Source organism: Anabaena sp. CS-542/02, assembly GCF_028331085.1.
Taxonomy (GTDB): domain Bacteria; phylum Cyanobacteriota; class Cyanobacteriia; order Cyanobacteriales; family Nostocaceae; genus Anabaenopsis; species Anabaenopsis arnoldii.
The window spans coordinates 1-57,671 of sequence record NZ_JAQMTM010000019.1; the positions used below are offsets into that span (position 1 = coordinate 1).

Consider the following 57,671-nt stretch of genomic DNA (forward strand, 5'->3'; position numbering starts at 1 on the left):
CATCGAGTTCAATAGCTTGGATGACCTTTTGACGAAGGTCGTAACTGTACGACTTGGGCATATACCTATAGCAAGCGATCGCTTCACATGAAAAGGGACTACTTATAGTTTATGCTTAAATTACCTTGGCTGTTGCTATAAGGCAGGAGCAGGGCTAGGAGGTGTACACACAAATGATTAAATACTGGAAATGCTGTTGTGTAAGGTGTGTTGTCACTTAATGCAACGCATCATCGTCAATTTTACTAGCCTTGGGACTAACGTTGATAACAAACCCCAGTCAAATGAAAGGTTTTTGCACTGGGGTGTACACCCGAGACCCTTTGTAATTTACTTCGACTTGTGTGTACATGGTAGGGGTGACTAGAAAGAAAAACTTCTGTGAGGCGTCGGATCAGCTTACCTGACTGAGAATGCTTGACTAAATCTGCGAGTCACAGGCTCAATAATAAAAGTTAAAACTGACTTTTGACGAGTGACAATTTCACCATTAGCAACCATTCCAGGAGTAAAAGCCACCTTTTCGCCCTGGACATTTATAGAATGTTGAGTTAGCTGTATTCTGGTGGGGAAAACTAAACCCAGTTCTTGATCGATAATTGCATTAGGACTAACTTGGACAACTGTCCCATCGATGGTGCCAAATTCCTGAAAGGGAAAAGTTGCCATTTTCACTTTTGCGGTCATACCTGGACGAATAAAACCAATATCACGGTTCCGAACTTTAACTTCTAATAATATTTCTTCGCCTGTAGGTAAGATTGACAGTAGCTCTTCACCGGCCTGTACTGGGCCGGGGGTGGCTTTAACTTTGTAGATTGTACCTGTAACTGGGGCTTTGATAGTTTCCCCGGCTTGCTGTTTTGTTGCTTGTTCAAGTTGACCGTTGATATTGCTGAGTTCTTCTTGGCGCTGTTTGATTTGGGTTAAAATTTCACTTTGGCGCTCAGAGGCTAAACGCTGGGACTGTTGGCGAACTCCTTGATAGGCTTGTTCTGCTTGACGCATTTCTTGGGATTGGGCGGCAATCTCTCTTTTTAAGGATGCTATTCTGTCTTTAATCTCAGTTAATCTATTCTGGGCATTAATTACTTCATCCTTTGCTCTGGTCATGTCTGTATTGGCGCGATTTAATCTTTCTTGCGCCTCTAAGTAGTCAATTCTTGGTAATGCACCCGGAGCAATCAGAGTCCGGAGATTTTCTTCTCTTTCTTGAGCGATCGCCACATTTTTTTCTATTGAAATAACGACATTTTGGGCGTTAAGTAAATTAGTTTGGGCATTTTCAAAGCTGCTTTGAGCGTTGACTAGGTTTTCTTGTAAGCGAAGAGAGCGTTCTTGTATCTGTGCAATAATTGCTTGTTGGCGATTGGCTTCTGCTTGGGTCACAGCTTGACGTGCTTGGTAATCTGCAAGGCGGGATGCTAAAAGTTCATCTTGTAGTTTTGTCCCAGTATCTGTAGTACCAATGCGTTCGGCTTCTAAGCGCTGTAAGTCTTGGGAGATTAATTTTGCCGATTGGGTGAGGCGATTAACATCTGTTTGCTTCAATTCTGGGTCACGTTGAATCAAAACTTGATCTTTAATAACGTGATCGCCCTCTTGTACCTTGACTTTGACAATAGAGCCTCCAGTTAAAGATGTTACTGGTCGCACCTGTGTAGAGGCGATTAATTCCCCCGGTGCGATCGCCACTTCATCTATTTGAGAGAAATTCGCCCAGGCGATCGCTCCAAATACCACTAAGCTCAGTGTTCCTGCCAAAACCCTGGTATATAGTGGGGGCAATTCCTGTACAGCCTTACCGACTTCATAAGATAGTTGGTCTTCTGGTTTAGCAAATTGTTGTTTTGTTTGACGCGCTTGAGCAGCATTTGCGAGTAAGGAATATTTCATAAAATTTTAGATTATGGGGGAATGGGGAATGGGGAATGGGGAATGGGGAATGGGGAATGGGAAGTTTATTCTTCCCTACCTCCTTATCTCCATTCACCCACTAATTCAAACTGCAAGATAGCGGCGCAGAAAATTCTCTAAAGTTTCTAAGTGAAAATTGAAAATCCTCTCTAAGTTAGCTATTTCATCTTTTCGACAGAAAAATTCATTGGCCAGCAATGTGCGATAAGTTCCTAGAGCTTGTTGTGCCTGGGTATTAAATAAACCCAGGGTAGACCGTAAGCCATCAACAACGAATAGGGGAGAATGAATGACTAAAGGTTCCTTATTGAAGATGCGACTAAAAATGCTGGGAATATCCTCACGCAATAAAATCTCCGGACCTCCCACTGGTAATATTTGGTTGCATGCGCCCTCAACTCTGACTGAATCCACTACTATTCTGGCTAAATCATCAGTACTAACAACCGAACTACGGTTTTTAGGATCACCAACGAGCAGATAAAAACCTGTTTCGCGAAACTGTTCTGCCAATGGTAGTAAATTCGATGCTAATCCAGAGGGGCGTAAAATTGTGTAATTCAAGCCACTAGCTTCTAAATATTTTTCTACTGCTCTTTTGGCTTTGAACACGGGAGCATCTTCATATCCCCTTTCAGCTCCTAATACTGAGATAAACACAAAGTGCTTAACTTCATTAGCTTTTGCCTGATCAATGAGTTCAATGTTGGCGCGATGATCCAAGTAGAGGGAGTCACTATCAGAACCGTGGGCGCTGATAATGTACTCCACACCGCGACAAGCTTTTGCAATATCCTGGTCTTGTCGCAAATCACCGATGAAGATTTCTGCTCCTCGGTGTTCTAACTCGTTATAACGCGAAGTGAGGCGGACAAATGCTCTCACTGACTTTTCTTGTAAGCGTAGGAGTCGCACTACTCGGCGACCAATTCCTCCCGTTGCTCCAGTTACCAGAAACATAAGGATTTTGGGTGATGAATTCCATTTACACCGATACAAAAAAGCTAACTAATGCTAACAAAAGTTGACTTTTTCTTCCTGTTTCAGCCTAGCAGTGTCGGCACTATCTAGTCCACAGGCTAACACGATCAATCTGACCGCTTCTTTTTTTAAATTAATCGCAGCGTTTAAATCTCTATCACTCTCAAAGCCACAACTATCACATTTAAACACTCTTTGAGATAATGACAGAGATGATTTCTTTTCTCCACAACTTGAGCAAGTCTTACTACTGGGATAAAATCTATCCACAATTACTAACTTACTGCCATACAGTTGTGTTTTATATTCCAACTGCCTTCTAAATTCATAAAAGCCCATATCTGATATAGCTTTTGATAATTTCCCATTCGCTAACATCCCAGATACATTCAAATCTTCTATCCCTATCACCGCGTGGTTTTTGCTGATATAGGTTGTGATTTTGTGTAATTTATCTTTTCTGATATTAGCTATTTTTTGGTGTAGTCTTGCTATGGGGATTTGGGCTTTTCTATAATTATTTGAACCTCTGAGTTTATGTCGGTTCAAATATTGCATTCTTGCTAATTTAGATTCATACTTTTTATAGCTTTTTGCTCCATCAAATACTTCTCCTGTTGATAATGTTGCTAGATGATTTATGCCTAAGTCAACTCCTACAAACTCTTGATTTTTGGGTGTTGACTTTGGGTTTACCTCCAGTTCCCACGAGATAAACCACTTATCAGCTTGTTTACTGATGGTGACACATTTCGGTTTATATTCAGTCGGGAGAGTTTCATAAGTTTTTAGCCAACCAATTACGGGTATTTTGATTTTTCTATAATCAATTTTTATTGCACCATCTAAGGTAAAAGAATCATGTCTCCCTTTTTTCTTAAATTTAGGAAAGCCTTTACTTTTTTTGAAGAAGGATTTAAAGGCATCTGACAGATATCTTAATGCGTATTGAGGGGCGCATTTAGAAACTTGATAATACCAAGGAAGGGTAGATTTAATGGCTGCTACTAACCATTTATGTAAATCTATAGCTGTGGGAAATTTGATTTTGTCTTGAGGATTAAGTTTGTTATGTAATAATACCTGTTGACAAAGTGCTAAACCTTGATTCCAAGCGTGTCTGGCTACTCCTGGGTGTTGCGCCAGTAGTAGTCGTTGTTGCTTGTTAACTTTGAGTTGAGTTTTGAATCCTAGTAGCATACAGTAATTTTACTGCAATTTTGTCACAAAGCGAAAACATGACAGGAAATTTTGGGTAAATGTGAGTATTTGTTAGTATTAGTTAAGAAAACAGTAACTACCTACTAACCCTAATCTAAAATTCGACAATTACAGGAGTGTGGTCGCTAGGTTGGGGCAATTTTCTGGGGGTAGGGTCAATGATGCAGCTTTTGGCGCGTTCATAGAGTATTGGGGTGAGATAATGATGGTCAATTCGCCAACCCATATTGCGCCTAAAAGCTGCGGCGCGATAGTCCCACCAACTATAGTGTCCCCCTTGGGTGGTAAACTTACGAAAGGCATCAGCAAACCCCAAATCTAAGATATCTCGTAAAGACTGGCGCTCTGGTTCGGATGCCATGATATGATTGTCTGTATTAGCTTTTTCATGAATGTCTTCGGCAGCTAAGGCAATGTTGAAGTCACCACACATACAGAGTGCAGGTTGTGAAAGTAAAAGGGTGTGTAAATACTCCCTTAGTACCATCAGCCAGCGTAGCTTAAACTCGTATTTTTCGCTGCCCACGGACGAACCATTGGGGACATAGACATTTACAATGCGAATACCATCAATTACTCCTGTAATCAAGCGCTTCTGCACATCCCATAGTGGGTCAATATTGGGTAGAATTGGCGTGAAACCGGCGCTAATATTGCTAAGTGGTTGACGAGTAATCATCGCTACACCATTATAAGCTTTTTGTCCCGAAAAATAAGTATGATAGCCCAATTCTTCTAAAGGCGATCGCGGAAAGTCCACATCTACAACTTTTGTTTCCTGTAAACAGAGGACATCAATGGGATTTTCCCCTAACCAAAATATCACGTGTTCCAGGCGAGTGCGAATTGAGTTTACATTCCAAGTGGCTATTTTCATTTGCTTATGGAAAAAAATATTAATTTTTAACTAGTTTTGGCAGGAATTATTTTACATGACTCCAGTTAATCTATTTTGGTTAACTTATGGTTAATAAAAATTACAAATATCTGAGACTTTTCGTATTAATAGCTACAGGAAATATTATTCTGTAACTGCCAATACAAAAAATACTAACTATGGCATGATCCCCAAGGTAGATGCAACCAGTCTCAATTCAGGTATATCCTAAAGGTATGGCTGCTAATTAGCCATTCTCGATCTGGGAAACTCTCTTGGTAATGGTTAATTATAACCTTAACTAACATCGGCTTCCCAAAGGTTAATGGGGTCAATTTATATCAGAAAAAGTAAGTACGAATTTTCTGTTTTGAGAAGCTGATGTAAATACTTATTCTGAGTAATTCTTCACCACGTAAACCAAAACAACTGATGAAGATCGCTCAACTCGTTCGCCAAAGGGAAAGAGTTACGCTTTGGTATCAAATCTTACTTTCCACATCTTGTACAATCCTGATTATCCGAGATCCTCAAAAAGTATTTACCTACTATCGCCAGCAACCTTATGTCAGTATTAGCAAAGCCCAGCAGCCAATTAAACTTAACTATGTCGCTACTTATAACGGTATAGAAGCTCAGGATTATCCCTTCATAGTCCAACCATAAAAATCCTATTATCTAGCGTTTTTAGGCCGCTTTTCTGTTGGAAAAGGGTCTTAAACAGGTGATCGCCATTGCTAAACTTGGTTGGCCTTTGAAAATAGTTATTTAGATACAGATCAGGTCAGATTTTAATTAAATTTTTTTTCCAACTTTTAAACAACTTTACTTGAGAAGGATCCTATGAATATGATGTCCAACATCTGTCCGTGTTGCGGTGGTTCCCTCCTGCGTCATATCCGTCATAATGAGTTGTATTGGTTTTGCCAATCCTGTCGCCAAGAGATACCTATGTTAACTGTAGCTCGTGTGGCTCGTACGCCCGGTGAAACTCACCATGAGGCTGTACCTCAAACTACACTCAGAGACTAGGGAGAATTTCTCAGTGTCTGCCACAATCTGATAAAATCAAGTGTAAATAACTAATTAGGTTCCAAGCTGTGTTAGCAGCATTACTCTACGGTCAAGAAGATTTACGCTTAGAACAGGTGGCTGAACCCACTCCTACTAGTGGTGAAGTGGTGATTAAAGTGGGTGTAGCAACCACCTGCGGCACAGATTTAAAGGTTTGGCTGCGTGGTGGCCATGCCAAAATGCTGCAACTCCCCACCTTGTTTGGTCATGAGGCTGCGGGGGAAATTGTGGCTGTGGGTACTGGTGTGAGAGATTGGCAAGTTGGCGATCGCATTGTCGCTAATAATTCCGCACCATGCATGAAATGCTTCTTTTGTCAACGACAGGAGTATTCTTTGTGTCCCAACATTACATGGAACAACGGCACTTTTGCCGAATATCTCAAAATTCCTGCGGCAATAGTACAACATAATATGTTAAGGGTTCCAGATGGGTTGCCTTTATCCTTAGCATCCATGACCGAACCTTTAGCCTGTGTCTTGCATGGTGTGGCTCGTTCTCATGTGCAACCCCATGACCGGGTGGTTGTGTTGGGAGATGGGGCGATTGGGTTGATGTTTGTAGCTGTATTAGCTCAGACATCACAAGTTATCCTATGGGGAGGTAATGACCACAGACTGAAAATAGGTCAACAACTGGGAGCAACACACACATTTAATTATCATCACATCCCGGATATTCCCGGTGTAGTGAAAGAAATTACTCAGGGATGGGGTGCTGACGTGGTAATTGAAGCTACAGGCGTGCCTAGTGTCTGGGAAACCGCCATCACTTGCGCCCGTCCTGGTGCAACTGTAAATTTATTCGGTGGTTGTCCCCGAGACACAAGTATTACAGTTGACACAGAAAAGTTACATTATAGTGAACTGACTTTAAAAGGGGTATTTCATAATACACCTGAATATGTGCGGGCAGCTCTTTCACTCATAGCTAGTGGTAAAATACCTTTTGAATTGTTAATCAGTCAAGAGCGATCGCTACAGGACTTAGAACAGGTGTTTTACCAGATGAAAGCCCGTGAGGTGATTAAAGTAGCTATGATTCCTGGTCTTCCCTAAGACAAACCTATATTTTATAGGTAAAATTTATTACTTGTACTGATTTTTTGCAGTAGCACAACAGTCAAAATAGGTAGGGGGGTTGTCAGGATAGCAATCCCAGAAGATTTATGATATTAGGATATTTACTGGATCGACCAGAAATGCCGTAATTAATATTGTTTTTTGCTTCAACCATGAAAATTTTGACCATAGAAACCCTATGTACTGAAGCTGCAGTGTTTTCAGTCGCTGAGTCTAGACACCCAGAACCATTACTTTACGGTGTTACTGATGGGAAAGCAATTGGAACATATTATCTAGAGCAGAAATTTAAGCTCTATCTCAAACAGAAGTATGATTTTGTTCAGGGTAATTCAGCTAGTGGTATTGACTTTCCCCAGTTATTAGTTGATATTAAAGTCACAAGCATTAAACAACCACAGTCATCGTGTCCTTATAAATCTGCAAGACAAAAGATTTTTGGACTGGGATATGGACTAATCATCTTTGTTTATGATAAGACAGACAAAAGTACAAATCAGACTGCAAATTTAAATATTCAGCACACAATTTACGCCAGTACAGAAAGAACGGCAGATTTTCAGATGACTCGTGGAATTCGGAGCATCTTGGAAAATCAAGGTAACAAAGATGACTTGATTGCTTTTATGTATGATAGAAATTTGCCTGTTGATGAAATTGAAGCATCTAACATCGCAGACGAAATCCTGCTTAACCCTCCCTTGCAAGGATTTTTAACTATTTCTAATGCCTTGCAATGGCGACTACAATTAGGATGAGTTATTGAGCGTGCTGGACAAGAAAAAGGCATAGTTGCTGTTTACAGGGCTAACCAATGATTCAGACTGGTGATCAGACAAAAATAGAATATGGAGATTTCCAAACCCCGGTGGAACTCGCTCAAGAAGTATGTCAGCAGTTGATAGAAATTGGTGTTAATCCAGATGTGATTATTGATCCCACTTGCGGAGTTGGTAATTTTATTAAGACTGCTGCACGTTTATTTCCATCAACTAAAAAGATTATTGGAGTAGAGATAAACTCAGATTATTTACAGAATGCACACACGGAAAAACTATTTTTAGAAGATAACAGGATTGAGCTTAAAAATGCCAACTTCTTTGAGTTTAATTGGTTATCATATGTAAATCAATTGCATGGACAAATTCTCGTGCTTGGTAATTTTCTCTGGGTGACTAGTTCGCAACAAGGAGGAATTGGTGGCACAAACCTACCCAAAAAAAGTAATTTTCAAAATCACAGAGGCTTGGACGCTATAACTGGTAAGAGTAACTTTGATATTTCCGAATGGATGCTAATTCAGTCTATACAATGGCTACAAGGGCGTAATGCTTACCTAGCAATGCTTTGCAAAACTTCCGTTTCCAGAAAGTTATTGGGCTACCTTTATTCTAATAATCTTAATTTGGCTGACTGTGCAAGTTATAGCATAGATACAAAAAAGTATTTTGATGCATCTGTGGACGCCTGTCTATTCTTCTGTAAATTTGATTCAACCTCTAAAAACTACTGCTGTAATGTATTTAGTAGTTTGAGAAGCTCAGAATATTATACAATAGGTTATCGCCATAATCTCCTCATAAGAGATATAGTTTCTTTTGAAAAATTCAGTCAACTATATGATGTCAATCATCAAAAGAAATGGCGTTCTGGGATTAAACATGATTGCTCGAATGTCATGGAGTTGCGTAAAAATAATAATATTTTTGTAAATGGACTAGGAGAAACTGTTGATATTGAAGAAACTTATGTGTTTCCTTTAATTAAAGGTTCGGATGTGGCTCAAAATCGTATAAAAAATACTGATCGATATCTCCTAGTGACTCAGAAATTTGTTGGTGAATCAACTGAGTCTATAAAACATTTAGCTCCTAAAACCTGGAGTTATTTAGAGTCTCATGCAAGTTATTTAGATAACCGCAAGAGTAAAATATACAAAAGTAATCCCAAGTTTTCTATTTTTGGTGTTGGTGCGTATACTTTTGAACCTTGGAAAATTGCAATTTGTGGTCTTTATAAGAGGTTAGAATTTCGGTTAATTAGCCATATAGTTAGTAAGCCTGTCGTTTTTGATGATACTGTTTACTTCCTGAGTTTTGAGAATGAGGAGACTGCACACAAGACCTTTGATATGTTGAATTCTCCATCGGTAATCAAGTTTTATTCATCTCTGATTTTTTGGGATGAAAAGCGACCAATTAAGTCCAGCATCTTAAACAGCTTAAACCTAACACTTGTAATGGAAAAGTTGGATGCAAAATACCTAAAAATGACAAGACTATGATCAGGGACTGGAATTAGATATGTTGGTTTTTGCAATTCAACCACAGATGAACACAGATACGTAATGTTAACTTCTAACTAGAAATCTGTTAATTCTAAAATTTCGCCTGAATTTGTCTAACTACTGTCAGCGCTGAGTAACTGACCCCAGCTGTACCTTCTCCTGGATGAGTTGAGTCACCTACTAACCATAAATTCTGGATGGGTGTACGATTGGCAAATCCAAAAGGGCCAAAGGTGGGTATTCTTTGACCAATACCACCAACTATACCCCGATCGCGCCCTGTGTAATGGGCAAAGGTGCGGGGTGTAGCAGCTTCTACATGAATAATGGTTTCTGGTTTGAGGTAGAAGTATTGGCCAAGACGAGCGATCGCATCTTCTGTATACTGTTGCTTTAACTGTTGATAATTCTCACCTTGCCACCAGGGTGTAGGATCGACAAATGATGAAGCGATAATTGTGGCTTTACCTTCGGGAGCGCGTCCATCTCCGGGATGACTCACGGAAACAAACAAAGAATTATTTTCACCAACCGGGCCGTTAACATCATACAAAAATTGTAAATGGGGGGGACAACCGGGGGGAATAGCACTTATATCTACCCCTAAATAAACCACAAAGGCTCCCGAAGCTGGGGGTAATTTTTCCACACGGTTTTGATAACCAGCAGGGGCTTTTTCTCCCAATAGTTGCAGTAAATTCTGCACGGTGACGTTAGCAACTACATGATCTACTACTTCGGTCCAGACTTCACCTGTTTTCTGGTTTCTAATAACTACAGCATGGGCTTGATCATTTTCTACCTGAATTTTTTCCACAGTATGGCGCATTAATAACTTACCACCATCTCGTTCCAAGGATGTCACCAGGCGATCGCTGAGTACCTGCATACTACCCTGGAGATGGAATAATCCTTGGGGTAATTGAGAGACACTCAACGCCGTTGCAGCATAGAGTAAAGCTGTCTCCTCCGCACTAACCTGGGAATACAGTTTTAATTGCAAATCTAAAAACGTCCTCAGACGCTGGTCCTTACCCAGTCCGTAAAACCTTAGAGCATCGCCCACAGTAAATAACGTATAGGGTACTGTAATCAATGTACTTGGGCGCACCGCCTGAGCTAGTTGCCATAAATCCCACAAATTACGCGGTGGTAATACTGGGTCACGCCCTTGAAATTGCCAACTAGCCTCAAATAACACAGACATCATCTGCCAAAAAGGTTCGCTACCAGGAAACTGTCTTTGGCGTTCCTCTCGCCATTTTTGGGGGTCACGCCAAACATTAATTGGTGTACTTTCTCCAGGTAAATACACAGCACAAGCAGGATCACAGGGTGTCGCATCTGGTAAGTCTATAGCTAATTCCGAGAATATGCGGTGATGAATTCCCCCCGGTTCTAACCCAGCAACCTGAGTCGCCCCCACATCGAAGGTAAATCCTTGACGTTTAAATGTGGAAGCACAACCCCCCGGAACTAAGGCTTGGTCGAGAACTAAAACACTGTAACCCCTATGGGCCAATAAAGCCGCCGCAGTCAGTCCACCGATACCTGCACCAATAACAGCAACGCGGGATTTAGTTTTGTGACTAGAAATATTGGTCATTGATATTTATCTTTATAATTCTTAATATTACTACTCATAATTTTACTTCATCTGGGAAAAAAAAGCCGGGTGACATTCACAACCTAAACAGTCTCCTCAAGATACAGATGAAAATTAGTGGATAAGATGAAAGAGTAAAAAGCCGTGACTCCCCTACCACCCATGACCTCAACTCTGGCAAAATTCCCTCGGATAAACGCCCCCACACTCCACCAATTACCTAACGGTTTAACCATAGTCGCAGAGCAAATGCCAGTAGAAGCTGTAAATCTCAGCTTGTGGATCAAAGTAGGCTCGGCGGTAGAATCTCATAGGATTAATGGCATGGCTCACTTTTTAGAGCATATGGTTTTTAAAGGCACTGACCGATTAGCTAGTGGTGAGTTTGAACGTCGAATTGAAGAACGGGGTGCTGTGACTAATGCAGCCACTAGCCAAGATTACACTCATTACTACATAACCACTGCTCCCAAAGACTTTGTAGAGCTAGCGCCATTACAAATAGATGTAGTCCTTAATGCCAGTATTCCTGATCATGCCTTTGAACGGGAGCGTTTAGTGGTTTTAGAAGAAATTCGCCGTTCTGAAGATAATCCCCAGCGACGGACATTCAGAAGAGCAATGGAGACGGCTTTTGAGCATTTACCCTATCGCCGTCCAGTATTGGGACCAGAAGCGGTAATTTCTCAACTGCAAGCTCAACAAATGCGCGACTTTCACGCAACTTGGTATCAACCCCAGTCAATTACCGCCGTAGCTGTGGGTAATTTACCCGTAGAAGAATTAATTGCAACTGTAGCTGAGGGATTTAGTCATAGTGAACACAGAACAATTAATACTCAACAGTTAAGAGTTAATCCTGAACCTGCGTTTACAGAAATTGTGCGTCGGGAATTTGTCGATGACAGTCTTCAGCAAGCACGTTTAGTCATGGTGTGGCGGGTTCCAGGGTTGGGACAGCTAGATGATATTTATGGGTTGGATGTTTTGGCGGGTATTTTGGGACATGGACGCACATCAAGACTCGTGCGAGATTTGCGGGAAGAACGGGGACTGGTAAGTTCTATTAGTGTTAGTAATATGACTAATCAGTTACAAGGGACATTTTATATTACCGCTAAATGTGCTGTGGAAAATTTACAAGCTGTGGAGGAGGCGATCGCCCAACATATTCGTATACTACATACAGAGTTAGTTTCAGAAGCAGAAATTGCTCGGGTGCGGCGGCGGGTAGCCAATAGGTATATATTTGGTAACGAAACCCCAAGCGATCGCGCTGGTTTATATGGTTACTATCAATCTATGATAGGAAAGTTAGAACCTGCTTTTAATTATCCCTATCATATTCAATCCCAAGATACCACTGACTTAATGCGATCGGCAAAACAGTATCTTTCTCCCGATGCTTATGGGGTAGTGATCTTAAAACCCTACTAAGAAAATGTGGACTGAAATTGATACCCATATTAGCCAAGTCACCGGCAAAAAATTTCAAACTCAGCGCCAGCGCGGTGTTAGTGGTGGCTGTATTAATCAAGGTTATGCTATTTCTGATAGAGATATAACTTACTTTGTGAAGCTAAATCAAGCATCTCAAGTGGGGATGTTTGAAGCTGAGGCGCTGGGCTTACAGGAAATACTGGTTACAAATACCATTCTTGTACCTCAACCCATTTGTTGGGGTACTGCTGGTAACTATAGCTATATCGTCTTGGAATGGCTGGAAATGGGAGGCGGTAACGGTAAATGGGAAGAAATGGGGCGCAAACTAGCCGCGATGCACAAAGCCATTAGTAGTAAAGGTTTTGGATGGAAAATTAATAATACTATTGGTTCCACACCTCAAATCAACACCTGGACAGGAGACTGGGCAGAATTTTATACCAAATATCGTTTAAATTATCAATTTCAATTAGCTAGGCGACGGGGGGGTAGTTTTCCTCAGCAAGATGCACTACTGGCGGCTATTCCTGATTTATTAGCAGGTCATCACGTACAACAATCCTTAGTACATGGTGATTTATGGGGTGGGAATGCTGGTTTTACCGTGTCAGGAGAACCTGTGATATTTGACCCAGCTACTTATTTTGGCGATCGAGAAGTTGACATTGCCATGACAGAATTATTTGGTGGGTTTCCCCCTGGGTTTTACCAAGGTTATAACCAAGTGTTTCCTTTAGATCCAGGTTATCAGCAAAGAAAAACCCTCTATAACCTCTATCACATTCTCAATCACTTCAATTTATTTGGCGGTGGTTATGCTTCCCAAGCCAATCGGATGATTGCGCAGATTTTAGGATAAATTTCACGGGAGAGTCGAAGACCTCTGAAGATGGGGATGATGTTATGGGAGTGGGATTTAACTTGTGGTTTCAATATCGTATAAGTTGCAGAGATTGCGAACTTTTTCCTTGAGGCGATCGCGCACATTCTCAGGTAGAATTACTACACAGTCTGGCCCATACTGCATCACCTCCCGGCTAAACCAAAAGGTATTTGATATTGTCCTCACAACTCGGCGAACCCCTGCTTGATCTGGTAACCATTCATTGATGTGATCTTCCGGTTTGGCTTGATAACCAAAAGCCAATCCGCCAAATATATGTATTTCCACCTCTATTGTATCTAACTGAGAATGCCAATTACCAGGGATGGAAGTTACAGCCGCATCTGTAATTCTATCTAAGCGTAAAGTCCAGTTATGAATCAGCTCAGGGATATCAGAGTTTCCTTCTGTTTCCTCACACCAGCAGTTAAGATATTGGCGCTTTTCCTGGGGGGTAATCCGAGCATGGCGCACCGTAAAATTCAGTACGCGCCCTGCTGCATCTTGGTAGGAAAGCTGAAATGGTTGCTGTCGCAGAATGTAGTTATCTATTTGTAACCGCCAAGGTGGGGGGAGATTTTCTAGAAAACCTTCGATTTCCGTTCGCAATGGTACTGACAGTTCGCAGCGCTCTAGAAGCAGGTGAGCAATAATTTGGGCTTGTTCTACTTGTCCAATGTCGGTTAATGCACCTATACAGCGATGTAATGCTCGAATCCTGTCTTCTGTCCAATTGTTATTGTTACCAATGCGTAACTTACGTTGGGCTATAGCTTCTATGAGCTTGGATATGTTCGGGCGATTTCCCCACATCATACCAAATTGCAGAGCTATGGCTTCCAGTTCTGCTTTATCCCGCTCCTTTAAAGACAGAGTTATAGACTGACCTTTCCGACTCATATTTGTACGGACACTTTTATCCAGATATATCTTGCTAACATCTATTTTGCATGGCATGATCAGAAATAACAACAGTTTACGGACACTATTTAAGTGAATGTCGGCAGATTGGAAAATTACTCTCAAGCCTGTTTATTCTCAAACCGTCCCCACACCTGACGGCGTGAAATTACCTGAAAATTGGTCACTTTCTTGGCATCAATTAGCTACCTTAGAAGCACTACGGGATTCAAATATTGACGTAGTGTTTAACACAGCCATGACAGGGGACGGTAAAAGTTTAGCGGCTTATTTAGAAGTGATTCAAGGTCAATCTTCCGCCATTGGACTTTACCCAACTAACGAACTTGCACGAGACCAAGAAACACAAATTAGAGGATATATTGCCCAACTTCAACCAGAAAATGAGCCGCGTGTAGCCAAATTAAGCGGGGCTGACTTAGAAATTTATGCGGAAAATGAAGGACTAAAAAAAGCGGCCGCGATTGCAACTCTCGCAAATCAAAGAGAAGTATTACTGACTAATCCTGATATCTTTCACTATTTGCATAGAGGTGCTTATATAAGTCCCGTTGATAGCCCAGATAAATTATGGGGTAGGATTGATAAAGATTTTGGCTTATTTATTTTTGATGAATTTCATGTTTTTACAGCCCCCCAAATTGCCAGTGTAATTAATACAATGTTGTTAATTCGCTGTACAAATCGGCGTAAAAAATTTCTTTTTCTCTCAGCTACACCAGATCCAAACTTAATTAGCAGACTGCAACAGGCAGGATTTCGCTGTCAGGTGATCAATCCCATTGCGGAGAATAAATATCAATTTCCTGCCACACCAGACCAAGAAAAGCAACTACAAACACAGGGTTGGCGACAGGTAGCCAGAACAATAACCCTCAACTTTATTCCTTTAGAATCTAGTTCTAAAGCTTCGGAAAATTGGCTCAAAGAAAATAGGGAGTTAATTTTATCTCAGTTTAAAAATTATCCTGGTAGTAAAGGAGCAATTATTCTCAACTCCATTGCAACAGTCAAGCGCTTAACGGCATTTTTTCAGGATTTTTTTCAACCTTATGATCTAACAGTAGGAGAAAATACAGGGCTTTCTGGAAAGGAAATAAAAGAACGCAGTCTCATGGCTGATTTAGTTATCGGTACCAGCACAATTGATGTAGGGGTTGATTTTAAAATCAATTTTCTGATGTTTGAATCATCAGATGCAGGTAATTTTATTCAACGGTTGGGGCGGTTAGGTAGACATGATGGCTATGAGAAAGATGGTCAAATGATTAAGTTTAACCACTTTACAGCTTTTGCTCTTGTGCCTAACTTTTTAGGAGAACGTTTATTTCAGGGAGATTCACCACCCTTACAGGTAGATGGTACTTATGAGCGCCCATTTTTTCACAGCATAATTAATGATAACTATAGAAAAATAAATGATTTTAATGGTTATTATCGCCGCTGGGGTACTGTACAATCATTTTGGCTATGTTACCAATTGAGCGATCGCACAATTAAACAACAGTATGCCCAAAGCCGACAACAATTTCAAAAAGCCTGTGAGCAAGTATTTAATAATAGCCTCAAATCCATAGGTGAAGATATTCAGCAATGGGCGGGAGACTGGAAAGCAATCTCAGATAAACCAGGTAATCCCATTGCTGAAGAAGCTGTTAGTTTTCGGGGTTCTAGTCCTTTGCAATGTGGGTTGTATGACTTAACGGAAGAAAACCCAGCAGACAGGTTTAAAACCTACGATTTACCAGGTATTTTGAGCAATTTAGACATTGAAATGTGGACAGAGGCAGGATTTATGCGGACACTCGCAGAAACCGCACAACGCACAGAACAACCCATAGCCAAAGGTAGATTTGCTCATTGTCTCGCATTTATTAAGTTGCGTTCCTACCGTGAGGAACGACTGAACTGGAAATTTACCTATCCGGGAGACTTACAACCAATAGCGGAGACTGGGAAAGTTCAGGTTTTAACTGGGGTGGAAATTTCCCAACCTGAAAATAAATGGATCAGTGCAATTAACAAACGCCTGAAAACACAGGGTTTAGTTGCTTACATCATTCGTCGCCCTGTATCGGAAGTGCGGATGCGGTTACGACTACCAATGCACTTTCAGATTTACCCCATTTGCGACCAGTACAGCGTTCATGATGCTAATGCACCTTATGCGATCGCTTTTGGTCAGTCAGCACTGTTGCTAGATACCCTCGCCTATAACTTGAAAAGCAAAGGATGAGATATGGATTGTTTAAGGTTTCAATCCCTGATAGGGATTTAAGAAAAAAAGCTTACGGTTTTAAGCACAGACTTATTCTTTTCAATCCCTAATAGGGATTAATTAAGTGGTTACGTGCTCGTAAAGCTTTATCTGATGGAAGTATTTCATAGTCAGGTTGAATATGTCAATAGCAGAAGTGTTGAATAATCCTGTGCTTATAGAAATCAGAAAAATTCTTTGATAACAGGTTTCGTTTTATGTAGGTTCAGACTATCAATTACCTGCGCAAATATAACAAGCATTTGGGCTGCTATGTATGTAACTCATAAATTGTGAAATCGAGAATATTATGAAAGATAAATTGACAAACCTTGAGAAATTAATTGCAATTCTTAAGGATGGCAAATGGCATTCTAGCGATGAGCTAGCAACAAATGTGAGTTTCCGATTTGGACACACCATATTTGAAGCTCGCAAAAAAGGCTACCTAATTGAAAAAAAACAAGTTGCTAATAACCAAGTTGAATATAGGTTATTAACCGAGGAACCAATGTCATAGGTTATCCGATAATTTATCTAGGTAAGCCCTACAAGAAGAAAGTAGCAGCTTGCGGTATTAAGCTCAGGCGTAAGCAATCTTAATCCCCAACAGCTTGGCTGATGGTTGAATAAGTCACTTAAAAAGCCACATCTTAAGATACTAAGCTTTAGTCCAGCTTTCCTTTTAACAAAGTAGAAAATTGAATCAATAATATCCTCCTTACCTGCAACAAATAATCAGTCAATTTCATTATTTGTAGATCATGAATAAAAAAACTCAAGCCATTGCAGACAATAACCAGCTAGATTTATTTGACAATCAAAATCAAGAACTAGAAGAATTAGACGATGATTTGTTTAATCAAGACTTTGGTTTTGATGGTGATTCTTCAGACCGTACCATTGAAACTCAGGGAGAATTACTCACACTTAAACTATTGCGAGAAGCAATTCATGCACAAAATCCTCATGATCCAGTAATGGCTGATTTCGCTGAGTATGTTTTACCCAACCTCCTAAATATAGCGATTGGTGTTACAGCCAAAGGCGGTAAATTCTTTGATGAAATTGACCACGAGCGAGCAGCAGCAGGTAAAAGTAAAGTTCGCCGAGATAATGCTGCTGACCAATCATTGAATACACATTTACTCAATGGTTTATTTCCGGCTAACTTAATTGAAAAGCGGTTACAACAACTTGATACCACAGTCCGAAGACTGGTGAAAGAAAAAGAACGCCGATTAGTAATTGCAGGCTTTATTTTACATGACTTTGAAAAATTTCCCGATGTCCCAGCAGACTGTCGCCAGTTACCCTTAACCGAACAGCGCCAAATTATTGATCAAAAAATTCACCAGTTAGGACTTGATAAGTTTATTAACCCAGATAAATGGGAAGCCTATCAGCAATATTTAGATGATTTATTGTGCATAGCTTATAATGCACAAAGACGCTGGGATACTAACTGGAATTTTTCGGAATTTGGCTTAAATCCAGTTCTCAAAGATCGCACTATTAAAAGTTTGTGTCATTTAACTTGTTTAGCTGATTCCCTGGCCTCAATTGTCAAACATCCCCAAGATGCAGAACATAACCGACTCAAAGAGATTCTGCATCAATTAAGTGATGGAAAACTAAAATTTACCTATCACAGTATTGCTGAAAATAGAGGGGTTTTAACTAATGTAGTTAATAATGCTTTAATTGATGCTCATACCAGTGTCAACACTGATGAAAACATTTACTATCAACCTTTACTGTATTTACCCACAGGTGTAATTTATCTAGCATTGCGTAATGCACCGCCCATTAATAAAGAAAATTTATCAGACCGTGTAGTTAATAGTATTAAGTCACTGTGTGCAGGTCAACTGCGTCTGCGACAAACAGGATTTGGTCGAGATGGTAAGGGAATGAAGTATGCGGAATATTACAATTTATTCTTTGAGCATTTAGGTTTAATGCAAGTAGCTTTAGATGCTACATTAAGGATATTAAACCCCAATAAATCTTCCGTTGCTCAAAGTCGCAGTGAAAATCTGATTAAATTTCAGCAACAAAATGTTTTATCTGCTGACCATGATTTCACATTTAAAGATGATATCCGCATCGACCAAATAGCAGAATTTGGTGATTTAGTCACTCGTAAGATTTGGGAAGAGACCGTTAAGCGCATTGATGCTGCGAGAAAGAAAGATAAAAAACTACCAGCATTACCAGATTTAGACTTAACCCACAAAGTCGCCGAGTTGTGGAATTTAACAGCATATTTACCCGCAATTCGGGAAATTCAATGCATTAACGAAAGTCTGAAGGAAAAGAAGTTAAAAGGAAATACTGGGGGAGTACCTTATGAATGGTATTATTTAGCGGCTAAATATTTAGAATCTCATCCGGGGATTGAAAACATCCGCGAAATTTGTCAGGAAATTATCGATTACTTATCAACCTTGATTTCACCGATAATTTCTCAGTATGAATTACCCGATGGTTGGGAGGATTTAAGACTGTGGGTAAATCGCGTCGTCATGTTGCCAAATAGGAAGCAACAATTATCACCTGTAGCTGAAAGTCAGACATTTTTAGACGAATTAAATAGTTACAATGCTGCTAAAAAATCAGGAAGAGGAAAGCAACTTATTTGCTCAATTTCTCATTCAGCTTACACCGTGACTGAGCAAATGGAATCAGCAGTTTTATTTACACCCCAAGTTTATACAAATAAACAAATGTTGGGAGGTTCCAACGCCAAGCGAAACATTTCCAGTATTGCGGGTGTGGAAATGATGCTCAGGCAAATTTTGATGAATCAAACTCAAGCAGTTGGTAAACGCTTTGAAGACGGAAAATACCGCTATCTCTATTTTTACCCAACTTATTATTTCACCCCAGAAACTAATAAGTTTTTACAAAAAGCATACAATAGTATTGCTCAAACTCGCTTTGATACTAGCATACGTAATCATTTCATCAGCAAGGATTTACAGGCAAACTTAGAAAAGGCAAATTACCAAAAGGTAGATACCTTCATCATTGATGAACATATCCAGGCTGGAAAAGACCGCATATTTAAGCTTTCTTATCCTGAAGATCAACCCTTAACATTTTATTTTATGGCACTCCCCCCAGGAAAGGACAGTACCGACACTGAATCTTGGATAATGCCGAGTTGGCTAGCTTTTGCTTTTCCCATGATTCTAGATGTAAAAACAGTGGTTTCTGAGTCGCCAATTCCACCTTTTAATGATGGTGCTGAATTTGAGGAAAGCGTTTTTTTAGATAGTGCGCCCCATGCTTTCCGCGCCTTAGTCAAAAGGGATAGATTTCGTCTTGATTACATTTTAGAAGGTTGGGAAGAAAACAGTATTCAATACCCAGCACCATTAAATGTGTTAACGGCGGCTTATGCTATTCATTTAGATGTCAATGCTAAACAAGGTAAAACTGGTTACGATGCGAATTGGGGTAAGTTTGCAGAACTAGCTAAGGATTTTGAAACCAGTCCTTTGAATGTTTTTGCTTATCTCAATCGCTGGGTGCGTAACCAAGGAGTGGAAACAGCCAGAATTGCAAAAGTTAGGCTTTATACCTATCATTTTTACCCTTGTTTTGACCCTCATGTGAAATTTGATCAAAATATGGAGCAGTTAATTGTGGGAGAACAATCAAGCTTAAATCATCCGCAAAAATTAACAGATTTGTACCGGAAATTTTACCGCGCTAATAAGCGTTATCATCCCAAATCTAATGCTGTGTTGAAACCCATAGATATGGCATCTGAAACTATTCTTAAAGCTGAGTCTAGTGTTTTTCAGGGAGAAACATTAGTAATGGCGGTGGCGGCGGAAGTGTTTAAACTCATGGACCGTGTTCATGCTTCTACTGCTGAAGGACGTTGGGTAATGAGTAACCGTGAACAAGAACGCCAAGCTGTTGTAGATTTTTCCAGATATTTTGTTCAGGAGGTATTTGAGAAATCATTTGCGGGCGATCGCGCTCGTTTAGCAGGTCGTCAAATCAATTTAATTCGAGATACTTGTGAGTTCCTTTACCGCCTTGCAGATGACAAGGAAAACGCCGAAAAAGATACCGAAAAAGATGATGTAACTGAGTAATTAGATATTTCCATTAACCCAATTTCTAACCCAATATCAAACACATTCAATTCTCTGGAGAGATTAATCATGTCATTGCTAAAAACAGTTGCTTCAAAACTATTCCAAGCTGCAATTCCCTACAAACCGATGGGAAAATATGCCCATTTTCTCACTGTCCGCATTACAGAATCTTATCCACTTTTTCAAACAGATGGAGAATTAAATAAAGCCAGGGTGAGAGCTGGAGTGAGAGATAAAGCCACAATCAGCCGTTTATCAATGTTTAAGCGCAAACAATCTACCCCAGAACGTTTAGTTGGTCGGGAATTACTGCGTAACTACGGCTTGATGACTGCGGAGGAATGCGAATATAACGTTAGTTTCGCTATGGATAATCCTGATTGTATTATTTACGGTTTTGCCATTGGTGACTCTGGTTCGGAAAAATCTAAGGTAATTGTAGATACAGCATTTTCAATTACCCCTTTTGACGAATCCCACGAAACTTTTACCCTCAACGCCCCCTTTGAAAATGGTACAATGGCATCCAAGGGGGAAAATGGTTCTAAACCCGGTGAAGTTACCAGTCGTATTAATCAGCAAGACCATATTAGACCGCAGGTTTTCTTCCCTAGTATTGTCACCCTCAAAGACCCCACAGAGGCCAGTTTCCTTTACGTTTTTAATAATATTCTCAGAACCCGCCACTATGGAGCGCAAACCACCCGTACAGGTCGCCTGCGCAATGAGTTGATTGGTGTTGTGTTCGCAGACGGAGAAATTACCAGTAATCTCCGTTGGACTCAAGCGATATATGACCAAATGAAAGCCCAAAATACCATTCATCCTCCTGAACCTTTGGATGAGGATGATGTAATTACTGCTGCTAAAAGTGCAATTGAGGCTTTAATGGCTGATGAATTTATTGTACATACTGATTTTATTGGTGATGCTTTTTCACCTCTGCTACAGGAAGTTAAGAGCCTTACAGGTACAGAAACAGGAATTAAAGCAATTTTAGAGAAAGCTGATGGGGAAGCCAAGGATTATGCTAAAAAGCACATTAGCAAAAAGAAAACAAGTGCTAAGGCTAAGTAACCTCTATGAGCATTATCTACCAATGTCAATTAGAACTACATGATAGCCTGTATTTTGCCACCCGTGAAATTGGGCGACTTTACGAAACAGAGCCAATAATTCACAATTACGCCCTCTGTTACGCACTGGGTTTAGTTGATAGTGAAATCCACTCTACTACCGTAGCTGATGAACATTCCTATCGCTACTTTAGCCAGGAACAAGTACCAAAATATGAGGAGCATTTAATACCACTCAACCAGCAGAAAATTTACATTACTCCCGCTAGGGTTTTGCATCATTCCGCCATTCTCAACACCTGGAAGTATGCTAATAATAACTATCATGTCGAGATGGAGAAAACCCAAAAGAACATCCCCAGTTTTGGTAGAACTAAAGAAATTGCACCAGAAAGTCAATTTGAATTTTTCCTAGTTTCTGAAAAACCAATTAAATTACCAAAATGGATCCGCTTGGGTAAGTGGATGAGTAAGGCTGAGGTGACAGTTACGGAGTTACATAACTCTCACACTACTGAGGGTTTATTTACTTGTAAATATCCTTTAAACCCTTTAGATGTCATGTTTACTAATCAAGTTATTAGCTATGATGTAGTAAATATGCCTCCTGTTAGCCTGATTCAAAATGTCCAAATGCGAGGTTTATACTATTACTTTGATGATATCCCAGGGTTAAAGCTTCCCGCTCGCATGGAATACCGTTTTGGGAGTTAATCAAGGTCGGTTTTAGCAATATGGAACCACAGATATATACAAATAAACACAGATGATTTATCTAATGTGGTTCCTAATTTTACTTTCTATCGCTTTTTAAACTCACGGTGAAATACTTTCAACAACAGCATAACGCTTTCCCAATGGAGTATCTCAATAACCTATGGGGAGAAATTCAGGCTTGTTCTTACTTTGCGATCAATAACCTTAACCGCGATTTTGTCGCCACTAAGGGATTTTCTCTAGTGTTTAGGCGATCGCACATCTCCACTGTAGAACAAAAATTTCCCTACTTTAAGCCCTACTTAGATTTAGCTCTCCAACCTAGTTGTAATGCTTTTTACCTCAATCCATTACAGCTGCAACAAGGTTCCCGTGTAGACCCCCACATTGACCGCTCCTTACGTTCTTACTGCAAAACCATAGAACCGCCTATGTGTGTCAGTGTTCTGTATGTACGCTTACCTGAAGATATGGTAGGGGGAGAACTAGTACTGAAGTCCCATAAACGCCAACTGGGACAAATTAAACCCCAGGTGAACACTTTACTTTACTTCCAAGGTGATTTAACTCACTCCGTTAACGCAGTGCAAACCCCAGGAAGTCGGTTGAGCTTGGTTTGTGAACAGTATAGTTTAAGTCAATCTGAACTAGCAGAAATACCAGATTTTACCATTGAGTCAAGAGCTACCAAATCTAGCACAAAAAAACGCAAGTAAAACGCCCCAATAAAACAGCAAAGTAAATTGTTGAGTTTTTATTGACTTTGGCTATATCTCCCAATTACAAATTACCTTTACCTCACCCCTCCCCACCAAACACAAAATATTCCTAACTATTAAATATGCCTCATAGCTTAATTCTTAACCTCCTTCCCTTGTCGCCTATCCCTCCCCAGTTTCTCACAGGAAGACATCTGCACGCACTATTTTTAACCCTTGTCAGTTCCGTAGATCCTACATTAGGCGATCGCCTACACAATTCTACTGCAGATAAGGCTTTCACCCTCTCACCCCTACAAACTAATTTCCTTCAGGGAACTAGAGGAATGTCTAAACTACAACATACACATCAAGAAGCCATCCCCCCAGGAAAGCCTTGCTGGTGGCGCATCTCCCTGTTAGATGACACACTCTTTAGTCAACTTACCCAACTCTGGCTCAATCTTAACCCCAATCACCCATGGCATCTAGGCCCCGCTGACCTGTATATTACCAGCATTCAAGTTACACCCCAATCTAACCAACCTTGGGCTAATGCTATCTCCTACAGTCAATTATACGAGCAAGCCAGCGATCGCTATCGCACTATTCACTTTACTTTCTCCACACCCACCGCTTTCCGTCAAGGAAAATATGACAGCACCCTCCCCACTAGAGAATGTATCTTTAACTCCCTACTTTCTCGGTGGAATAAATATAGTGAAATCGAAATTAATCAAATTGCTCTAGAGTCAATATTCCCCTCATTCTTCAACATTCATACAGAAATTGTCGCAGACTCTCGTAGTAAATTTATTGGATTTGCGGGAGAAGTGAGCTATCAAATCTTAGGAGAAATAGAACCTATAGAAATTAAAAAAATTAACGCCTTAGCTGATTTTGCCTTATATGCAGGGGTAGGACGGAAAACACCAATGGGTATGGGGATGATGCGGCGAACATATCAATCAAAACTCACCAAAAATTATGAATAATAATACCGAATATATCCAGATTGCGGCCTTGAACCAATACGCCTATTGTCCTCATCGCTATTGGCGGATGTTTTGTACTGGAGAGTTTACCGATAATCAATATACCATTGAAGGCACTAATTTACATGAGCGTGTCCACACTATGGGTGATATTCATGGAGGAGACACCTGGGAAATCCGGGCGATTTATTTAAAATCAGAAACATATAACCTCATGGGGAAATCTGATTTAATTGAAGTTGTAGCAGGTGAATATTATCCTATAGAATACAAACGGGGACGTAAAGGCCAGTGGGATAACGACGAATTACAAGTTTGCGCCCAAGCATTATGTTTAGAAGAAATGACAGGACAAACTATCAACATGGGCTATATCTATTATGCCCATTCCCATCAACGCCAACCAGTGGAGATTAATCAACAACTCAGACAAAATACCATCGCCACAATTGCAGCCATCACTGACTTACTCACAACTGGTAAAATACCACAACCATCTTATAGTAAACGTTGCCAAGGATGTAGTCTTTATTCCCAATGTTTACCGAAAACCAAAGATAAATTAAGAAACTATCAAGAAGCTAATTAAATGTGGGGGATACCAGCATTTTCAACTCTATCTAATTCTCTCCTAAACCTATTTATAGTATATAGCAATCCTAAATGATTCATGAACAATTTCTGTTCCCTGTTCCCTGTTCCCTATTCCCTTTCCTCACTCATAATTTCTCAAGTCAAATAGGATGACTATAGATGTAATTTGTAGAAAATCCCCCACATCATCAGACATAAAATACACCTCTATAAATTAGAACTCTTCTGGGGTGTACATCTTCACCACCATAGGATACTTAATAATCAAAACCTAACTACTCAATTTTAGATAAAATCATGGGAACCATTTACGTAACACAGGAAGAAGCATATATTTCTAAAGTCGATGAGAGTTTGAATATCAAAGCAGCAAAAAAGACTATCTTAGACGTACCTCTGATTAAAGTTGACGGCTTGGTTATTATGGGTAAAGCTAATATTTCGCCCGCTGCTATTTATGAATTAATGAACAGGAAAATCCCTCTCACCTATCTGACTATGAATGGTAAATACATCGCTATTTTAGAACCAGATATGGGAAAAAATATCCTGATCAGAAATGCACAATGGAAAGCAGCAGGAGAATCACCAAAAGCCATCCATATCACTCAAGGTTTTGTCAGAGGGAAACTAAAAAATTACCGCCAATCTTTATTACTAGCACAACGGCGTTATGACCTAGGTTTAAACTCTAACATTAACCAATTATCTCAGGCGATCGCATCCTTAGAAAAAGCCACATCAATTAATTCCATCAGAGGTTATGAAGGTGCAGGAAGTGCAGCATATTTCGGCTGTTTTAATCAATTGATTCGCGTGGATAACTTTAGTTTTTCCACCCGCAACCGTCGCCCTCCCACAGACCCGGTTAACTCACTCCTGAGTTTAGGTTATTCCTTACTCCGCCACGATATTCAAGCAGCTTTAAATATTGTCGGCTTTGACCCTTATTTAGGATACCTGCACACGGAGCGATACGGTAGACCTTCTCTAGCACTTGATTTAATGGAAGAATTTCGACCTTTAATAGTAGATGCTGTGGTTTTAACGGCAATTAATCGCCGAATGCTCACACCAAAAGACTTTATTACTGAACCTCTAAGTCATGCAGTTTCCTTGACAAAGGAAGGTTTACACGTTTTTCTGCGACTATACCAAGAAAAGAAATTAACTAAATTTAAACATCCCGTTTTTGAGAAACAATATACCTATCAAGAATCCTTTGAAATCCAAGGCCGTCTCCTCGGTAAATATCTGATGGGAGAAATTGATAAATATCCACCATTAGTTATGAAATAAATTAAACTTTATGTTTGTAGTTATTTCCTACGACATACCAGAAGATAAACGCCGCCAGAAAATTCACAAAATTCTTAAATCCTATGGACAGTGGATGCAGTATTCTGTATTTGAGTGCGATTTAACCCAAACTCAGTATGCTAAACTGCGATCGCGTTTATCTAAACTGATAAAACCAGACCAAGACAGCATCCGGTTTTATTTTCTTTGCGCTTGCTGTCAGGGAAAAGTCGAGCGCATTGGCGGTGAAGTCCCCAGGGACAATACAGTCTTTTTTGCTTGAGTTTTGCGTCAACCAGTAGGTGTTTTAACAAGAGGGGGAAATTTTCAGCCTGAAATCCTTACCTCATCGGCTTTTGAACCCTCTCACCTCTAAATTAAGGTTGACGCAAACCCTCGAAATCTTTGCTATCACTTGTTTTGATCTAAATTTCTCAAGTCTTACTCTTGACAACCCAACTCCCGAAAAGCTATATTTACTTTAGGTTGACGGAACAGAACCTTGAAAACTACATATATTAATGTTTCTATCTCCGGGCAGTTACAATTACCTATAATCCCTATCAGGGATTGAAACATATCTATCCTAACGTAACTTGTTATAAATTGCAAGCAATGTTACAATTACCTATAATCCCTATCAGGGATTGAAACGGATAACATTAATAGATATTGGGACGGGCATCGGGCTGTTACAATTACCTATAATCCCTATCAGGGATTGAAACTGGGTGATATTAGTTATTTTATATCTTCCTTCGTTACAATTACCTATAATCCCTATCAGGGATTGAAACAGTATCGTGATTTTATACGATGAGACACGAACGTCTTACAATTACCTATAATCCCTATCAGGGATTGAAACGTCATTGAGGATTGTCCCGATCGACACCCCATTTGCGGTTACAATTACCTATAATCCCTATCAGGGATTGAAACAAATATCTGCATTGAATAACAAGTATGCAGAATGCGATCCCCGTTACAATTACCTATAATCCCTATCAGGGATTGAAACTAACGTCATGCCTGGGATGGAAAACGATTTCATTGGGTTACAATTACCTATAATCCCTATCAGGGATTGAAACCTAACTAGCTCAGACAACACACCATCTGGGCAATGCTGTTACAATTACCTATAATCCCTATCAGGGATTGAAACAGGCTGTAGTAGTCGCAAGAATCTGATGTATTCAAGTTACAATTACCTATAATCCCTATCAGGGATTGAAACGAGTTAGGCATTGCCCTGTATGTCAGTCGCGACGTTCCCTTAGTTACAATTACCTATAATCCCTATCAGGGATTGAAACCTATAAGATACGCCATTTGCCTAATCATCGCACGTAGGTTACAATTACCTATAATCCCTATCAGGGATTGAAACTCAAGTAATCCATGGGAATTGTTTTGATGTCTTACCGTTACAATTACCTATAATCCCTATCAGGGATTGAAACATGGAACAAGAGAAAAAACTAGACCCATATTCTCACGTTACAATTACCTATAATCCCTATCAGGGATTGAAACGGGGTTCTGCCTGTGTCTTTTGTGTCTCCTTTCCTCGTTACAATTACCTATAATCCCTATCAGGGATTGAAACTTGTCCCCTCCCATCACAAGGCTATTCATTACCCACATTTTTCTTAAGAATCTTGAAACATTTATGTGGCAACGGTTTCAACGCTTGAAAATTTCCCTACTCTTGACAAAATGTACCTTATTCTTATTGATAAAAACCTTATTTTATTGATAATCATCAACGGAGGATTAAGGTTTGGGGGTTGGCGAGCGATCGCTCTCACGAATGTTAAGAAAGATCCGGGTAATGGATAGCATCACAAGGGGAGGGCTGGGGCTCACAGGGGTAGGTTTTTAATATTAACTGTGAAGGCAGGACCACCGAAGACAAGGAGGGAAAGTAGACAAGGAAGATTTTCTACAAAAAATGGTCTGTTGAACGTCAGTTTTTGTTACCAATTGTACATTATTTGTACCGGTTTCCTCCCTTGTCCACTGTCCTTCCTTGTCTTCCAAGTCTTGCCCTGACGACAATGTAAAATACCTACCCTTGTGAGGAGGGCTGGGGTGGGTTTATGTTACAATCACCTACAATCGGTGACTATAAGGTTGCAAAAAACCTGAGAAAATTAGACACTCCAGATTAAAAACTACTTTCAACAATCGGAACTATAGGCTCAAATGGTGGAGGTTCAGGATTAAGTAGCTGCTGCCAATTCTTAATTTGCTGTTGCGCTGTATTATAAGCAGAACTACCTCGGGGAATTAACCTCGCAGTCTCAATCGCTCTAGCAAGATTAGAATTACTCTGAGAATTAGCAATGGTTAATAACTGCTGACTCCATTGGTTAACGGCAAAATTCACATCCATCCGTAACGTGCTACTTCTGGGAACACGATTCGCTATGGCGATCGCTTGAGATAAAGCTTCTGGCGTACCGCCACCTGCTACCTGTTGCGCCCTAGCCCAGTTTTCTCTGGCACGGATTTGTCCTTGCCAATTACGTATATTGTTCCTAGCTTCCCCAGAAAGCGATCGCCCCGATGATGCAATCGGTTGTATTGTATTAATAGCAGCAGTAAAATTACCACCTTGGGCTAACATTCTGGCTCTATCTAAATATGGCTGATCTTGTGTGCGCTCAATGGTCTCTGTCCACTGCCTAATTCTGCTCTGTGCCTCAGAATACAAGGCCCGACCCTCACGGATTTGTCTAGCTTGAGATATTGCGGCTTGCAAAGCATTAATATCATTTGAAGGCCATGCCAATTGTTGAGCGCGTTCCAAAATTGGTCTATCTTCAATAGTCTCCACTTGGTTACGCCAACGGTTAATCTCTGTCCTCGCTTCCGAAGACCGGGGGCTATTAGCAGAAACTAACTGAGCTTCAGCAATCGCGGCTGTCAAGTCTTCGATTGTTCCTGGACTAGCAAGTGTCCGGGCTCTTTCCAAACGTGCCACATCTTCAATTTCCACTTGCCAACTAGCAATTAACGCCTGTGCTTCACCATAAATTGCTCTGGAAGCATCAACTTGTTGCGCCTCAAAGATTGCTGTTTCTAAACCAGACACAGTACCAATCCATGCATTCCTTTTGGCCTGAGTTAAAGTAATAAAGTCTTTGACTTCTACCTGCAATTGGGCATTATCTGGGATTTGTCTGGCAATATCTATAGCCGTCCCCGCATCCCTCCTATCCAGGCTTGCTTGTGCCAAATCCAGCATTTTTCGCCCAATTTCAGGAATCAACTCTTGTGCTTGTTGATAAAGGTAGCTTTCCGGACTGAGGGACTCAGAAAGTTCAATCGCTTTTAATAAGTTATCTGAAACTCTGGTATTTGCTAAACGTTCCGCATTTGCTAACTTATCACCATCTTCCCTTGTGGATGTAATTAATTTATCTAATTGATTATACTTAACCCCAGACCAGTACTCATTATCTACACCCATTAATTGAGCGGCTAGCATAGATGCTGATTGCCAACGCTGTTGTTTTAGTTCCTCTTCAGTCTGCTTATATATGTCTTCCGCCTGAGACCAAATTAACTCCCATTTACTGACTTGTTCATCTACTAATTTATAAGCTGCCAAATGTTTAGGTATCTGACGGACAGTAGCTATGGCATCCTCTAAATTACCTGACTGAAAACTCTCGTCTGCAAGGCGTAAAATGTCTTTCGACCATTCGGCAACAAAACGGTTAACTTCTCCGGCCAATGGGTGATCCTCTGATATCTTACTCACCAAAGCGATCGCTCGCAGTAAATCATCCACATTTTGCCCAGCAGCTAACTTCTGAGCGCAGTATAACCTCACTGAAGCGCTGACAAAAGGTCGAGAAATTGCAGTACAAGTGGGACTACTTGGTAGTTTCAGCAACACTGTCATTGCTACGAACCCGATACTACCAGGTATCAATGTTAATATTAATCCCCACAAAAACCAGTTTTTCATCCAGCCGGGGGATTTCCCAGACTTTTGACCGGGTACACTAGTTGCGGCTGACTGCTGATGTAAAGGTAATTCGTAACTGTCTTGTTGTTGTCGATTCACTGACTTAGAGGTTGAACCATTAGCCTGCACACCAAATGCTTGAGTTTCAGCGAATTGTGGCGCTGGGGATAACCTTATCATATCATCTGGCTCTCCTGTTTTAGATGGAGGCCAATTTTCTAGAATATCCCGCTGTATCATCTCTCACACCAAAGTAGTTGAATAGTTAACTGTTCTATGCTGATAATTCCGATGCCGTCATAGTAACTCGTTGATAATTCCAAAGGTACCTGATTCAATATTCTCCGACCACAGATACCATGAAAATTATCATTTTTTTGTATTATTATAGACTTTAACCAGAAACCGAAGATTCTGTTTCCAAATCAACAATTAATTTAGCTAGCTGATTGCTACTTGCTTGATAAACCTCGCCGCAAAACTCACAAGTTGCTTCTGCACCATTATCTTTAATTATCATATCTTGCAATTCCTCCGCTCCCAGCATTTTTAATGCTCCTAGTACGCGGTCAAAAGAACAACCACAGTGGAAGCGCAACATTTGACGTTCCGGAAATATTGACAGACCCATGTCTCCGAGTAAGTCATCAAAAATTTCTGGTAAAGTCTTACCAGCTTGTAATAATGGGGTAAATCCAGATAAACTAGATACACGAGACTCCAATGTTTCTACTAAAGCCTCATCTCTAGCAGCTTTCGGTAAAACTTGCACTAGCAATCCCCCAGCAGCAGTTACACCACTTGCTCCTACAAACACCCCTAAAACTAAGGCTGAAGGTGTTTGTTCAGAATTAACTAAGTAATGCGCTACATCATCCCCTATTTCCCCCGATACCAGCTCAACGGTACTAGAGTAAGGGTAGCCATAACCGATATCTCGCACTACATACAGATAGCCCCCACCAACTGCACCACCCACATCCAACTTACCTTTTTCATTAGGAGGCAATTCTACAGATGGGTTAGCCACATAGCCCCGTACTGTTCCATCTAAACCAGCATCTACCAGGATACCGCCCAGAGGACCGTCGCTCTTGATCCGGACATTCACCCTGGAACCAGGTCGCTTCATACTAGAAGCCATCAATAAGCCACCCGCCATAGTCCGTCCCAATGCTGCTGTTGCTACATAGGAAAGCCCATGACGTTGCCGTGCTTCTTCTGTTAAACGACTAGTAATAACACCTACAGCACGAATACCACCATCGGCAGCTGTGGCACGAATTAATTGATCAGCCATGAAAAACCTTACGTTTCTTAATAAGCCTACATTCTCTATTTTAAGTAGAAAACGACTCTCTGATTACGCCCTGTCCCATGCACAATATGATTGTATTTGCAATACTAGAACTACAATGCACCGAAATTCGGACTTAAACCTTAAATAATTATTAAGAAATGCTGGGTAATTTTCAAAAAACTCAACTCAGGATAGAAATCACAGCCTCCGCCAGTGCAATTCGTAATAGTTTGCAACAGCCCGAAAAACTAGCCCAATGGCTGGTAGGACAAACTTTTACCCCAGGAATGCCAGAACAACTGCACACTGGCTTTCAGTTTACAACCTGGACTGGCCCAATTGCAATTCATCATCAAGTAGATGTCGCGAAACCTAATTGTTTGCGGTTGCTACTTAGTGGAGGTATTGATGGCTTTCATGAATGGTACTGGGGAGAAGGTTGGGTTCAGTCCCGCTTGGAAGGGGTTTCGATTCTTCCTTTAAATCTAGGTCATACCCTAAGTTTGTTAAGTTTGCGGCAGTTTTTAGTCAATTAATTAATGCCAAAGAGGCCTTTAATCACCTTTACACAAAAGCCCGTGATTAATCGCCTCCAGGAAAAACTGATCCTTAAATTTTACCCCATGTTCCTTAACTGGTTGTCAGGTTGGTTTCACCACGAACACCGAACAATTAGCCTCCTCCACTACTTGAGTGCTCACAGAACCCAAAACAATTCGCTTCATCCCAGTTAACCCGCGACTACCAATGATAATTAGATCCGCCTTGTAAATGTTAGCAAGACGAATAATTTCTTCGGCAGGATCTCCCGTTACCAATTCTAATTCACTCTTAAGTGCTAATTTTTCCTTATAATCTAACAGTAGTTTTTCAATATGGAAATCAGGCAGGTTGGAAGATTCTCGATGAGCGCTATCTGTGGATAGTTGCATTTTTGATTCCGGCGTGGGAAATACATGACACAGAATGACCTTGGTATCACCGGAAAACACCAAGTCATTTAAAGTTTCAATGACTCGTTCTGCAATTTCCGATCCGTCAAGAGCTACCAAAACATTTTTTAGCACCACTGATCTCCTCAAAGGTATAACCCTTTAGTATAATTCTAATTCCCCGATACAAGTTATTGTCAGTTGTAGCCTTGCTCTATTCTGGCTACTGAGTGACAATCTTTTATTGTGCCTCCACTGAGTAAGTTTTTACAATAGGTTATCCAAAAAATCAACATTGATAATTAGATAATTACTCCTGCTGCTGAATTCTCCGTCGGACTGAATCTCTATGAGATGGTAGTCCTTCGATTGTTGCTAAAGCGTCAATTGCCCCAGCTACCTTTTCCAGTGCTGTCTGTGAGTATTGAATAATACTGGAATGTTTAAGAAAGGTTTCTACTCCTAAAGGTGAAGCATAACGAGCAGCACCGGAAGTCGGCAAGATATGGTTAGGCCCCGCCAAATAGTCTCCTAGGGCTTCTGGTGTTGAGTTCCCTAAGAATATTGCCCCGGCGTGGCGAATATCCGCAAGTAATCCCCATGGGTCTTGAACTTGTAATTCTAGGTGTTCTGGGGCAAATTCATTAGAAAATGCTGCTGCTGCCGATAAGGATTCTACAACTACAATTAAACCATAGTGGGCGATCGCCTTCTCTGTGTCTATCCGTCGTGGATGATCTACTAACTGTCTTTCCACCGCCACTTGTACGTTTTTGGCTAAAGCTGTATCTGTGGTCAACAAAATCGCCGCCGCCATCGGGTCATGTTCTGCTTGGGCTAACAAGTCCACCGCCACATTTACAGGATTTGCTGTTTCATCGGCAATAATTAAAACTTCACTCGGACCGGCTAGGGAATCAATACCGACAGTACCGTAAACCAGTTTTTTCGCTAAGGTGACATATATATTCCCCGGACCGGTAATTACGTTCACTTTCGGAATCGTATCTGTACCATAGGCTAAAGCCGCGATCGCTTGTGCTCCTCCCACACGATAAATTTCTCCTATCCCCGCTTCTTGTGCGGCCACCAAAACAGCCGGATTAATTGCTTTTCTGTTACCCTGTGGTGTTACCATTACCACACGCGGTACACCAGCAACTTTAGCTGGAATAGCATTCATAAGCACAGTACTCGGATAAGCTGCGCGACCACCTGGAACATATAAACCAGCACGATCTACAGGGGTATAGCGTTTCCCCAGCACGACATCATCATCACCGAACTGTACCCAACTTTTCGGCACACGCTGCCGGTGAAATGCTTCAATCTGGCGGCTAGCCAACTGAATCGCCTGGAGTAACTCCCGGGATACTTGTTGGTAGGCTGCATCCATTTCCGAGCCAGTAACAAGCAACTCCTCTGGTTTCAGGGTTTGGTTATCGAATTCAGCTGTATAATGCAAAACAGCTTTGTCGCCTTGGCGCTTCACTGCTTGCAGTACTTCGCGCACAGTTGCTTCTTTGTGAAGCACGTGTTCATCGTGAGTACGGTTGCAGATACGTTGCAGTTCTGATACAACATCTGCCTGCTGAGTAATGATTCGCAGCATGGAGTAAGGATAATGCCAAAATTTAGGATATTCCCGCCTGAGAATTAGTCTTAACTCTTCAACCATGAGGTTGTCGAGATCACCCTAACTCTCTTCTATAGCTTAACCTGGATTTTTTTTTGATACTTCCAAGGCTACCAACAGTAGTTTTCACTAGTTTCCCCATGGTGCTGGTTTAACCTCTGTAAGATTGTTTTATTCCCCGATTGTAGCGCCAGGGATGGGCTATGCATCACCTGGTAATTTTTATGAATGACGTTTAACTTAGTCAGTTAAGACTAAATCGCTGTATGGCTTATGCCACCCTACGCTATCAGATTAGAAAGTTTTTCAGTCCTCCGCCTTTAGGTGGGATGTTGCTGACACAGACAAGGTATTTTGCTTTTCAGCAATTATATATTTGACACTCTCAGGTCTAAAGACACTGAATTGTGCTGACAGAGTAACTTTAGGCGAAACCTACAGTCTTACTCTCGCTACGATCGTCAAACACCGTCTACCCAGTCGGCTAAAGTCGAAGCCTAGCTTACTGGCTACTTTCCACCAGAAAAGACCACGGTGGTTTTAACCACCAAGTCGCTTCCCTCTCAGGGCTAAAGCCGCTGAGTTTCCCGCTTACCGCTATATATATGAGTACCTTATTTTAACGCATTTTAGCCAATGAGTACACGCCAACGGTAAAGTTGTCAAGGATACTTTAATTGATCATGAGGCTTTGTGGAGTGACGCAGCAGACTACACTCCGGATAAATGGCTTAATAGCTTCACCCCTGTCTGTTTCATAGTCCTAATCCTACTTGCCACTCTCTACTGCCCATAGCGATAGCGTGCCGTTAGCCATAGAAAAAGTTTTTTTTGATAAATTCTGACATTGGCACTATGAGTGCTATATTAGTAAGTCTAGTAGTGTGTGTACATATTAATAGTATTTCTGGAATTGACCGTGGCGAATACAAAATCTGCTCTTAAACGCGCCCAAATCGCAGAACGCAATCGTCTGCGGAACAAAGCTTACAAATCAGCAGTAAAAACGCTGATGAAAAAATACTTTAGCGCTGTAGATGTCTATGCAGCTAATCCTAACTCAGATTTAGAGAAAGAGGTACAGGTGCGGCTGTCGGAGGCTGTTAGCAAAATTGATAAAGCAGTCAAGCGCGGTGTTCTACATCCGAACAATGGCGCTAGAAAAAAATCAAGGCTAGCTCGGAAACTGAAGCCACTCACCCCAGCATCTGCTGAGTAGTTCAAGTGTATGGCTTGCGCCACGCTACTCTATCAGTAATCAGCTACTCTGACTGATTACTGGTCAGGGAATCATAAAAACCGAACTAGCATAAGGGTAGCCTTTGGCATTGCGACATAAGGACTCATGAGCAAAAAGGACAATGCTAGCCTCCCGCCTACGGGTGGTCTAATTTTAATTGATACTCACGTCCATCTGAATTTTGATACGTTCCAGGGGGATTTAGGAGGAGTGCGATCGCGATGGCAAGAAGCAGGTGTGGTGCGTCTAGTACATTCGTGCGTCGAACCATCAGAATTTTCCGGCATCCAATCCCTAGCGCACCAGTTACCAGAACTTAGCTTCTCTGTTGGTTTACATCCTTTGGATGTTGACAAGTGGGGAAGCAATACAGCTGCGCAAATCAAATCTTTGGCTAGTTCTGAAGCGAAGGTGGTAGCCATTGGGGAGATGGGTATGGATCTCTATAAGGCAGATAACTATGCAGCGCAGCGCATAGTCTTTGAAGCACAATTGGCGATCGCCACCCAACTCAATTTACCAGTGATTATCCATTCTCGTAATGCCGCACGGGAAGTGAGGGAAATATTGCTACAGTGGCGAGAAAGCATGGGAGAAGTCCCCAGAGGTGTCATGCATTGTTGGGGTGGAACACCAGAAGAAACTCAATGGTTTCTAGACCTAGGTTTCTATATTAGCTTTAGCGGGACAGTAACATTCAAAAACGCTAAAGCCATCCAAGCTTCCGCTGCAATGGTCAGGGGAGATCGCCTACTAGTAGAAACAGACTGTCCGTTTTTGTCCCCCGTGCCTAAACGGGGTGAAAAGCGGAATGAGCCAGCCTATGTTCGTTATGTGGCGGAAAAATTAGCCGATTTGCGTGGGGAGACATTAGAAGCTATTGCTGCTCAAACTACTGAAAATGCTTGTGAGTTATTTGGATTAGCAGGGGTGACCGGGTTCCCAGAGGTGAAACATAGATAGCACTTACCATAAACGGGGATGTTGGTAAGTCCGCCCCTAGTAAAATTCCTCCCTTTCTGTGTGGGAGGCGGATCCGATTAAAGTCTAACTCCCCCAGGACAAAGTTATGCACTAGGTGAATCCATCCAAAACTTGAATAAACCATAATCAAAAAGGACGGAACTAACAACTCTTAAGCTTGATTTTGTCATGTTATCAACTTAATTATCCCCTCGTCTCTACAAGCGGATGTTTAGATTTTATGACTGGTTTAGTAGTTCTACTTCCACTAGTGACTTTGCTTACAACAGCAGCCAATGGTCAACCATCAATAAGTATCGATAAAGAAACAGGTATTCCTAAGAGTAATAGACATAATACTCCGAATTAGGGAACACGCAAAAATCAAACACTAGCAGCGTCCAATAAACTTTAACCAGGTTGACAAAGGTAATGGCATGACTACAGATAAATATATGGAATCCGCCTTTTTATTACCCGACTTGATTGAAATCCAGCGCTCAAGTTTTCGCTGGTTTTTAGAAGAAGGGTTGATAGAAGAACTAAATTCTTTTAGTCCAATCACAGACTACACAGGCAAACTAGAATTACACTTTTTAGGACATAACTATAAACTCAAAGAGCCAAAATACAGTGTTGAAGAATCAAAACGGCGTGATAGTACTTACGCTGTACAAATGTATGTACCCACACGCCTACTAAACAAAGAAACAGGAGACATTAAAGAACAAGAAGTATTTATTGGCGACTTGCCTTTAATGACAGACCGGGGAACATTTATCATCAATGGAGCCGAACGGGTAATCGTTAATCAAATAGTGCGATCGCCCGGAGTTTACTACAAATCAGAAATAGACAAAAACGGACGACGTACCTATTCAGCTAGCTTAATCCCTAATCGGGGGGCTTGGCTAAAATTTGAAACAGACCGAAATGATTTAGTTTGGGTACGCATCGACAAAACCCGCAAGCTCTCAGTCCAAGTGCTATTAAAAGCCCTAGGCTTATCCGACAACGAAATATTTGATGCCCTGCGCCACCCCGAATATTTCCAAAAAACTATTGAGAAAGAAGGTCAATTTTCCGAAGAGGAAGCTCTGATGGAGTTGTACCGGAAGTTGCGCCCCGGTGAACCACCTACGGTTCTAGGGGGACAACAGCTACTAGATTCCCGGTTCTTCGATGCTAAACGTTATGACCTTGGTCGCGTAGGTCGGTATAAACTCAATAAAAAATTAAGGCTGTCTGTTCCTGATACTACCCGCGTATTAACTCCCACAGATATTTTAGCAGCTGTAGACTATCTAATTAATCTGGAATATGACATCGGCAATATCGACGATATCGACCACCTAGGCAATCGTCGGGTTAGAAGTGTCGGTGAACTGCTACAAAACCAAGTAAGAGTGGGGTTAAACCGCCTAGAGCGGATTATTCGTGAACGGATGACAGTATCTGATGCCGAAGTTTTAACCCCAGCCTCCCTAGTCAACCCCAAGCCATTAGTAGCAGCAATCAAAGAATTCTTCGGATCCAGTCAACTAAGCCAGTTCATGGATCAAACCAATCCCTTAGCAGAACTGACCCACAAACGCCGCTTAAGCGCACTCGGTCCAGGAGGTTTAACACGTGAACGGGCTGGGTTTGCAGTACGAGACATTCACCCTTCCCACTATGGCAGAATTTGCCCCATTGAAACACCAGAAGGACCCAACGCCGGGTTAATCGGTTCCTTAGCTACCCATGCACGGGTTAACCAATATGGATTTTTAGAAACCCCCTTTAGACCTGTAGAAAATGGTCGGGTACGCTTTGATTTACCTCCAGTGTATATGACCGCAGATGAAGAGGACGACCTGCGGACTGCCACCGGCGATATACCTTTAGATGAAAATGGCTACATTAGAGGGCCAGCTGTACCTGTGCGCTATCGCCAAGACTGGGCAACTACAACCCCTGAACAAGTGGACTATGTAGCAGTTTCCCCAGTGCAAATCGTTTCAGTAGCCACAAGCATGATTCCATTCTTGGAACATGATGACGCTAACCGCGCTCTCATGGGTTCCAACATGCAACGCCAAGCTGTACCACTGTTAAAGCCAGAGCGCCCTTTGGTCGGTACTGGTTTAGAAGCTCAAGGTGCAAGGGATTCCGGAATGGTGATCGTTTCCCGCACAGACGGAGAGGTTAGCTATGTGGATGCGACAGAAATTCGGGTTAAGCCTTTCCATGACTCTCCAGAGATTAAATATCGCCTGTCTAAATACCAAAGGTCTAATCAGGATACTTGTTTAAACCAAAAGCCTCTAGTGAGGATTGGTGAGCGTGTGGTCGCGGGTCAAGTCCTTGCGGATGGTTCTTCTACTGAAGGCGGGGAGTTGGCGTTGGGTCAAAATATCATTGTGGCTTATATGCCCTGGGAGGGTTATAACTACGAGGATGCGATTTTGATTTCGGAGCGATTAGTCCAGGATGATATTTACACCTCGATTCATATTGAGAAATATGAAATTGAGGCCAGACAAACTAAACTCGGTCCGGAAGAAATTACTAGGGAAATTCCCAATGTGGGGGAAGATGCTCTACGTCAACTAGATGAACAGGGAATTATTCGGGTTGGTGCTTGGGTGGAGTCTGGAGATATCCTGGTGGGAAAAGTTACGCCAAAGGGTGAGTCTGACCAACCACCAGAAGAAAAACTTTTACGGGCTATCTTTGGGGAAAAAGCGCGAGATGTACGGGATAACTCCCTGCGGGTTCCCAATGGGGAAAAGGGACGGGTAGTTGATGTCCGTTTATTTACAAGAGAACAAGGTGATGAGTTACCACCAGGCGCTAATATGGTGGTACGAGTCTATGTAGCCCAGAAGCGTAAAATTCAGGTGGGAGATAAAATGGCGGGTCGCCATGGAAACAAGGGGATTATTTCCCGGATTTTACCTGTGGAAGATATGCCCTATTTGGCCGATGGATCTACTGTGGATATTGTGCTTAATCCTTTAGGTGTACCTAGCCGGATGAATGTAGGTCAGGTGTTTGAGTGTATGTTGGGCTGGGCTGCTCACACCCTGGGTGTGAGGTTTAAAATTACACCTTTTGATGAAATGTATGGTGAAGAGACCTCCCGGACTTTGGTACATGGAAAGTTACAGGAGGCGCGGGATGAGACTGGCAAGGACTGGGTGTATAACCCTGAGAATCCCGGTAAAATTATGGTGTTTGATGGTCGGACTGGGGAAGCTTTTGACCGACCGATTACCGTAGGGGTGGCTTATATTCTCAAGCTGGTACATTTGGTTGATGATAAAATTCACGCCCGATCCACTGGTCCATATTCTTTGGTAACTCAGCAACCTTTGGGGGGTAAGGCTCAACAAGGTGGGCAAAGATTTGGGGAAATGGAGGTTTGGGCGTTGGAGGCTTTTGGCGCAGCTTATACCTTACAGGAGTTGCTAACAGTCAAGTCTGATGATATGCAGGGACGGAACGAGGCTTTAAATGCGATCGTCAAGGGTAAGTCAATTCCTCGCCCGGGGACTCCTGAATCATTCAAGGTTTTAATGAGGGAGTTGCAGTCTTTAGGTTTAGATATCGCTGTCCATAAAGTTGAGACTCAATCTGACGGTACTTCCTTAGATGTGGAAGTAGATTTAATGGCGGATCAATCTGTCCGACGTACTCCCCCCCGTCCTACCTATGAGTCTTTGACTCGCGACTCCTTAGAGGAAGATTAAGGGAAGTGTTGGTCAACGGTTCGACTCCGACCACCGACCACCGTCACAGGTCAACAATATTTGTTTGAATCAGGGAACACCGGAACACCGGAACACCGGAACTATGAGGATATCGCTATCATGAGAGCTATTCAAGCTAACCAGTTTGATTATGTCAAAATCGGTTTAGCGTCACCAGAACGTATTCGCCAGTGGGGTGAGCGCACCCTACCTAATGGTCAGTTGGTGGGGGAAGTGACTAAACCTGAGACTATTAATTACCGTACTCTTAAGCCAGAAATGGATGGCTTATTCTGCGAGCGGATTTTCGGCCCAGCTAAAGATTGGGAGTGTCACTGTGGTAAGTATAAACGGGTTCGTCATCGTGGGATTGTTTGCGAACGCTGCGGCGTGGAGGTGACAGAGTCGCGGGTACGTCGCCACCGTATGGGATATATAAAACTAGCAGCACCCGTGGCTCATGTTTGGTATCTCAAGGGTATTCCGAGCTATATTTCCATACTGCTGGATATGCCTTTACGGGATGTGGAGCAGATTGTGTATTTCAATTCCTATGTGGTGCTTAGTCCTGGTAATGCGGAAACTTTAAGTTATAAGCAGTTGCTTAGTGAAGACCAGTGGTTAGAAATTGAAGACCAAATTTACAGCGAAGATTCGACACTGCAAGGGGTAGAAGTAGGGATTGGCGCAGAAGCCTTGCTGCGTTTATTAGCTGATATTAACTTAGAACAAGAAGCCGAAAACCTGCGGGAGGCAATTGCAGGGGCTAAGGGTCAAAAACGAGCTAAGTTGATTAAACGACTGCGAGTCATTGATAATTTTATCGCCACTGGTTCTAAACCAGAGTGGATGGTTATGTCTGTGATTCCCGTGATTCCGCCAGATTTACGCCCCATGGTGCAGTTAGATGGGGGGAGGTTTGCTACTAGTGACCTTAATGATCTGTATCGCCGGGTGATTAATCGCAATAATCGGCTGGCGCGGTTGCAGGAGATTTTGGCACCGGAGATTATTGTGAGGAATGAGAAGCGGATGCTGCAAGAGGCAGTTGATGCTTTGATTGATAATGGTCGGCGGGGTCGGACTGTAGTGGGGGCAAATAATCGCCCTCTCAAGTCCCTGTCTGACATTATTGAGGGTAAACAAGGGCGCTTCCGCCAAAACTTGTTAGGGAAGCGGGTTGATTATTCGGGACGTTCGGTAATTGTGGTGGGTCCAAAGTTGAATATCCACCAGTGTGGTTTACCTAGGGAAATGGCTATAGAACTATTTCAGCCCTTTGTGATTAATCGATTAATCCGCAGTGGGATGGTGAACAACATTAAGGCTGCGAAAAAGTTGATTTCTCGTAATGACCCTAGTGTGTGGGATGTGCTGGAGGAGGTAATTGAGGGACACCCGGTGATGTTAAACCGAGCGCCTACTCTCCACCGTTTAGGTATTCAGGCTTTTGAGCCTGTGTTGGTAGAGGGTAGGGCGATTCAGTTACACCCCTTAGTTTGTCCGGCTTTTAATGCTGACTTTGATGGTGACCAAATGGCTGTACATGTGCCTTTGTCTTTAGAAAGTCAGTCAGAGGCGCGGTTGTTGATGTTGGCTTCTAATAATATTTTATCTCCGGCTACGGGGAGGCCGATTATTACCCCTAGTCAGGATATGGTGCTGGGGGCGTATTATTTAACTGCTGAAAATCCTAGGGCGACTAAGGGTGCGGGCCGGTATTATGCCTCCCTGGATGATGTGATTATGGCTTTCCATCAAGGACAGGTTGATTTACACAGTTATATTTATGTTCGCTTTGATGGGGATGTGGAAACAGAGAAGCCCGATGTAGAACCTCTGGAAGTGACGGAAAATGGTGATGGCACACGGACTGTGATGTATAAATATCGCCGAGTCAGAGAGGATGCCCAAGGTAATTTAATCTCTCAATATGTCCGCACTACTCCCGGTCGGGTGATTTATAACAAAGCGATTCAGGAGGCTTTGGCGGTCTAAATTGTTGACGGGTGACTGTTGGGTGTTGACTTTTACAAGATAGGGAATTACTAATAATGACTAAGGAACAGGCTGTTTTTCGTAACAGGGTAGTTGATAAGGGTCAATTGAGAAAGTTAATTTCTTGGGCGTTTACCTATTATGGGACTGCACGGACTGCGGTGATGGCGGATAAGTTGAAGGATTTGGGGTTTCGCTATGCGACTAAAGCGGGGATCTCTATTAGTGTGGATGATTTGATGATTCCTCCCACTAAGCGATCGCTATTGGAAGCCGCAGAAGAGGAAATCCGAGCCACAGAAAACCGCTATCAACGGGGGGAAATCACCGAGGTGGAACGGTTCCAAAAAGTAATTGATACTTGGAACGGAACTAGTGAAGCCCTCAAAGATGAGGTGGTCGTCCACTTTAAGAATACTGACCCTCTCAATTCTGTATATATGATGGCTTTCTCTGGGGCGCGGGGAAATATTTCCCAAGTGCGCCAGTTGGTCGGGATGCGGGGTTTGATGGCTGACCCCCAAGGGGAAATTATTGATTTACCGATTAAGACTAATTTCCGTGAAGGTCTGACGGTGACTGAGTATATTATTTCTTCCTATGGTGCGCGTAAGGGGTTAGTAGATACGGCTCTACGAACAGCGGACTCTGGTTATCTAACCCGGCGGTTAGTGGATGTTTCCCAAGACGTAATTATCCGGGAAATTGACTGCGGTACTACTAGGGGTATTCCTTTGCGGGCGATGACAGAAGGGGGTAAGATTTTGATTCCTCTGTCTCAACGGTTGCTAGGGCGGGTAATTGCTGAGGATGTGGTGCATCCCGAAACAAAGAATGTAATTGCTCCCCGGAATACTCCTGTGTCCGATGAATTGGCGGATAAAATCCATGAAGCCGGGGTGACTGAGGTGGTAGTGCGATCGCCTTTAACCTGTGAAGCTGCCCGTTCTGTGTGTCAACATTGTTACGGCTGGAGTTTAGCCCACGCCAAAATGGTAGACTTAGGGGAAGCCGTAGGCATTATTGCAGCCCAAAGTATTGGGGAACCAGGGACACAATTAACAATGCGTACCTTCCACACCGGGGGTGTATTCACCGGTGAAGTAGCCCAGCAAGTTCGTTCTAAAGGTGACGGTATCATCCGGTTCCCCCGGAAACTCCGCACCCGGACTTATCGCACCAGACACGGTGAAGACGCTTTATATGTTGAAGCCAATGGAGTCATTCATTTACACTTAGACAGTCAACAGTCAACAGTTAACAACGAAACCCAAGTCGCCCAGGAAATCAACGTTACCCAAGGCTCTACTTTATATGTCCAAAATGGTCAGCAAGTAAAAATCGGTCAATTACTCGCAGAAGTGGCTCTAGGTGGACGAACAACCCGCTTGAATACAGAAAAAGCAGTAAAAGACGTAGCTTCAGACCTAGCCGGTGAAGTGTTATTTGCAGAAGTCGTACCCGAACAAAAGACAGACCGCCAAGGAAACACAACCACAACCGCAGCCAGGGGTGGTTTAATTTGGGTATTATCTGGAGAAGTCTATAACTTACCACCGGGGGCGGAATTGGTGGTAAAAAATGGTGACCGAATTTCAGAAACGGGAGTTTTAGCAGAAACCAAGTTAACTACCCAGCATGGGGGTGTGGTACGGTTACCGGAAAATCTCCCAGGAAAGAACGCTAGGGAAATTGAAATCATCACAGCTTCTGTAGTCTTAGACCAAGCTACAGTCACCGTGGAAAGTTCCCAAGGACGTAACCACTATTTAATTACAACTAGCAATAACCAAGTTTTTAACCTACGGACGACCCCAGGCACAAAAGTTCAAAATGGTCAAGTAGTAGCTGAACTAATTGATGACCGCTATCGTACAAATACAGGCGGGTTTCTGAAATTCGCCGGTATCGAGGTTCAGAAGAAAGGTAAAGCCAAACTGGGTTATGAAGTAACTCAAGGCGGTACTCTTTTGTGGATTCCCGAAGAAACCCACGAAGTTAACAAAGATATCTCCCTACTTTTAGTAGAAGATGGACAATTTGTAGAGGCTGGTACCGAAGTTGTTAAAGATATTTTCTGTCAAACCAGCGGGGTGATAGAAATCACTCAGAAAAACGATATCCTCCGGGAAGTAGTGATTAAACCCGGTGAATTGCTGCTCATGGATGCGGGACTCACCACTGCTGACCCTGGGGATTTAGAGGAAATTATGGAAGTGGATAATACCTTTGTCCACCCCGGTCAGGAGTTTCGCGGCGCTGTAGCAACCGAGTTACGCTACATTCAATATGTAGAAACTCCCGAAGGACCCGCTTTATTAAGCCGTCCAGTCATAGAGTTTTCAGTACCTAATCATCCAGATGTTCCTTCAACAACATCTATTAGCCAACAAACTGGGCGCTCCATACAAATGCGGGCAGTGCAGCGTTTGCCTTATAAAGATTCTGAACGTGTTAAGTCCGTGGAAGGGGTGGAACTTTTACGCACCCAGTTAGTTTTGGAGATTGAACAAGACGGGGAACAAGACCATAGTACTTCTCCCTTAGCTGCCGACATTGAGTTAATACAAGATGCGGAAAACCCAGCGGTACAGCGTTTGCAGTTAGTAATCCTGGAATCTTTAGTAGTGCGGCGGGATATAGCAGCGGATGCTACCCAAGGGAGTACAGAAACTAGCTTAGAAGTGGAGGATGGAGATTGCATTGCCCCTGGGTCAGTGGTTGCGCGTACTAAAATTCTTGCCAAAGAGGGCGGAATTGTCCGGGGGGTGAGGGAAGACCTAGAATCAGTGCGGCGCTGTTTGGTTTTGCGTGATCTTGACCAGGTAGTGGTAAGCAGCCGTAGCCAACCCAAAGTCAAAAAAGGTGACTTATTAGTAGAAGGGGCGGAGCTAGCTCCGGGGGTGTTTGCCCAGGAATCAGGGCAGATTACCTCTGTGGTTCAGAAAAAGACAACTGCTGCCACTAGTGAGGATTCGGCTCTGGCTGGGCAAGAATATGCTGTTTATATCCGGGTGGGTCGCCCTTACCGTGTGAGTCCGGGGGCTGTTTTACAAGTGGAAGATGGGGATTTAGTGCAACGGGGAGATAACTTGGTCTTGCTAGTGTTTGAACGGGCGAAGACTGGGGATATTATCCAAGGTTTGCCCCGGATTGAAGAATTACTAGAGGCTCGTAAACCTAAAGAGGCCTGTATTTTAGCTCGGCGCTCTGGGGAGTTGCAAGTGGTTTATGGTGATGGGGATGAGGCGATCGCAGGTAGAGTGGTTGAAGCAAATGGAGTAGTCACTGAATACTCATTAGGACCAGGACAAAATTTAATGATTCCAGATGGAGGGGCTGTTACAGCTGGAGAACCACTCAGCGATGGACCTTCTAATCCCCATGAAATACTAGAAGTTTTCTTTAGTCTAGGTTCAGAAGAAGGTATTTATGCCTGTGCTAGTCATGCTTTGCAAAAAGTACAGACCTTTTTAGTCAATGAAGTACAGATGGTGTATCAGTCCCAGGGGATTGATATCGCTGACAAGCACATTGAAGTAATTGTCCGCCAGATGACCAACAAAGTCAGAATTGATGATGGTGGGGATACTACAATGCTTCCTGGAGAGTTAGTGGAACTGCGACAGGTAGAGCAGGTGAACGAGGCTATGTCAATTACAGGAGGCGCGAAAGCACAATATACGCCCGTACTGTTAGGGATTACCAAAGCCTCCTTAAACACTGACAGTTTTATTTCTGCAGCTTCCTTCCAAGAAACCACTAGAGTATTGACAGAAGCAGCTATTGAGGGTAAGTCTGATTGGCTGCGGGGGTTAAAAGAGAATGTGATCATTGGGCGCTTGATTCCAGCCGGGACTGGTTACAACACCTATGAAGAATCCCCAGGGTTAGATGAATATGCAACCTTAGAGAATAACGGTGTACTAGATGACGTAGAAGACCCGCTGGATATGGTGTTAGATGACCGTACAGCGCGCAGTTATAACCTCGATGTTTCAGGATTAGGAGACGGGAGTTTTGGTGTTCGCCGTTCCGAGAAATCAACTTTGGATGAAGAGGATGACCTGATTGCTGATGATATAGTTAATGATTTGATCGAAGACGAAGAGGAGTATGAGGAAGATATCGATGAAGAGGAAGATGATTATTAGGAAAAGTGTTGACTTTTAAGACCGTGGGCGCAATCTGCTGCCATCAGCGCCTCGCTATCGCGGTTTTTGTAAAAAATCCTAGGTTTTAAAACAATGTTGGGAAAATCATGATTAGTTTCTTAGAACCCACTTTGCCACCCTTCGCCTTTCAACACCCTAGCAGCGATCGCCTAACAAACACATAACCCTCCAGTCAGATTCATCTGACTTAAGCTATCAGATACGGGTTTATAACCCCTGGCTTCTTAGAACTTAAGCTATCAGACACGGGTTTATAACCCCTAGTTTCTTAGAACTTAAGCTATCAGACAGGGGTTTATAACCCCTGGTTTCTTAGAACCCATCCACTAACCCTCCCGTTGTAAGGGGGGACTGGATTTTATTGTTTTTTGTGTGTTCCCGGTTCTCATTCCCTGTTCCCTGTTCCCTGTTTAAGACCATGACTAACGTCACAAAAGTTACCCCTTTAGCCGATATAGAATATATTCCTTATATTGATAAAAATGGCCAACTACCCGCAATTTTCTCCGGTAAAATAGGAGTATACGCTATCTTCAACCAAACAAAAATACTGCAATTTGTGGGATATTCACGCGATATTTACCTATCCATCAAACAGCATTTAGTACGTCAACCACAACAATGTTATTGGGTGAAAGCACAAACTATTGAACTTCCCAACCGGACAAACTTAGAAACCATTCAACAAGCCTGGATAGAGGAAAATAGCAGCCTTCCTTTGGGAAATAGAGATAACAAGCAAGCCTGGACACAACCTATTAACGTCATAGGACTAATGACACCAGAAGAAAAAGAAAAATATTACCATCCAGCCAATGATGAATTGGCGCAAACTAAATTAGTCAAAAATATAGCCCGGCGAGTAGAAGGGGAAATTTTACTACTCTTACAAAACCGTGGTTTACAAGAGAATTTGCGCTTTAACCCTAAGTTAAAAGAACAAGGATTACTAGATTTAAAGTAAACCATAACTTACGCCACACAGCCAAACACACCACAAGTCCCCAAAAAAAGCACCAGCCAACCTACCGCCCCGCCCCACAGTCCTCATGTGGGTATTTCCCTACTAGCATCTCATCAACAGAAAGCTAACTTACACCTAAAATACATGGGAGAACTTCTGATAGCCCCGTCTTTTAGATCCCCGACTTCTTTCATAAACTCCAATCCATTAAATAAAGCCTTTTCCAGGCTAATGAAATACACATCAATTGCCTATTCCCTGTTCCCTACTCCCTGGAACTAAACAACTTTGTACCTCACGAGCATAGGAAATGCTATATCTACAGCACTGTTCCAGTAAATAAATTACACACCTTAATATCATAAATCTTGTGGGGTAGGCATCGGTGCCCGCCCTTGTACCTACTCAGATAAAACGCGCTGCATATCAGAAATCGATTAAATTAAGATTTTATCATGTATCTAACCTAAACTCCTAAAAGGCGATCGCTTATAAATTTCCATGACAAAAACGCTACTTAATAATCGCTATCAAGTGATTCAAGTCCTGGGTGCTGGTGGGTTTGGAGAAACCTCCTTAGCAAAAGACACCCATCTACCTTCCCAACGCAGGTGCGTAATTAAACAACTCAAACCAACAGTCATTAACCCAAACAATCATAAAATGATTACACAAAGGTTTGAGAGAGAAGCAGCAACCTTAGAAATTCTGGGGAAGGGTAGTGACCAGATTCCTGAACTCTACGCTTACTTTTGTGAGCATGGAGAATTTTACCTGGTGCAAGAATGGATTCAGGGACAAACTTTGATTGACATTGTGGAAAGTCAGGGTTGTCAAACTGAAAGCAATGTGCGGGAAATTCTTTTGAGTTTGCTATCGATACTAATTTATGTTCACAGTCAAGGTATTATTCACCGGGATATCAAGCCAGATAATATTATCCTGCGTTCGAGGGATAATAAGCCAGTTTTAATTGATTTTGGAGCAGTTAAAGAAACCGTCCGTTCTGTGGCCAGTTCCCCCCATCCAGGGAGTCGTTCTATGGTAATTGGTACCCCTGGATATATGCCCACTGAACAAGCTATAGGACGACCTGTTTACGCCAGTGATATCTACAGCCTAGGCTTGACCGCGGTTTATTTATTGACTGGGAAACACCCATCAGAATTAGCAACACACCCCCAAACTGGGGAAATTCTCTGGGTGGATTTAGCCCCCAACGTCTCGCCACATTTAGCACAGGTAATTAATCAGTCAATTCAGCCCCATGTGAGCGATCGCTATAGCACCGCTAGTAAAATGCTCTATGCTTTAAAATCTGCTAGTGATACCGCCCAACAGTCTTCTATGACTACCGCCACAGTACATATTAGTCCTAAAAAAATATTATCAACTCACCAAACCCAGGCAATATCTTCTTTGCCAACTATTCCTACCAGCATCTGGCAAAAACCTGTTGTAATTATTGCTAGTTTATTGTTGGGTAGCGTCATAGGTGGGGTGGCAATTTCTAGCCTTACCCGTGAACAACAACCTGAAGTATCTCTGACGACATCATCACAACCCAGACCATTTTCCGAATCAACTGACATCAATCCGACTTCTTTACCAAACTCCTTACCTAAGGAACCTGCTGACACAGCATCTACTCTGCAACCTCCTGTAGAGTCGGTAGTACCTGTACAATCACAGCCCCAAGTAACTGCCAGATTTAAACTCACTCCAGAAACCCCACCACCACCCCCACAGCAAAACCAAGATGGGGCTCCTAGCAACAGCAAAATTTCCGGAGTACCAGCATTTCCTACAGGAACTTCTCAACAGACTGTTAAAGCAGTTTTAGGTCAACCCACTAGAACTTCCAACGGGTTATGGAATACTCGCGCTTTTCTTTATCAGTTAGATGAAAATGTTGATCTTGGTTACTTATTTGATCGCAAAACCGGAGTTTTGCGCCAAACTGAAGTATCTTTTACCCAATCTGTGGATCCTGAAATCATGCAAACAACATTAAAGGGGATCTTGGGTGGTAATTTTAAGGATGATATCAACCAAAAACTGCAAAAAGTACGCGATCGCCAAAGTACACGACAACCTTTTAATGTTGGTGAACTAAAAGGTGTGATTGAACGCAATCAACAGGATCGGATTTACATTGGCGTTTGGGATGCTGATTTACATTAAAAAAAGCCTGCTTGTGCAGGCTTTGTCTGAAAGTCCCTAAAAACAAAGGTATGGCTTACGCAAGCGGTAGCCATGGGGGAGCAATGTTAGTTACTTGATGGTTACCTTACCGCCGGCTTCTTCGATGCGCTTCTTAGCATCTTCAGCCGCATCCTTAGCAATGCCTTCTTTGACGGCTTTGGGTGCTGATTCCACCAGATCTTTTGCTTCTTTGAGACCTAAACCAGTCAATTCGCGTACAATCTTGAGTACAGCAATCTTCTTGTCAGCAGGAACGGAATCTAGTACCACATCAAACTCGGTTTTTTCTTCCACTGGTTCAGCAGCAACAGCAGCACCAGGAGCCATCATCATCATCCCGCCAGCAGGTGCAGCAGCACTCACGCCGAAGGCTTCTTCAATTTGCTTAACTAACTCAGATGCTTCCAGCAGAGTTAGAGTTTTCAATTGTTCGAGAATTTGATCAGTTGTAGCAGACATTGATATAACTCCTGTAATCTAAATTATGTTTTTGCCTAGTGAATGAAGGCAAAATTTGGTGTAATGTAGCTTACGCCACGCTCCGCTATCGACGAATTTTATTCAGCCGCACTTTCAGCGCTGTCACCTTGGTCTTTGTCAGCCACAGCTTGCAACGCACGAGCCAAAGAACTGGGAACTTCGTTAATACCCACAGCCAGTTTGGTAGCCAATCCGTTGATAGCTCCGGCAATTTGTGCCATGAGTTGCTCCTTGGATGGCAAGTCTCCTAAAGCCTTGACATCAGCTTCCTTGAGCAGGCGACCTTCCATAACCCCACCACGAAGTTCTGTCTTCTTGGTGGCTTTCTGAAAGTCTTGATAAGCCTTAATTGCGGATGAAAAGTCTTCTTTAACCAACAAAAAGGCAGAAGAACCTTGAAGCAATCCCGAAAGTGGTTGCCAATTCTCGTCACCCTCAATGGCAATACCCATAAAGGTATTTTTTGTTACCTTACAAACAGCGCCACTTGGACGTAAGCGCCGCCTTAGGTCGGTAATCTGAGCAACTGTTAACCCCTGGTAATCAATTACTAGTGCCAAAGTTGACTCACTCAAAGTTTCTTTGAGATCAGCTACTATCTCTTTTTTATTTTCTAGCGTTCTACCCATGCTTAGTTTTACCTCCAAGGGCAAAATCTTAATTTTCGACTAAGTAAAACTTGTTTAAATCTACTTATTTAGATTCAAGTCGGTTTTACCTCCTGCGGGTTTTTGTTCACAGGTGTGAATTCGAGAGCAGCCAATTCAAAAATGTTAATACCATTTCTTTGTGCGCCGAATTTCTTTGTTTCTTCCCGTCCGGGTATTTTTTGCTTTTACTATCAGCCAGTCAAAACAATTAACCCCAGCTATACTAGCCGGGGTTTGACAGGAAAACTTTTAATACCTCGATATCTACACCTTAATGGGTAGTAATTCGTGGTAATTAGAGCTTTAACCTCGGCAGGATATTTGAGCCAATGGCTCCTGCTGTCTCCGGCTTGGCTTATTTAGTTTTGGGAGGAGTACAGTCCTGACTCAGGTGGAGAAATGGATGATTTCAACTATCTTTTCTCTTCTCTAGTCTCTAATACCCTTTAAGCTACTTCAGCGACTTTTAAATCCCGTAGAGCATTGATATCGACTTTAATTGATGGCCCCATAGTGGAAGCTACATAAATTGTTCGCCAATAACGACCTTTAGCTCCCGAAGGACGGTTACGGTCGATAGTCTCTTGCAACGCCTTTAAGTTTACCAACAAATCTTCCGGCGAGAAAGACACCTTACCAAACATAACATGGACAATACCAGTTCGATCAGCTCGGAATTCTAATTTACCCGCTTTGAATTCTGCGATCGCACTTGCTAAGTCAAATGTTACCGTTCCCCCCTTAGGAGATGGCATCAGACCACGAGGACCTAGTAACTTACCCAGTTTCGCCACCTGTGGCATCACATCTGGTGTGGCAATTAGTTTGTCGAAATCCATCATACCTTGTTGAATTTCGTTAATCAGCTCATCAGAGCCGACTAGATCGGCACCAGCATTGCTAGCTTCGGCAACTTTTTCACCTCTAGTAATTACCGCCACCCGCACAGTTTGTCCAGTACCTTTGGGCAGTGTTACCGTTGTCCGCAGTTGTTGGTCTGTATATTTGGGGTCAATACCCAGGCGGATATGCGCCTCTGCTGCTTCAGGAAACTTAGCTGTTGCCGTTTCTTTGAGCAGACTCAAAGCTTCTAATGGCCCATACTCCCTATCTTCTACTTTTTCTAGCAGCGCCTGCAAACGGCGCGATATTTTTTTTCCCATTTTCATCTCCTGGGGTAATTTGCGAGACTAAATCTCTCCCCCGATAAGTTTTTTTTATTTACTCGGCGATGGTCACGCCCATATTCTTCGCAGTACCTGCCACAATCTTCATCGCCGCTTCTATATCATTGGCGTTGAGATCAGGCAATTTCGTTTGAGCAATTTCTTGCAGTTGAGCTTTTGTAATTGACCCAACTTTCTTTTTGTTGGGTTCATTAGAGCCTCTTTCAATTTTCGCTGCCTTGCGAATCAGTACTGATGCTGGTGGTGTTTTGAGTACAAATGTAAAACTCCGATCTTCAAACACCGAAATTTCTACAGGAATTACCATTCCAGCTTGGTCTGCTGTTTTGGCATTGTATTCCTTGCAGAACATCATAATGTTCACACCGTGTTGACCCAATGCGGGACCCACTGGTGGTGCTGGGTTGGCTTTTCCAGCATTCAGGGCCAGTTTAATGACCGCTACTACTTTCTTCGCCATTTCTGTTTAGCTCTGTTTTTCTACCTGATTAAATTCCAATTCTACTGGTGTATCTCGCCCAAAAATCGAGAGCAGGGCTTTTAATTTGCTACGCTCCGGACTGACTTCAATCACCTCACCTTCAAAGTCTTTAAAAGGACCTGAAAGCACGACTATCTTATCACCAGTAGCCATGTCAATTTTAACAATCGGCTCCTGTTCACTAGTTTGTTTGAAGATCCGTTCTACTTCTGATGCACCTAAAGGTACTGGTTTCACGTGACCGCGGCTTCTGCTACCCCCACGCTTTTGTTCTGCTCCCACGAAATTAATTACATGGGAGGTATTTCGTACCACCTGCCAAGTGTCATCTTCCATTACCATTCGCACTAGCACATAACCAGGAAAAACCTTTTCCTCTGTTTGCTGACGACTACCATCCTTGCGGATTTTTACCGCTGGCGTGTGGGGAATTTCCACTTGGATAATTTTGTCAGATACATCAAAAGTGTGGATACGTTGCTCCAAATTTGTCTTGACGCGTTTTTCACAGCCTGAGGCTACTTGTACTGCATACCAACGTGCTTCATTAAGCGCCGTTTCTGCTGTTTCCTCAGGATGTAAAGCTGAGTGATATGGTTCGTCTGTTGCAGAAGTCATCAGAATACCTGTTGTGCGAATACCTGTTGTGCGACCCAACCGAACAATCCATCGACCAAGTATATCAAAGATGCAGATAGTGTGACCATTAAGAGTACACCTGCTGATTCGCTCACTAGTTGCTTTCGACTAGGCCAAACCACTTTTTCCAGTTCTTCCTTCGTACCCTGAAAGAAGTTGGCTAAACTGAAGCCATTGGTGTTTCCTGGCATTTCTGCCTCATTTTTTTTGGCCACTGTCGTTTTACCCCCGTTTTCTCAATATAAGGTACACCCTGCTCATTTTCATTCCATCTTACTGGAAGCAAAAAAGCTGTAAATAAAAAATAATTACACCCGAAATAACTGTATCCATCTGCCATTTTAGCAGGAATGCTGTTTTTCCGGGGTGTGTTTTTTTTCCTTTCAAGCGCGCCCTGGAGGACTTGAACCCCCGACATCAGGTTTTGGAGACCTGCGTTCTACCAACTGAACTAAGAGCGCACAAAGTGGCTTGGATTCAGTCATTGCGCTGAACCTTTTTTAGTATAGCGCATTTTCTCCATTATGTCACCTTTTTTTTTGTCGGGGAAATTAGCGGCAAATGCCGCTTGATTGTCGAATTTTCTGCCATACTTTAGCCGAAATCTACAAGGCACGGTCAAACCGTTGTTTGATTCTGGTAGCTTTACCTACACGTTGGCGTAAGTAGTAAAGTTTAGCACGGCGGACTTTACCTCGACGGATGATTTTAATGTTGTCAATGCGGGGAGAATGTAACAAAAATACCCGCTCTACACCAATACCTTGAAACACGCGGCGGACTGTAATAGTTTCGTTAATACCACCATTACGTTTAGCAATCACCACCCCTTCGTAGGGTTGTACGCGAAACTTTTGTCCTTCCTGAATCTTCACACCGACTTTTACAGTATCGCCCACATAGATGATGGGCAAATCCGACTTCAGTTGTTCCGCCTCAATGGAGCGGATAATTTCTTGAGCGTTCATAGTGTTTCTGCTTTAAAAACTCACAATCACTAATCATAAAGCGATCATCCTCTTTCAGTCTACTTATTCAGAGCAAAATCTTGATTAATTCAACATCAGAACTTTTTCTTCCGTCCGCCCATATCGATGAAAATTGGCTTTCCGCGCCGCCAATTGCATAAATCTTCGGCAATACTGTAAAAACAAGGAATGATCAGCAGTGTGAGTAATGTAGCCAAAGACAGACCAGAAAACACAACCACACCCAATGGTTGAAGAAATTCTGAACCTTCACCAATTCCCAGCGCCAAGGGAAACATCCCTAAAACCGTAGTAATAGTAGTCATTAATATTGGACGTAAGCGTTGAGGAGCAGCTTGTAAAATTGCTGTTTTCCTACCAACTTTATCCCTTTGGCGAATTTGGTTCGCTAGTTCTACCATGATGATGGCATTGTTAACAACAATACCCACCAATAATACCGCGCCGACTATGACAGTAGCACCAATGGCTGTATTGGTGATGTAAAGACCAAAAATGCCTCCGGCCAAAGCCAGAGGAATTGTTAACATAATTACCAGGGGGTCAATGAGTGAATTGTACTGCACTGCCATGACGACAAAGACGAGAAAACTAGCTAATCCACCTAATAGTTGCAGTGAGTTCTGTAGTTCCTGATTAGATGCAGCGGCAGAACTGGGTAAAATGCTCACACCCTCAGGTAAACTTATATCGCCCAATATGCTATCTACCTGGGTAAAAGCATCACTGAGATTAGATCCCTCAGTCAAATTACCGGGAATTATCACTACCTGACGCTGATTAATTCTCTGAATCTCCGCAGGAGCTTCGGCTTTAGTAATTGTAGCTATATCCATCAGTCGCACCTGACGGTTATTATTCACGAACAAAGGTAATCTTTGCAATTGAGACACCTCTTGGATGGATGCTTCATTTAACTGTACCCTCACATCCACTAAACGGTTACCGCGTTGGAGTCGGGTAGGAACACTACCGGAAATAGCCGTCTGAATTGTATCGCCAATCTTGATCGTGGTTAAGCCCAAGTTTGCAACTCTTTCCCAGTCAGGAAGAATTTGCAGTTCTGGTTGACGGTCATCGGTTTCGGGACGAAATCTGACTAAAGTAGCTTGCTGTTCCAAAGCAGCTAGTACCTCTCCACCAGCTTGATCGAGCTTCTGTGTATCCTTACCCTGAAGAATAACATCAATATCAGCACCACGTGCTGGAGAATTACTGAGAATTAAGCCCCGCACCTGACCAGGGGAAAGGCGGAGGCGAATTCCTACTAGGTTGAGCTGGTTAATGTTTTGGGTAACTCTTTCTATGTAGGCTTCAGCATTAGTACCCGGTTTGAGGGTAATAGTGCTAGTACCTCTGAGGGGATTAGCATTGACATTTGTGCCGAAAAGCGCGCCACCAGCGGTAGAGAAGACATATTCAGTTTCCGGTTGCTTGAGGAGAATTTCATCCACCATAGCCATAACCTTGCGGTTGGTTTCTAGAGTCGTACCAGATGGAAACTGAGCATTTAATCTGACTTGTCCTGTACTAATGCGCGGGAGGATTTCTTGGGGAATTTGCGGAGCCATCCACAAACTAGCACCCCCAAAAACTACAATAGTGATCGCAACTGTTAAAAATCGCCAGCGCAACACTTCAGACAAAAATCGCCCGTATGCATTTGTCGCTGCATAAAAGCGGCGGTTAAATGCTTGTAATAACCAAAACTTACTCAACCCACTAGAAAATCGCCATGCCAAAGTCCGTGACGTGAGCATAGGTATAATAGTTACAGCAATCAAAATGGAAGCCGCCACAGAAAAGCTGATAGTGAGAATTAACTCATTGAACAGTAGTGATATAAAGCCGCCAATAAGCAAAAACGGCATCACCGCCACTAAGTTTGTACTGGTAGAAGCAATTAAAGCCGACTCTACTTCTTGACTACTGTTTTGAGCTTGTTGAATAAGTTCATGGGAATTCAGGCGAGTTTTACTGTCCTTACCGGAAGTCATACCTGCACCCTGAGCAATATTCTCCAACATAACAATGGAGTTATCCACCACAATTCCCACCCCCAAAGCTAAACCACCCAAACTAAAAATGTTGAGAGATAACCCAAATATTCCCATTAAGATAATGGCAGCTAAACTAGCTAAAGGAATAGCAATGACAATAATAAAAGTTTGTCGCAGGGAACCCAAAAATAGCAAAACTGCGACAGCAGCTAGCGCCGTACCCATCAACCCGGCCGTAACGACATTAGAAATGGAATTGCGGATAAACTTTGACTCATCCAAGGTAGATGTGAGTATTGTCCCTTCAGGAAATACACCCGATGCTTCGAGTTGTTCTAAACGTTTTGTGACAGCATCAACAACATTAACAGTATTAGCATCCGGTTGTTTTTGAATACTGAGTTTAACAGCTGGTTCCCCATTCAGTAAAACGTAGATGCGCTGCTGTTGAGAACCATCAATAACTTGAGCAAAATCTCGCAAATAAACGCGACGATCAGATAAGAGCGTCTGACTATTATTATCTGGTACCGAACGGACTTCAAAAGACAAATTTCTAATTTCATCAGCATTTTGAAACCGCCCCACAGTCCGAGTCAATGGCTCAGAATTAGCCCCTAAAAGCCGACCCCCAGCAACATCTTGATTGCGGTTTCTCAGTTCATCCAGGACATCTGTCAAACCCACACCCAAAGCTTGTAAACGGTCTAAATCAAGATTAACTCTGACTTCTTCTTTCACCCCTCCCGATACCTCTACCCCCGCCACTCCGGGGACAACACCGAGTTCACGCGCTAGTTCTTCCTCGGCAAAAACCCGCAAATCTAGGCTTTGTAGAGAGGGTGAGGTTAACGCAAATTCATAAACTGGTAACTGGGAAGGATCGAATTTGAATAAACGCGGTGTTTCAATGCTCTCTGGTAATCTCCCTCTAGCTCTATTTAAGGAGGCTGTAGCATCGTTTAGTGCTTGATCAATATTGCCCCCTGGTTGAAAATACAGGTCTAAACTCACGCTTCCTTCGCGAGTTTGAGAAAAAATCTGTAGTACACCTTCTGTGGACGAAAAGGCTGATTCTAACGGTCTTGTAATTTCATCAATTGCTACCTCTGGAGAGATTCCCGGTGCTTCTATTCTCACACCAATTCGGGGATAGGTAATTGATGGTAGTAAATCTACGGGTAATTTTATAATAAAGAATACCCCTAATACGAATACAGCTAGAGCTAACATCAGTGTAGCAATGTGTCGCCGGATAGAAATACTACTGATACTAAATCCGCCTTTCTGTATTTCTTGCATCTATTGCTCATCTCCGATAAAAGAAGCTTCATCAATTCCTAGTCCAAAATTTCCGATTACATCTGTCTATGTATTATTGCTTAAGTTTGCGTCCCAATTTTACTTAGCTTTTTCTGACAAAACTGAAAGAACTACAGCTTGACCATCTTTTAAAGGCCGAGCGGCTCGAACAACATAGGGATCACCCGGTTGTAAGCCAGATAAAATTTCTACTTTACCATCGGCTTTGTTACCTAAAGTAACAGCACGGGCTGTCACCTTGGTTTTACCTTCTGTTTCTGTAATTATAAATACTTGACTGTTGCTCTCGTCTGAGTCTTTTTGAATAGCTGATTGAGACACCACTACTCGCTGTGATGACTGGGGTTCAAATTTGACTCTTGCTAAGAGTCCACTACTAATTTTGTTGTCGTTATTCGGAATCACTACCTCTACTGGTATCAAGCGAGCTGTTGTATCAGCCGCTGGAGAGATGCGTGTGACTCTACCTACTAGGGTTGCATTGGGGAAAGCATCTAAACTGACTTGTGCTGACTGTCCTACTTCAATTTGGAATAGTTCTAATTCGGAAACCTGGACTATGATTTTTACACGGCTAAAGTCAGCTATCTGTAAAACTTCATTACCTGGTTGGAGAAGATTACCTGGTTCTGTGACTCTTTGTGTAATCACACCGGTGATGGGGGAGATTAAGCGAGAGTAGGATCTACGTTCCTGAAATTGAGCGACTACCGCTTGTTGCGCAGTTACTCTACCTTGGGCTGT

The 57,671-nt window shown here is 42.3% G+C and carries 43 protein-coding genes, 1 tRNA gene, 1 pseudogene, 1 CRISPR repeat array and 1 other annotated feature (1 of these 47 running past the window's edge); of the genes and pseudogenes, 25 read left to right on the forward strand and 20 right to left on the reverse strand.

Annotated features, from left to right (window positions below; genetic code table 11):
• Nucleotides 1-399: 399 nt before the first annotated feature.
• The 4 genes from PN447_RS01580 to xth form a co-directional block, all read right to left on the reverse strand.
• Entirely contained in the window at nt 400-1,896 is a 1,497-nt protein-coding gene (locus PN447_RS01580; RefSeq protein WP_271760253.1) for an HlyD family efflux transporter periplasmic adaptor subunit, read from the reverse strand.
• Between the two features lie 105 nt (nt 1,897-2,001).
• Complete coding sequence (locus tag PN447_RS01585; RefSeq protein WP_271760256.1) at nt 2,002-2,877, reverse strand: SDR family oxidoreductase; 876 nt, start codon at nt 2,875-2,877, stop codon at nt 2,002-2,004.
• Between the two features lie 54 nt (nt 2,878-2,931).
• Nucleotides 2,932-4,098, reverse strand: coding sequence for an RNA-guided endonuclease InsQ/TnpB family protein (locus PN447_RS01590; RefSeq protein WP_271760257.1), 1,167 nt, complete (start codon nt 4,096-4,098; stop codon nt 2,932-2,934).
• A gap of 115 nt (nt 4,099-4,213) precedes the next feature.
• On the reverse strand, nt 4,214-4,996 hold the full coding sequence (xth, locus tag PN447_RS01595) for an exodeoxyribonuclease III (RefSeq protein WP_271760258.1): 783 nt from the start codon (nt 4,994-4,996) through the stop codon (nt 4,214-4,216).
• Nucleotides 4,997-5,428: 432 nt separating this feature from the next.
• On the opposite strand from xth, the gene PN447_RS01600 reads away from it, so the two are divergent.
• The 5 genes from PN447_RS01600 (at nt 5,429) to PN447_RS01620 (ending at nt 9,436) form a co-directional block, all read left to right on the forward strand.
• A complete protein-coding gene (locus PN447_RS01600) occupies nt 5,429-5,662 on the forward strand; it encodes a hypothetical protein (RefSeq protein ID WP_271760260.1) in 234 nt (77 codons plus the stop codon).
• Nucleotides 5,663-5,839: 177 nt separating this feature from the next.
• Complete coding sequence (locus PN447_RS01605; RefSeq protein ID WP_271760261.1) at nt 5,840-6,028, forward strand: hypothetical protein; 189 nt, start codon at nt 5,840-5,842, stop codon at nt 6,026-6,028.
• A gap of 68 nt (nt 6,029-6,096) precedes the next feature.
• Complete coding sequence (locus PN447_RS01610; protein WP_271760263.1) at nt 6,097-7,128, forward strand: zinc-dependent alcohol dehydrogenase; 1,032 nt, start codon at nt 6,097-6,099, stop codon at nt 7,126-7,128.
• A gap of 176 nt (nt 7,129-7,304) precedes the next feature.
• Nucleotides 7,305-7,910 carry a restriction endonuclease gene (locus PN447_RS01615; RefSeq protein ID WP_271760265.1) on the forward strand — a complete coding sequence of 202 codons (606 nt, stop codon included), beginning with the start codon at nt 7,305-7,307 and terminating at the stop codon, nt 7,908-7,910.
• 56 nt (nt 7,911-7,966) lie between these two features.
• A complete protein-coding gene (locus tag PN447_RS01620; RefSeq protein ID WP_271760267.1) occupies nt 7,967-9,436 on the forward strand; it encodes a class I SAM-dependent methyltransferase in 1,470 nt (489 codons plus the stop codon).
• A gap of 94 nt (nt 9,437-9,530) precedes the next feature.
• Here PN447_RS01620 and crtD read toward each other — a convergent pair whose 3' ends face one another.
• Complete coding sequence (gene crtD, locus PN447_RS01625; protein ID WP_271760270.1) at nt 9,531-11,045, reverse strand: C-3',4' desaturase CrtD; 1,515 nt, start codon at nt 11,043-11,045, stop codon at nt 9,531-9,533.
• A 162-nt stretch (nt 11,046-11,207) separates the two neighbouring features.
• Between crtD and PN447_RS01630 the strand changes: the two genes are divergently transcribed.
• Complete coding sequence (locus PN447_RS01630) at nt 11,208-12,482, forward strand: M16 family metallopeptidase (protein WP_271760377.1); 1,275 nt, start codon at nt 11,208-11,210, stop codon at nt 12,480-12,482.
• 4 nt (nt 12,483-12,486) lie between these two features.
• Nucleotides 12,487-13,347 (forward strand): fructosamine kinase family protein, encoded by an 861-nt coding sequence (locus tag PN447_RS01635; protein WP_271760272.1) that lies wholly within the window; start codon nt 12,487-12,489, stop codon nt 13,345-13,347.
• Nucleotides 13,348-13,404: 57 nt separating this feature from the next.
• Here PN447_RS01635 and PN447_RS01640 read toward each other — a convergent pair whose 3' ends face one another.
• Nucleotides 13,405-14,271 (reverse strand): helix-turn-helix transcriptional regulator, encoded by an 867-nt coding sequence (locus PN447_RS01640; protein WP_271760273.1) that lies wholly within the window; start codon nt 14,269-14,271, stop codon nt 13,405-13,407.
• Nucleotides 14,272-14,368: 97 nt separating this feature from the next.
• Here PN447_RS01640 and cas3 point away from each other — a divergent pair.
• From cas3 to cas2, 10 genes and pseudogenes are all read left to right on the forward strand, one after another.
• Nucleotides 14,369-16,544: pseudogene (gene cas3 / locus PN447_RS01645) on the forward strand (type I-D CRISPR-associated helicase Cas3').
• Between the two features lie 315 nt (nt 16,545-16,859).
• Nucleotides 16,860-17,069 carry a hypothetical protein gene (locus PN447_RS01650; RefSeq protein WP_271760277.1) on the forward strand — a complete coding sequence of 70 codons (210 nt, stop codon included), beginning with the start codon at nt 16,860-16,862 and terminating at the stop codon, nt 17,067-17,069.
• Between the two features lie 244 nt (nt 17,070-17,313).
• On the forward strand, nt 17,314-20,664 hold the full coding sequence (cas10d, locus tag PN447_RS01655; RefSeq protein ID WP_271760278.1) for a type I-D CRISPR-associated protein Cas10d/Csc3: 3,351 nt from the start codon (nt 17,314-17,316) through the stop codon (nt 20,662-20,664).
• A gap of 69 nt (nt 20,665-20,733) precedes the next feature.
• Nucleotides 20,734-21,744 carry a type I-D CRISPR-associated protein Cas7/Csc2 gene (cas7d, locus tag PN447_RS01660; RefSeq protein WP_271760279.1) on the forward strand — a complete coding sequence of 337 codons (1,011 nt, stop codon included), beginning with the start codon at nt 20,734-20,736 and terminating at the stop codon, nt 21,742-21,744.
• Nucleotides 21,745-21,749: 5 nt separating this feature from the next.
• Entirely contained in the window at nt 21,750-22,457 is a 708-nt protein-coding gene (gene cas5d / locus PN447_RS01665) for a type I-D CRISPR-associated protein Cas5/Csc1 (protein ID WP_271760281.1), read from the forward strand.
• Between the two features lie 107 nt (nt 22,458-22,564).
• Nucleotides 22,565-23,176, forward strand: a complete 612-nt coding sequence (locus PN447_RS01670; protein ID WP_271760282.1) for a 2OG-Fe(II) oxygenase — start codon at nt 22,565-22,567, stop codon at nt 23,174-23,176.
• A gap of 125 nt (nt 23,177-23,301) precedes the next feature.
• Nucleotides 23,302-24,153: a CRISPR-associated endoribonuclease Cas6 gene (gene cas6, locus PN447_RS01675; protein WP_271760283.1), complete on the forward strand. Its 852-nt coding sequence runs from the start codon at nt 23,302-23,304 to the stop codon at nt 24,151-24,153.
• The gene (gene cas4, locus PN447_RS01680) at nt 24,146-24,742 is read left to right on the forward strand and encodes a CRISPR-associated protein Cas4 (protein ID WP_271760284.1); all 597 of its coding nucleotides are present in this window, start codon (nt 24,146-24,148) and stop codon (nt 24,740-24,742) included. The genes cas6 and cas4 overlap by 8 nt, the downstream gene beginning before the upstream one ends.
• Before the next feature lie 302 nt (nt 24,743-25,044).
• A complete protein-coding gene (cas1d, locus tag PN447_RS01685) occupies nt 25,045-26,046 on the forward strand; it encodes a type I-D CRISPR-associated endonuclease Cas1d (RefSeq protein WP_271760286.1) in 1,002 nt (333 codons plus the stop codon).
• 10 nt (nt 26,047-26,056) lie between these two features.
• A complete protein-coding gene (cas2, locus tag PN447_RS01690; RefSeq protein WP_271760288.1) occupies nt 26,057-26,329 on the forward strand; it encodes a CRISPR-associated endonuclease Cas2 in 273 nt (90 codons plus the stop codon).
• A 257-nt stretch (nt 26,330-26,586) separates the two neighbouring features.
• Nucleotides 26,587-27,658: a CRISPR direct-repeat array (repeat unit 37 nt; unit sequence GTTACAATTACCTATAATCCCTATCAGGGATTGAAAC).
• Between the two features lie 561 nt (nt 27,659-28,219).
• On the opposite strand, the gene PN447_RS01695 is transcribed toward cas2, so the two are convergent.
• Nucleotides 28,220-30,271 carry a chromosome segregation ATPase gene (locus PN447_RS01695; protein WP_271760289.1) on the reverse strand — a complete coding sequence of 684 codons (2,052 nt, stop codon included), beginning with the start codon at nt 30,269-30,271 and terminating at the stop codon, nt 28,220-28,222.
• 154 nt (nt 30,272-30,425) lie between these two features.
• Nucleotides 30,426-31,331 (reverse strand): Hsp33 family molecular chaperone HslO, encoded by a 906-nt coding sequence (gene hslO, locus PN447_RS01700; RefSeq protein WP_271760290.1) that lies wholly within the window; start codon nt 31,329-31,331, stop codon nt 30,426-30,428.
• A 158-nt stretch (nt 31,332-31,489) separates the two neighbouring features.
• On the opposite strand from hslO, the gene PN447_RS01705 reads away from it, so the two are divergent.
• Entirely contained in the window at nt 31,490-31,867 is a 378-nt protein-coding gene (locus tag PN447_RS01705; RefSeq protein ID WP_271760292.1) for a hypothetical protein, read from the forward strand.
• 105 nt (nt 31,868-31,972) lie between these two features.
• Here the strand turns inward: PN447_RS01705 and PN447_RS01710 are convergent, their stop codons facing one another.
• Together PN447_RS01710 and hisD are read right to left on the reverse strand one after the other, a co-directional pair.
• Nucleotides 31,973-32,398: a universal stress protein gene (locus tag PN447_RS01710; RefSeq protein WP_271760294.1), complete on the reverse strand. Its 426-nt coding sequence runs from the start codon at nt 32,396-32,398 to the stop codon at nt 31,973-31,975.
• A 175-nt stretch (nt 32,399-32,573) separates the two neighbouring features.
• Nucleotides 32,574-33,875: a histidinol dehydrogenase gene (hisD, locus tag PN447_RS01715; protein ID WP_271760379.1), complete on the reverse strand. Its 1,302-nt coding sequence runs from the start codon at nt 33,873-33,875 to the stop codon at nt 32,574-32,576.
• 943 nt (nt 33,876-34,818) lie between these two features.
• On the opposite strand from hisD, the gene rpsT reads away from it, so the two are divergent.
• From rpsT to PN447_RS01750, 7 genes are all read left to right on the forward strand, one after another.
• Nucleotides 34,819-35,118 carry a 30S ribosomal protein S20 gene (rpsT, locus tag PN447_RS01720; RefSeq protein ID WP_271760297.1) on the forward strand — a complete coding sequence of 100 codons (300 nt, stop codon included), beginning with the start codon at nt 34,819-34,821 and terminating at the stop codon, nt 35,116-35,118.
• Between the two features lie 126 nt (nt 35,119-35,244).
• A complete protein-coding gene (locus PN447_RS01725; protein ID WP_271760299.1) occupies nt 35,245-36,102 on the forward strand; it encodes a TatD family hydrolase in 858 nt (285 codons plus the stop codon).
• Nucleotides 36,103-36,539: 437 nt separating this feature from the next.
• Nucleotides 36,540-39,836: a DNA-directed RNA polymerase subunit beta gene (rpoB, locus tag PN447_RS01730; protein WP_271760301.1), complete on the forward strand. Its 3,297-nt coding sequence runs from the start codon at nt 36,540-36,542 to the stop codon at nt 39,834-39,836.
• Between the two features lie 120 nt (nt 39,837-39,956).
• Complete coding sequence (locus tag PN447_RS01735) at nt 39,957-41,834, forward strand: DNA-directed RNA polymerase subunit gamma (protein WP_271760302.1); 1,878 nt, start codon at nt 39,957-39,959, stop codon at nt 41,832-41,834.
• A 56-nt stretch (nt 41,835-41,890) separates the two neighbouring features.
• Entirely contained in the window at nt 41,891-45,988 is a 4,098-nt protein-coding gene (locus PN447_RS01740) for a DNA-directed RNA polymerase subunit beta'' (RefSeq protein ID WP_271760303.1), read from the forward strand.
• A gap of 439 nt (nt 45,989-46,427) precedes the next feature.
• Nucleotides 46,428-46,973 carry a GIY-YIG nuclease family protein gene (locus PN447_RS01745; RefSeq protein ID WP_271760304.1) on the forward strand — a complete coding sequence of 182 codons (546 nt, stop codon included), beginning with the start codon at nt 46,428-46,430 and terminating at the stop codon, nt 46,971-46,973.
• A 501-nt stretch (nt 46,974-47,474) separates the two neighbouring features.
• A complete protein-coding gene (locus PN447_RS01750) occupies nt 47,475-49,157 on the forward strand; it encodes a serine/threonine-protein kinase (protein ID WP_271760305.1) in 1,683 nt (560 codons plus the stop codon).
• A 90-nt stretch (nt 49,158-49,247) separates the two neighbouring features.
• On the opposite strand, the gene rplL is transcribed toward PN447_RS01750, so the two are convergent.
• From rplL to PN447_RS01800, 10 genes are all read right to left on the reverse strand, one after another.
• The gene (gene rplL, locus PN447_RS01755) at nt 49,248-49,637 is read right to left on the reverse strand and encodes a 50S ribosomal protein L7/L12 (RefSeq protein ID WP_271760307.1); all 390 of its coding nucleotides are present in this window, start codon (nt 49,635-49,637) and stop codon (nt 49,248-49,250) included.
• A 98-nt stretch (nt 49,638-49,735) separates the two neighbouring features.
• The gene (gene rplJ / locus PN447_RS01760) at nt 49,736-50,287 is read right to left on the reverse strand and encodes a 50S ribosomal protein L10 (protein WP_271731719.1); all 552 of its coding nucleotides are present in this window, start codon (nt 50,285-50,287) and stop codon (nt 49,736-49,738) included.
• 218 nt (nt 50,288-50,505) lie between these two features.
• Nucleotides 50,506-50,675, reverse strand: a sequence feature (ribosomal protein L10 leader region).
• A gap of 79 nt (nt 50,676-50,754) precedes the next feature.
• Nucleotides 50,755-51,471, reverse strand: coding sequence for a 50S ribosomal protein L1 (rplA, locus tag PN447_RS01765; RefSeq protein WP_271760309.1), 717 nt, complete (start codon nt 51,469-51,471; stop codon nt 50,755-50,757).
• A gap of 58 nt (nt 51,472-51,529) precedes the next feature.
• On the reverse strand, nt 51,530-51,955 hold the full coding sequence (gene rplK / locus PN447_RS01770; protein ID WP_271731721.1) for a 50S ribosomal protein L11: 426 nt from the start codon (nt 51,953-51,955) through the stop codon (nt 51,530-51,532).
• A 6-nt stretch (nt 51,956-51,961) separates the two neighbouring features.
• Complete coding sequence (gene nusG / locus PN447_RS01775; RefSeq protein WP_271760311.1) at nt 51,962-52,594, reverse strand: transcription termination/antitermination protein NusG; 633 nt, start codon at nt 52,592-52,594, stop codon at nt 51,962-51,964.
• Nucleotides 52,594-52,830, reverse strand: a complete 237-nt coding sequence (gene secE / locus PN447_RS01780) for a preprotein translocase subunit SecE (protein ID WP_271760313.1) — start codon at nt 52,828-52,830, stop codon at nt 52,594-52,596. The genes nusG and secE overlap by 1 nt, the downstream gene beginning before the upstream one ends.
• Nucleotides 52,831-53,003: 173 nt before the next feature.
• Nucleotides 53,004-53,076: transfer RNA gene (locus tag PN447_RS01785), tRNA-Trp, on the reverse strand.
• 144 nt (nt 53,077-53,220) lie between these two features.
• Complete coding sequence (gene rplS, locus PN447_RS01790; RefSeq protein WP_271731724.1) at nt 53,221-53,583, reverse strand: 50S ribosomal protein L19; 363 nt, start codon at nt 53,581-53,583, stop codon at nt 53,221-53,223.
• Between the two features lie 95 nt (nt 53,584-53,678).
• Nucleotides 53,679-56,906, reverse strand: a complete 3,228-nt coding sequence (locus PN447_RS01795) for an efflux RND transporter permease subunit (protein ID WP_271760315.1) — start codon at nt 56,904-56,906, stop codon at nt 53,679-53,681.
• 99 nt (nt 56,907-57,005) lie between these two features.
• A protein-coding gene (locus PN447_RS01800) for an efflux RND transporter periplasmic adaptor subunit (protein ID WP_271760317.1) crosses the window boundary here: on the reverse strand, nt 57,006-57,671 show its 3' portion. 687 nt of this gene lie beyond the right edge of the window; the window shows 666 of its 1,353 coding nt (coding positions 688-1,353); the start codon falls outside the window, past its right edge — the gene reads right to left on this strand; the stop codon is at nt 57,006-57,008.

Excerpts from the sequence above, each read along its gene's own strand:
- PN447_RS01580 (WP_271760253.1), bottom strand. The coding sequence starts at position 1,896 with ATGAAATATTCCTTACTCGCAAATGCTGCTCAAGCGCGTCAAACAAAA.
- PN447_RS01585 (WP_271760256.1), bottom strand. The coding sequence starts at position 2,877 with ATGTTTCTGGTAACTGGAGCAACGGGAGGAATTGGTCGCCGAGTAGTG.
- PN447_RS01590 (WP_271760257.1), bottom strand. The coding sequence starts at position 4,098 with ATGCTACTAGGATTCAAAACTCAACTCAAAGTTAACAAGCAACAACGA.
- xth (WP_271760258.1), bottom strand. The coding sequence starts at position 4,996 with ATGAAAATAGCCACTTGGAATGTAAACTCAATTCGCACTCGCCTGGAA.
- PN447_RS01600 (WP_271760260.1), top strand. The coding sequence starts at position 5,429 with ATGAAGATCGCTCAACTCGTTCGCCAAAGGGAAAGAGTTACGCTTTGG.
- PN447_RS01605 (WP_271760261.1), top strand. The coding sequence starts at position 5,840 with ATGAATATGATGTCCAACATCTGTCCGTGTTGCGGTGGTTCCCTCCTG.
- PN447_RS01615 (WP_271760265.1), top strand. The coding sequence starts at position 7,305 with ATGAAAATTTTGACCATAGAAACCCTATGTACTGAAGCTGCAGTGTTT.
- PN447_RS01620 (WP_271760267.1), top strand. The coding sequence starts at position 7,967 with ATGATTCAGACTGGTGATCAGACAAAAATAGAATATGGAGATTTCCAA.
- crtD (WP_271760270.1), bottom strand. The coding sequence starts at position 11,045 with ATGACCAATATTTCTAGTCACAAAACTAAATCCCGCGTTGCTGTTATT.
- PN447_RS01630 (WP_271760377.1), top strand. The coding sequence starts at position 11,208 with ATGACCTCAACTCTGGCAAAATTCCCTCGGATAAACGCCCCCACACTC.
- PN447_RS01635 (WP_271760272.1), top strand. The coding sequence starts at position 12,487 with ATGTGGACTGAAATTGATACCCATATTAGCCAAGTCACCGGCAAAAAA.
- PN447_RS01640 (WP_271760273.1), bottom strand. The coding sequence starts at position 14,271 with ATGAGTCGGAAAGGTCAGTCTATAACTCTGTCTTTAAAGGAGCGGGAT.
- PN447_RS01650 (WP_271760277.1), top strand. The coding sequence starts at position 16,860 with ATGAAAGATAAATTGACAAACCTTGAGAAATTAATTGCAATTCTTAAG.
- cas10d (WP_271760278.1), top strand. The coding sequence starts at position 17,314 with ATGAATAAAAAAACTCAAGCCATTGCAGACAATAACCAGCTAGATTTA.
- cas7d (WP_271760279.1), top strand. The coding sequence starts at position 20,734 with ATGTCATTGCTAAAAACAGTTGCTTCAAAACTATTCCAAGCTGCAATT.
- cas5d (WP_271760281.1), top strand. The coding sequence starts at position 21,750 with ATGAGCATTATCTACCAATGTCAATTAGAACTACATGATAGCCTGTAT.
- cas6 (WP_271760283.1), top strand. The coding sequence starts at position 23,302 with ATGCCTCATAGCTTAATTCTTAACCTCCTTCCCTTGTCGCCTATCCCT.
- cas4 (WP_271760284.1), top strand. The coding sequence starts at position 24,146 with ATGAATAATAATACCGAATATATCCAGATTGCGGCCTTGAACCAATAC.
- cas1d (WP_271760286.1), top strand. The coding sequence starts at position 25,045 with ATGGGAACCATTTACGTAACACAGGAAGAAGCATATATTTCTAAAGTC.
- cas2 (WP_271760288.1), top strand. The coding sequence starts at position 26,057 with ATGTTTGTAGTTATTTCCTACGACATACCAGAAGATAAACGCCGCCAG.
- PN447_RS01695 (WP_271760289.1), bottom strand. The coding sequence starts at position 30,271 with ATGATACAGCGGGATATTCTAGAAAATTGGCCTCCATCTAAAACAGGA.
- hslO (WP_271760290.1), bottom strand. The coding sequence starts at position 31,331 with ATGGCTGATCAATTAATTCGTGCCACAGCTGCCGATGGTGGTATTCGT.
- PN447_RS01705 (WP_271760292.1), top strand. The coding sequence starts at position 31,490 with ATGCTGGGTAATTTTCAAAAAACTCAACTCAGGATAGAAATCACAGCC.
- hisD (WP_271760379.1), bottom strand. The coding sequence starts at position 33,875 with ATGCTGCGAATCATTACTCAGCAGGCAGATGTTGTATCAGAACTGCAA.
- PN447_RS01725 (WP_271760299.1), top strand. The coding sequence starts at position 35,245 with ATGAGCAAAAAGGACAATGCTAGCCTCCCGCCTACGGGTGGTCTAATT.
- rpoB (WP_271760301.1), top strand. The coding sequence starts at position 36,540 with ATGACTACAGATAAATATATGGAATCCGCCTTTTTATTACCCGACTTG.
- PN447_RS01735 (WP_271760302.1), top strand. The coding sequence starts at position 39,957 with ATGAGAGCTATTCAAGCTAACCAGTTTGATTATGTCAAAATCGGTTTA.
- PN447_RS01740 (WP_271760303.1), top strand. The coding sequence starts at position 41,891 with ATGACTAAGGAACAGGCTGTTTTTCGTAACAGGGTAGTTGATAAGGGT.
- PN447_RS01745 (WP_271760304.1), top strand. The coding sequence starts at position 46,428 with ATGACTAACGTCACAAAAGTTACCCCTTTAGCCGATATAGAATATATT.
- PN447_RS01750 (WP_271760305.1), top strand. The coding sequence starts at position 47,475 with ATGACAAAAACGCTACTTAATAATCGCTATCAAGTGATTCAAGTCCTG.
- rplL (WP_271760307.1), bottom strand. The coding sequence starts at position 49,637 with ATGTCTGCTACAACTGATCAAATTCTCGAACAATTGAAAACTCTAACT.
- rplJ (WP_271731719.1), bottom strand. The coding sequence starts at position 50,287 with ATGGGTAGAACGCTAGAAAATAAAAAAGAGATAGTAGCTGATCTCAAA.
- rplA (WP_271760309.1), bottom strand. The coding sequence starts at position 51,471 with ATGGGAAAAAAAATATCGCGCCGTTTGCAGGCGCTGCTAGAAAAAGTA.
- rplK (WP_271731721.1), bottom strand. The coding sequence starts at position 51,955 with ATGGCGAAGAAAGTAGTAGCGGTCATTAAACTGGCCCTGAATGCTGGA.
- nusG (WP_271760311.1), bottom strand. The coding sequence starts at position 52,594 with ATGACTTCTGCAACAGACGAACCATATCACTCAGCTTTACATCCTGAG.
- rplS (WP_271731724.1), bottom strand. The coding sequence starts at position 53,583 with ATGAACGCTCAAGAAATTATCCGCTCCATTGAGGCGGAACAACTGAAG.
- PN447_RS01795 (WP_271760315.1), bottom strand. The coding sequence starts at position 56,906 with ATGCAAGAAATACAGAAAGGCGGATTTAGTATCAGTAGTATTTCTATC.